This window comes from Gilliamella sp. B2969, assembly GCF_026536195.1.
Lineage (GTDB): Bacteria > Pseudomonadota > Gammaproteobacteria > Enterobacterales > Orbaceae > Gilliamella.
Genome location: NZ_JAFNOP010000009.1, coordinates 115,344 through 173,014 on the forward strand (window position 1 = coordinate 115,344; position 57,671 = coordinate 173,014).

A 57,671-nucleotide genomic window follows, 5' to 3' on the forward strand; every position below is an offset into this window, starting at 1 on the left:
TCTAAATCAGGTAAAACCTCGGATTGTCCACTACGAACTGTTGCGACGAGTGAATTTGTTGTACCAAGATCAATGCCTACCGCCACACGACGTTGATGGGGTTCTGGTGTTTGTCCTGGTTCACTGATCTGTAATAATACCATTTAATCTATCTCTGTTGACGTGCGACTAATCTTAAAATTATAAAGCAAATTGCTTTTCTTGTAACTTCTCGATTTGTTCAATCAATCTAGTGAGATAACGGATTTTATAGAGTTGATTAAGTGCAGTTTGCCAATCTTGTTTAGCAATGAGCGCTAGTAATTGATTATAAACTGTTTTTTCACGTTCAATAATTTCTGCATGAAAATCATCTAACAAGGTAAAATTAGTTTGATTTTCAATGTCATCAAGCCTTTCACGCAAAGAAAATTGCTCCATTAAAAAATCGGCATCATGAATAATGCTCTGTTCTGCTGCAATATCAAAACCTTGTAACGATAAAAAATATTCAGCCGCTTTGATCGGATTTTTTAATGTTTGATAACCATCATTAATTTTAGCCGATTTTTGTACAACAGCGGATTTTTCGCTGTCATTTGCAGTCGCAAAATTATCTGGGTGATATTGTCTTTGTAGCTGTTGATAATGAAGCGCTAACTGTTTTGAATCAACCGGCAACTGTACAGGTAGCTGAAATAACTCAAAGTAATTATCCATAATGATAGCTCCAACTAAACATTAAAGCTTTCGCCACAACCGCATTCATTCTTAGAATTAGGATTATTGAATTTAAAGCCTTCGTTTAAACCCTCTTTGACAAAATCAAGTTCTGTTCCATCAATATAAACTAAACTTTTTTTATCTACGATCACTTTGACATTTTTATCTTCAAAAACGCTATCATCGTCATTAATCACATCAGCAAATTCCAAGACATAAGCCATACCTGAACAACCGGATGTTTTTACACCTAACCTAAGCCCAACACCTTTTCCGCGATTAGCCAAAAAGGATTGAACTCGATTTGCTGCACTTGTTGTTAATGTGATTGCCATTAACCTTGCCCTTTCTTAGTTTTATAATCATCAATTGCGGCTTTAATTGCATCTTCGGCTAAAATTGAACAGTGAATTTTAACAGGTGGCAATGCAAGTTCTTTTGCGATATCAGTATTTTTAATCGCTTGCGCTTCATCTAACGATTTACCTTTAATCCATTCGGTGACTAAAGAGCTGGATGCTATTGCACTACCACAACCATAAGTTTTGAATTTAGCATCTTCAATAATACCCGCATCATTCACTTTGATTTGTAATCGCATTACATCGCCACACGCTGGCGCACCAACCATACCACTACCAACATTAGGATCATTTTGATCGAAAGAGCCAACATTGCGTGGGTTTTCATAATGATCAACGACTTTTTCACTATATGCCATAATTTGCTCCTAATTTTAATGGGCTGACCACTTAATTTTTGTTAGATCAACGCCATCTTTAAACATTTCCCAAAGTGGCGATAAATCTCTCAATTTGCCAATAGAATTTTTGATTAGTTTAATTACATAATCCACTTCTTCTTCAGTGCTAAAACGGCCTAATGAAAAACGGATTGAACTGTGAGCCAGTTCATCATTTAATCCTAATGCACGCAAAACATATGAAGGTTCTAAACTAGCTGAAGTACAAGCAGAGCCAGATGAAACAGCTAAATCTTTTAAAGCCATCATCAATGATTCGCCTTCAATATAAGCAAAGCTAACATTTAAGATATTGGGTGCACTGTGCTCTAACGAACCATTTAAGTAAACCTCTTCAATATCTTTTAAACCATTCCATAGGCGATTTTTAAGTGCTAATAGTCGCGGCATTTCAGTAGCCATTTCTTCTTTAGCTATGTGATAGGCTTCGCCCATCCCAACAATTTGATGTACAGGTAACGTGCCTGAGCGCATACCACGTTCATGACCACCACCATGCATTTGTGCTTCGATACGAACACGAGGTTTACGTCTTACATAAAGCCCACCAATGCCTTTAGGACCGTAAATTTTATGTCCAGAAAACGACATAAGATCGACTTTTAACTTTGTTAAATCAATCGGTAATTTACCAACACTTTGCGTTGCATCAACATGAAAAACAATACCTCGTTCTCGGCACATCTCACCGATTTTTTCAATATCTTGAACCACGCCTGTTTCATTATTAACGTGCATAATAGATACAACAGTTGTATCACTACGCATTGCAGCTGCAAGCTTATCTAAATCCAATATTCCATTAGATTCAGGGGCCAAATAAGTCACTTCATAGCCTTCTCGTTCTAATTGACGACAAGTATCAAGTACCGCTTTATGTTCCGTTTTACAGGTAATAATGTGTTTACCTTTTGCTTGATTAAAATGGGCAGCCCCTTTAATGGCTAAATTATCGGCTTCTGTAGCGCCAGAGGTAAACACAATTTCTCGTGAATCTGCACCAATTAGATCAGCAATTTGGTTTCTTGCTATATCTACCGCTTCTTCGGCCTGCCATCCAAATTTATGAGATCGAGATGCCGGATTACCAAATATACCGTCGAGTGTTAAATATTGCATCATTTTTTCAGCTACTCTAGGATCAACCGGCGTTGTCGCTGCATAATCCATATAAATAGGTAGTTTCATTTATTACTCCCAATTACAAATTCTGTATTATATATTTATTAGTTAATCCTAACTTGCTGTATGTGACTTTGACGGTCTGCTACCGCTTTAACTTCCTTATTATTCACTAATTCACTTAGTGTAATGCTTGTTAAAAAGTCATCAATGCGTTCACTTAAATCATTCCATAAACTATGTGTTAAACATCTAACACCACCTTGACAGCCATTTTGACCATGGCATTTTGTGGCGTGAACTGTTTCATCTACAGCTTTAACAATCGAACTAATTGCAATTTGATCCATACTTCGACTTAGCACGTAACCACCACCTGGCCCTCTAACACTTAGTACTAAGCCATTTTTACGTAAACGCGCAAACAATTGTTCAAGATAAGATAATGAGATTTCCTGACGTTCTGAAATATCGGCAAGTGAAACCGGACCAGAGCTTGAATGTAGTGCTACATCCAACATTGCTGTTACCGCATATCGCCCCTTTGAAGTCAATTTCATTGATCATCTCCTCTTTATATTTTGGATGTATTGTATATATCCTTTTAGTTTAGTCAAGTATTTAGTTGACTATTTTACTAGGAATTAAATATACGTTGCTTATCGACGAATAACGCTAAAATATGCTAATCTAATAAGCTAATATGCTACCGGAGTTAAAGGATGAGTTTAGTATTGCGTTCTTTTTTATTGATAACTTTACTAATAGCCAATAGTAGTTTTGCAAGCAATGCTCAGACTAACTTGCGAGCTAGCTATCAAAAATGGACCAATTCTTATCAATCATTAAGTTTTGAAGAACAACAAGCTTTGCTAAACGAGTTAACAACTTATCCTCTTTATCCTTATGCTGCTGTACAATTTTTGCAAAGTAATATTAAAGTTGTTTCACCCGAATTAGTCAGAAATTTCATCACGCAATATAATGACTTTCCGTTAACTTCATCATTGATACAAGCTTACCTGGCAGAATTGACTAATCGTCAAGATTGGAACACGATTGTCAATTTTCCACAAGATGGGTCACCTGCAGCAAATTGCCGAAATCTCTATGCCCAATTACAACAAAATAGTAATAATGAGTCGATTTACAATGAAGTTGAATCATTATGGATGACAGGCAAAGAACTGCCTTCAGCCTGTGACTCGCTAATTAATGCATGGTCACAAACCGGTAAACAGACCGGAAATATGATATTATTACGCATTGAACTCGCCCTTGAGTCCAACAACATAAAACTGGCACGATATTTAGCGAACACACTGGATAATAGTTATCAAACCACAAAAAGTCATTTACTTGCTCTATTTGATAATCCACAAAAATTAAGTGAATTTTCAAAAAATATCACAGCGAGTAAATTTACTAAAAAAATTGTTCTTGCTTCCTTTGCACGTTTAGCGAAAGCTGATATGAATTTGGCCGAAGCAATTTTACCAAAACTTATTGAGCAACAAGCATTAACTGAAGAAGAGCAAATTGTTCTACAAAAAAGCTTGGCTGATCGTTTCTTTAATGATTCAGCAACGCAGCAACAAATTGAGTGGCGTGATAATTTTATTGCCAAAACACATGACACGCCATTAGTTGAAAAACGTATCCGTGTCGCGATTGATAACAACGATTTTAAAGATATTGCTTATTGGTTAACACAGCTTGATCCAAAAGATCAATTGAAAGACGATTGGCAATATTGGCAAGCACGCGTGCTACTTAACAATAATCAACGTGAACAAGCCCATACCATTTTACAAACATTAAGCAATAATCGAGGCTTTTACGGTATGATTAGTGCACAAACACTTAATCAACCTTATATACTTGTCAATTTATCACAAGACCTTTCAGCTGCAGAACGTAGCAAATTAAATACTCAATATGACACTCAAGCATTTATCAAAAGAATTAATGAATTACGTTTTTTAGGCATGATATCAGAGTCAAACCGTGAATGGCGATATGCATTAAGGAATCTACCCAATAATGATTATTTACAGTTAGCTAGATACGCTTACCAAAAAGGATGGGGCGATCTCAGTATCCAAGCAACAATCTCGGGAAAATTATGGGATAATTGGACAGAAAGGCTCCCAATTATGTATCAAAACTTATATAACAATGCATTAAAAGACAAAGTTATACCGCTTTCTTACGCATTAGCTATCTCGCGCCAAGAAAGCGCACTTGATACCACAATACAATCTCCCGTCGGTGCAAGTGGTTTAATGCAACTTATGCCGGCAACAGCTAAAGATACAGCTAAAAAAATGGGTTATGTAACCTATAACTCTCCTGCTCAATTATTTGATCCTGAAATCAATATACAACTTGGAACTTACTATCTAAATAGTGTCTATTTACAAAATAATAATAATCGTATTTTATCCTCTAGTGCTTATAATGCCGGCCCTAATCGTGTAAAAAAATGGCTTAATAAAAGTGGCGGCAAACTTGATGCTGTCTCATTTATTGATAGTATCCCTTTTACCGAAACCCGTAATTACGTGAAAAATGTATTAACTTATGATTACATTTACAAAACCATTTTAAAGCAAGAAAACGTAGGGATTTTAACCACAATTGAATTTAACCAACAATATTAATGACGAACAAGATGAAAAATAAAGAATGGCAACAAACCGTTGAAATATTACATCAAGCATTTAATGATGGCTATTCGCTTGATATATTAAAACTCCTATTAACTGCCGATGAACGAGATGCATTAATTACCCGAGTAAAAATTGTCCATGCTTTGTTAGATGGTTCAATTAATCAGCGTCAATTAAAAGAACAGCTTGGCATTGGTATTGCCACTGTCACTCGTGGTTCAAATAGTCTAAAAGAAGCATCGCCTGAATTTAAATATTGGTTAGAACAAAACTTATTAAATGACTAGTAAAAAAGGGAATGAAACAATTTTATCCACCATTTTTTTGGCGAATTTCATTTTCAGTAATGACGGGCACACAATAATCACACTCAATGCGTTGAAGATTTTTGACTGATTTAACCGAATCATCATGCAAATTATGATGAATTTCAATTAAACACCCTGAACGTAAACGAACTTTTAATGCAGGCATAGCAGCCAAGTGGACTTGCGAAATAAAATCTTTGAAATTTTCTGGTGGTCCGAAATATTTAAAACAAAGATACAATCCACCTTCACTTACAAATTGTTCAATATGTTCAAGGTTATTATTGTGTTCTAATGCAATAGTATAAAAAAGTTCTTGCTCATTGGCATTATCTTTACTTTTTAGTATTCGATTAAATGCATAAATTCTTTCTGGCAACGCTTCATTTTTATTAGCATAACGCGTTAAATAATTATGAAAAAATTGCACTCTTAATTTAATCTCTTCATCTAATAATTTACTTAGATTACAGTTATTTTTATAAGTAATTCCCCAAAAAGTCTGTTTAGGCATAGTGACAAATGTGGGTTCAGGCAGCGACAATCGCGTCTTATTGAGTTCAATGGCTGGCGTTAATCCTGTTGGATCCCAATATTCACTACGCCTATAACTTGCCGGTGTTTCATTAAATTGTTTTTTAAATGAACGGGTAAAAGTTTGTTGGGAATCAAAACGATATTGCATTGCAATATCTAATATAGGTTTACTGGTCATTCGTAAAGAAAGTGCAGCGTAAGTTAACCTTCGATGACGAATATAAGTACCAAGCACTTGACCGGTTACTTCTTTAAACATTCGTTGTAAATGCCATTTAGAATAACCTGATTTTTGCGAAACATTATCTATAGATAATGGCTGCTCCAGATTTTTCTCAATCCAAACGATAAGATCTGAAATAATACTAACTTGATTCATAAAACCCCATCATAAAGTGAATTGGCAAACAGCATTTGATTATGACTTAATCTTAGCAATAAGCAAGATTAAATTAGAAATTATTTTAACAATAAGAGTGGCTTCCGGCTTGATGTTCAGTAATATCTTTCACCCCTGCTAATTCTGGAAATTCGGCCAGTAACTGCTTCTCGATTCCTTCTTTTAAGGTATAATCCACCATCGAACAACCATTACAACCTCCACCAAATTGTAATATGGCATAATTATCTTCTGTCAACTCAACCAAGCTCACATGACCACCATGGCTAGCAAGTTGCGGATTAACTTGAGCTTGAATCAGATAATTAACGCGCTCGATTAACGGTGCATCATCTGCAACTTTCTTCATTTTTGAGTTTGGTGCTTTTAATGTTAATTGTGAGCCAAGTTCGTCGGTTACATAATCAATCACTGTCTCTTCCAAAAATGGAGCACTGATCTCATCAATATAAACAGAAAAACCATCTTGCTTTTCTTCAATATCACTCTCTTCAACAGTATCAGCGGGACAATATGACACGCCACATTCCGCTGTTGCGGTACCAGGATTGATAACAAACACCCGAATTTGTGTTCCATCCGCTTGATTAGCAAGCAATTTTTTAAAATGCTGTTGAGCTGCTTGAGAAATGGTAATAATAGACATAAACCCCTCACTTTGATGCCGGTTATTCAATGAATAATTATGAGCATCACTGATTATAATAGTTGACTAACTCTGTTGGTTATTATAGGGATTGTTTATGATTTTACAATACTGTGCGACATAAACAAATGACTTGAACACTTATTGCACCGCAGTTTTTCAATTGTTGACTAATAACATTTATAGTATTGGCGGTAGTGACTATATCATCTATCAGCATAACAGATTGATTAGTGAGATCTTCCCGACAAAAATAGAGGGTATCAACATTATCAATTCGTTGTTGCAATGAAAGTGTTTTTTGATCTAAAGCTCGCTGTTTACGATATAATAAATGCGGATAAAAATCACGACCTAACCACTTAGCAATGGGGTTAGCCAATAATTCGGCTTGATTATAACCACGAGACCAATATCGTAAATGATGTAACGGGACACATGTCACTAAATCGGGTTTCATTAACCCGTCTGCTTCTCGTTGTTGATACCACGCTAAAAACATCAATCTAGCTAATGCTAAAGCAAATTCAGTTTTATGATAAAACTTTAACTGGTGAATAAGTTTTTTCAATGGATTAATATAATCACTCACTGCTATAAGCTTGTCATACTTTGGTTTATTGTCTCGACAACGGTAACAGATCTCAGTAAATAAAGAGTGTGGTAAGCAACATTGCTGACACACTTTATTTAACTTAGGTAAATTGTTCACACATTGACAACAAATGCCATGATGGCTTAAAGCTAATGGCATATTACATAAAATACAACGCATGAGTTCTCATTCTATTTCAAAATACAATTCAGCAAAATAAATGTGGCATTTAAATGTTTCTATTTAATTAAAGCTATGTGAGGAATGCTAATAGTTAATTAAAGATAACAACTTTAAATAAGTCATACGATATAGAACAGTATTATTGTGAACTAAAACTCAAATTTTTATCTTATTTTACATATTTGTCATTTAAAATAGTTTAATATTCGGTATAATCTGCCAACTAAATTGGATAAGGAATTTAATATATGAATAAAATCAAAATGTTATTTGCTTCATTGTTGTTAACAATGGCTACTACTTTTGCTTATGCTGATACAAAAGTACTATTACAAACCAGTATGGGTGATATCGAAATTGAATTAGACAGCGAACATGCGCCTATTTCTAGCAAAAATTTTATTGATTATGTCAAAAGCGGATTTTATGAAAATTTAACTTTCCACCGTGTTATCCCTGGTTTTATGATCCAAGGTGGTGGCGCAGATGATCAATTAAAATTCAAAGATAATACTACTCCAATTAAAAATGAAGCAAATAACGGTCTAAAAAATGATCGCGGCACTATTGCCATGGCAAGAACCAGTGAAATCAACAGTGCAACTAGCCAATTTTTTATTAACCTAGTAAATAATGATTTTCTTAATTATCAATCACCAGAAAAATATGGTTATGCAGTATTTGGTAAAGTAATTAAAGGAATGGATGTGGTTGATAAAATTGCCGCGGTACCAACTAAACGTATGGGACCTCACCAAAATGTTCCTGTTGAACCCATTTATATTAAAAAAGCAATAGTGGTTGAAGACAAATAATTTATCCCACTTTAAATATCTAAAATATAAAAAAACCACTCTTACAGTGGTTTTTTTCAATCCTAGTTAAGTTCACTTAATAAATGTGCTATGGCGCGAACACCTACTCCGGTTGCCCCTGTTGCCCATAAGGAAGTAGCACTTTTACGAAATGTGGCTGAGCAGTCAATATGTAACCAGTTTTGTTTATAATTTTTTATAAAATGCGATAAAAATGCCGCTGCGGTGCTAGCACCTGCGGTATTAGGTAAGCCAGAGTTAGCCATATCGGCAAAAGATGAAGGAAATTGCGAACGATGAAACTCAGCTAACGGTAATCGCCAAAATGCTTCGTGTTCGGTAGTCGCACTTTCAATTAGCCGATTAGCAAATGAATCATCGAATGATAACAAGGATTGATAATCGTTACCTACAGCAATTTTTGCAGCGCCGGTTAGCGTGGCACAATCAATAATATAGTGTGGTTTATCATTATCTGCGCAAATTAATCCATCAGCTAACACTAAGCGTCCTTCCGCATCTGTGTTATCAACCTCAACAGTTTTGCCATTACGATAATGAATAATATCGCCTAATTTAAACGCATTACCACTGACTAAATTATCCGCACAACATAAATAAAGCTTAATACGGTGTTGTACACCACGAGCTATCGCTAATGCTAACGCGCCACTCACCAATGCAGCTCCGCCCATATCAGCACGCATTGATTCCATAAAACTGCTTGGTTTTAAGCTATAGCCACCAGAATCAAAGGTAATACCTTTACCCACTAAACAAGCAATAATCGGTGCTTTAGGATCTTTGCTCGGATTATAATCAAGTTCAAGCAATGCAGCTGGTCTATCCGAGCCTTTGCCAACAGTATAAATTCCCATATAACCTTGTTCTTTTAAGGCTTCGCCTGAAATAATTTTATAAGTTACATCAGATGAATACGCACTAATTAATTTTGCACTTTGTGTTGCTAATTCAAGAGGACTTAAGGTTTCGGCTTGCTGATTAACAATATCGCGACACCAATCAATAATATCCAAACGATATTTAAGTTCTGTTTTTTCTTTGCTATTGAGTTTTGCCCACGTCACTTTATTGTTTTTTTTGGCATTACGGTAACCTAACCAAAAATGCCAAGACGCTTCTAAATCCCAACCCTCTCCTGTCAGTTTCACCGCTTTAATGCCTTGATTATCCAATTTACGCCCTGCTCGCTGAATTGCACCTAAGCGATGTTCCGACTTATAGTGTATTGTTATAGCATCATCAGAAAAGCTGAGTAAGGCATCTTTGCCCCACTGCGCTTGAGCCGGTTCATTTGAAAGAAAAATAGATAACATCGACATATTAAAAACCTCATTGATTATCAAACAACAAAACATTGACTTAATTCTAATCAGAAACATGTTAATATAGCAAGCGAAGTTAAGAATAAATAAGGAGCGGTAATGACATCAGTTATCCCTATCAAAAACAGTATCAATTTTCGTGATTTAGGTGGAATCAAGACAACTGACGGCCGTCAAATTCGATCGGGGTTGTTATACCGTGCTGGTGACTTTTCTCGCTTAACTGAAGATGAAAAAAACATTTTATCTAACCAATTAAAGCTTCATCATATTTTAGATTATCGTGATCAGCATGAAATCGATCGCTGTCCCGATAATTTATGGGCTAATACTCAATATATTAATGTCCCGGCTAATCCATTAAGTAACGAAATTACTGCAAGTTTAACTAGTGATTATGATGATATCTTTATTTTAAAAAAATATTCACCATTTGATTTTATGGTAAAACTTTATCAGTTACTTCCATTTAATAATCAGGCTTATCAACAATTAATCTCACTTTTACTTAACGCTAATGGTAAACCATTAGTTCAGCACTGTGCAGTTGGTAAAGATAGGACCGGCATTGGTGTCGCGCTAACACTTTTTGCATTAGGCGTGAGTGAAGAAGATGTCATGCAAGACTATCTATTTACTGAACAATGCTTACAAACTTTTCGTGAAGAAACACTTAATCAATATAAAAATAAATTTACGCAGGAAGAATTAGACAAGTATAAAATCATATTTTCTGCCAAAAAAGAGTTCTTAACTGCTGCTATAAATGAAATTAAACAGCGTTATCAAACCATCGACAATTGGTTAGCCAAAGAGTACCAATTAGATGAAAAGCACAAAAAAAACCTACAACAAATTTATTTAGTTTAATCAATTTAAACCAATTAGCTAAATCGCTAAGGTTTATATAATAACCACGTTTAAAAAGTGGAATAATAAAATAGCAATGAGAGGAAAGTCAGATGTTAACAACACAAATGGTCAAAAAACTTAATGACCAACTGAATCTAGAATTTTATTCTTCAAATCTTTATTTACAAATGAGTGCATGGTGTGATGACCAAAATTTTCCCTCTTTTGGAAAATTTTTACGAGATCATGCCGGTGAAGAGCGCAAACATATGGAACGTTTGTTTGATTATGTTCTAGATTGTGGTTCACTTGCATTAATTGGAAAAATTGATGCACCAGAAGCAAAATATAAATCGTTACTCGATGTATTTAAAGCAGCCTATCAACATGAATTGACCATTACCAAAGCAATTAACTCACTGGTCGATTATGCCCTTACTCAAAAAGATTTTTCAACTTTCAATTTTTTACAATGGTATGTATCAGAACAGCATGAAGAAGAAAAGCTATTTAAAACCATTGTTGATAAACTAGAATTAGTAGGCGAAAATAAACGTGATTTATTCTTTATGGACAAAGACTTTAATAAAACCTTAAGTGAGTCAGGATTACTCACCACAAACGAATAATAAAATATTTGTAATAACTGTTACCCTAAAAGGGTAACAGATTATAATAATTAGGATTTTACAACAATATTGGTAATAGGATTATCACAATTAACCGCAAGATGAACGCCTGACAGCTGTTGATAATGAAAATAGAAATGCTGTCCAAAAGGGGCACAAATAGAGTGACGTTCTAAATTAACATTGACTGATTTTATTTGCCAAACGCCTTTAGCATAAAGTTTTAATGCCGATTCTTTCAATGTCCAAAGCTGCCAAAAAGCTAATAATGTATCTTCTTGGTTAATCATCCATTGGTACTCTTCATCAGCAAAACAATGTTTAGCGACATTTAGGTAATTTTTTCGCGGCCTGTCTACCTCAATATCGACGCCCACCTTTCCTGACAATGCAACCGCTACAGCAACCCAATCCCCACTATGACTAATATTAAAATCAGGAAACGAGCAATCTAAAAAACGAGGTCGACTATTATCGCCAATGACCATTTCGGGTAAAATATCGACACTATAATGTTGTTTGAGTAACTGCGCTAAGATTGAACGACAAACTAAAAATTGCCTTTTACGTTGGCCATGCAATTTATTTGCATAATCAACAATTTGCTTAGGTAATAACGAAAAATCGATGATTGCATGATTTAGGTTAGCCAGTTGAGTTATTAGCATTATCAGAAAACAACTATTCATAAAAATTATTTTTTACTATTTTAACAGCATGCTATGCTAACTGTTATTAAAATTTATCCCTAACCTAGGATTGATCATGTCATTACCAACAAAATTAGTTCATGCAGGACGAAAACAACGCTATACCCAAGGTGCAGTAAATACCGTTATTCAACGAGCCTCTTCATTGGTGTTTGATACTCTTGCAGCCAAAAAAGAAGCGGCAGAAAATCGTACAAATGGTGCACTATTTTATGGACGACGTGGCACATTAACCCACTTTGCTCTGCAAGATGCCATGATTGAAATTGAAGGTGGAGCTGGTTGCTATCTTTACCCTTGCGGTGCTGCTGCCATTGCTAATACGATTCTAGCTTTTGTCAAAACTGGGGATCATATCTTAGTATCCGAGGCAAGTTATGAGCCAACCCAAGAATTTTGTGAACATATTTTAAAAGATATGGGGGTTGAAACTGATTACTTTTCCCCTTTAATTGGCCGTTATATTACCAACCATATCAAACCTAATACCAAAGTGGTATTTTTAGAGTCACCAAGTTCAATCACTATGGAAGTTCAAGACATACCGGCAATTGTTAAGGCCATTCGAAGTGTTAATCCTGAAATCACCATTATGATCGATAATACATGGGGGGCTGGGATATTATTCAAAGCATTAGAACATGGTATTGATATCTCAATTCAATCAGGCACTAAATATCTTATTGGGCACTCAGATGGCATGTTAGGGACTGCTGTTGCCAATGAGAGATGTTGGGATAGATTACGAGAACGTTCTTATTTAATGGGACAAATGTGCGATGCCGATACGGCCTATATGGCGGCGCGTGGATTACGTACCTTAGCGGTGAGACTTAAACAACATCATGAAAATGGCTTAAAAGTTGCTAAATGGCTTGCTGGTCACCCGAAAGTGGCAACCGTTAATCACCCTGCACTTGAAAGTTGCAAAGGACATGAATTTTTCAAACGTGATTTTAGTGGTGCAAGTGGTTTATTTTCGTTTGTTCTCAAAGACCGCTTAACCGACATACAATTAGCTGATTTTTTAGATCATTTAAACCATTTTACCATGGCGTATTCATGGGGAGGATTTGAATCATTAATTTTAGCAAACCAACCTGAAGAATTAGCAAAAATTAGACCGGTATCAGGTGTCGACTTTACTGGCACATTAATTCGTCTGCATATTGGTCTTGAAGATCCTAACGATTTAATTGCCGATTTAGCTGCTGGTTTAGATAGAATAACACTTGATAAAATCAAAACTACTGCGCTAACAAGCTTAATATAATTCACTGTAATATGAACAATACACACAACCCAATGCTTGATGACGTAATAAAACAAACCGTTTTACATCATTTAAAAGGCAGTAATGCACTACTGGTAGCTTTCAGTGGTGGCGTCGATTCGACGGTATTACTGCATGTATTGGTAATGTTGAAAAAACAGCTTTTACCCAATTTACAAATTAGGGCTATTTATATTCATCATGGTTTAAGTCAAAATGCCGATAACTGGGCAAACCATTGTGTACAACAATGCCAAACATGGCAAGTACCTATAATTATTGAAAAAGTGAAGCTTGATGATATGAACAAGAATATCGAAGAACAAGCTAGAGAAGCCCGCTATCAAGCAATTCATCATCACTTAAAAAGTGATGAAATGCTCTGCACAGCCCAACATCTTGATGATCAGTGCGAAACCTTTTTATTAGCCTTAAAGCGAGGTAGTGGTCCTGCTGGACTTTCTGCTATGCCCATCGAAAATGGACAACATCTTCGCCCATTATTATCGATATCACGCAAACAGATAGAAACTTATGCGAATCAAAATCAACTAACTTGGATAGAAGATGAAAGTAATCAAGATGACCATTACGATCGCAATTTTTTACGTTTAAATGTTTTACCAATTATCAATCAACGTTGGCCACATTTTCCGCAAATGGTCGCTCGAAGTGCCGAGTTATGCCAACAACAAGAAGCCTTAATTAACGAGCTATTACTGTCCGAGTATCAACAAGTGATCACCGTTCAAGGTCAGCTACGCTTAAAACCCTTGTTTGATTATAGCGAATATAAACGCAATGCTATTTTACGAATGTGGATTCGGCAACAACAAGTTATCATGCCAAGCCAAAAACAGCTCACGCTAATTTGGCAAACTGTTGCGCAAGCGAAAGACGATGCCAATCCACAATTTATTTTGCATAATAAACAAATCCGCCGTTACCAAAACCAACTCTACCTGTTGCCACTATATCAAAATATTGAACAACACGTGCTTAAATGGGATTTATCATCATCGTTAGTCTTACCTGATCATATTGGTGAATTACACGCCAATAATAAGCACAACTTAAATTGCCGCTTACCTCGTGCCGACGAAGATGTAACTGTACGCTTTCATGCACAAGGACAGCTAAAAATTGTCAATCGTCAGGGTTCAAGAGCAATCAAAAAATTATGGCAAGAGCACCATATTCCACCTTGGATGCGAACCCGCATTCCTTTAGTTTATTATAATGAACAGATAATTTGTGCCGTCGGCGTATTTATTACTGAACAAGGAAAAGGATCGCAAATCCATTTTAGTTTGACGTAAATGGTCAATATGCAGACAAACAAACCTATTGCCAGAAAATGACCCGATTAGGCGGCATAAACGACCGCCTTAATTCAACGACCGTTATTGGTTATCGGCTCTCGCTTTCCAACGTTTAAGCAGTAATGCATTTGTTACCACACTAACGCTACTTAAAGCCATGGCAGCACCTGCAATCATTGGATTTAAAAATCCTAAAGCAGCTAATGGAATGCCAATTAAATTATAGAAAAACGCCCAAAACAGGTTTTGTTTTATCTTATTATATGTTCGACGCGAAATATCAATGGCATCAGCAATAAGGTACAAATTACCACGCATTAATGTAATACTCGCCGTATGCATAGCAACATCGGTGCCCGTTCCCATAGCAATGCCAATATCTGCGGCTGCCAATGCAGGGGCATCATTAATACCATCGCCGACCATGGCAACTAAATTATTATGCTCACTATGGCTCTCTTTTTGTAATTGATAAATATAGTTTGCTTTATCTTGCGGTAAAACTTCAGCAATCACTTTATCTAAACGCAACTGCTGCCCGACATAATTAGCCGCTTGCTGATTATCGCCAGTTAACATAACACTGGTAACATGCAATTGATGTAATGCTTCAATTGCATTTTTGGCTTCAGGTTTAATGACATCAGAAAAACCAAATAAAGCCAAAATTACGACCTGATTTTCTGATTGTTGTTTAGCCAAAAATGAAATAGTGTAACCTTTACCGGTAAGCTCATTGATTTTATCATCCATATTCACAAAATAGGCATTTAACGATTTCATCCAGCGTAAACTACCTAAATAGTATTCGGTATTATCAATCATTGCCATAATCCCTGAACCAGCTACTGAGGTAATATTCTGTGCATAATTATAGTGCTTAGCTTTAGATAACATCGCTTTAGCTAAAGGATGTTCACTCCCCGCTTGCATTGATGCCGCAATTGATAAAATCTGCTCGGGTGTTTCAGTACCGACGACGTCAATTTCCACTAATTCAGGTTTACCTACTGTTAACGTACCGGTTTTATCAAATGCGATCGTATTAATATTGTGCAGCGTTTCTAACGCTTCGGCATCTTTAATTAAAATCCCCTGACGAGCCGCTGCTCCCGTTCCCACCATAATCGCAGTAGGTGTTGCCAATCCTAAAGCACATGGACACGCAATAACCAATACGGCAACGGCATGAAGCAAGGCTTGTTGCCAATCATGATAAATTACTCCCCAAAACAGCAAGGTTACCAACGCAATAACCAAAATCACCGGTACAAAAATCGCACTGATACGATCTACAATTCGCTGGATTGGTGCTTTCTTAGCTTGGGCTGATTCAACCATATTTATAATTTTTGAAAGCATTGAGTCAGCTTGAATTGCGGTAGTTTTCACTATCAGCAACCCTTCACCATTAATTGTCCCCCCAGTAACAATATCATTAATGGATTTAGTTACAGGAAAGCTTTCCCCTGTTAACATCGACTCATCACTACTGGATGAACCTTCAATAACAATACCATCAACAGCAATACGTTCACCGGGTTTAATCACCACAATATCATTTACTTTTACCTGGTCGATAGGTACATTCACTTCTTGGTTACCTTGCCTGACTAATGCCATCTCTGGTCGTAACGCTGAAAGAGCTTCAATTGCTTGGGTTGTTTGATGCTTCGCTCTTAACTCTAACCACTTACCAATCAAAATTAAGGTAATAATCACCACTGATGATTCAAAGTAGAGGTGATCATAATGACCACTAATAAGCTGATATAACGACAAGCCATAAGCGGCACTGGTACCAATTGCGACTAATAAATCCATATTACCGGTTAATGCTTTTAACGCATTAAACCCACTACGATAAAACTTACCACCTAGTCCAAATTGCACAATCGAAGCAAGAATAAATTGCAACCAAGCAGGTAGCATCAAATTAATGTCAAACGGTTCAAGTAACATAGGGATGACAAAAGGTACAGACAAGATAATAGACAAAACAATAGGCCAAAGTGAAGCTTGCTTATCAACATCTTTATGGTGCATTTGTTGATCAGTAATTTTTACCGCATGATATCCGGCATTGTCCACAGCTGACATGAGTGTGTCTAACTTAACATTCGAATTTGCATTAACGGTTGCTTTTTCAGTCGCAAGATTCACACTAACATCAATGACACCATCAATCTTTCTCAGCGCCTTTTCAACTCGACTAACACATGATGCACAGCTCATATCCTCAACAAAAAAATGGTATTCGACAGTTTTCATTTAACACATCCCTTAATTTTTGGTGTGGTACATATTGTAGTATTAATTATCCTTTTAACAAGAATGCACTTTTTTGATATATACTACCCAAAAAGATACTATCAAGATAATTAAGTGAAAAATAAATCAATCAATAAAAGCTGCTGTGAAAACAAACATCAAACAATAACCTATTGCCCTGTTGATGCCACCATCAATATGATTGGTGGTAAATATAAATCGCTCATATTATGGAAACTTATGGCTAAAACTACCTTAAGATTTTCTCAGTTACGTAAGGAAATCCCTACGGCTACAGCTAAAATGCTAACCCAACAACTACGCGAACTTGAATCTAATGGCTTAATTCATCGACAAGTTTTTCCAGTGGTACCGCCTAAAGTTGAATATTCTTTAACAAACTTTGGCAAAAGCATTAAACCAGTACTTGAATCAATGTATATATGGGGCAGTGACTATTTAAACAATCAAGGTTTACACGTTAATTGTTCAATGACGTCATTAGATGACGCAAAATAACGAAAATGACTTTTTGTAGTTGATGGCTAGTATAAAGCAAAATGCAAGGCTACAACCCTGCATTTCGAATAAAGAAAGTACAATTAATTACGCAAATTTTCTGGCCAATCGTTTTGGGTCGAAACTAACAAATCTTTGACCACACGAGGATTACCCGCCACAATATTGCCCGAAACCATATAATTATTGCCGCCAGCAAAATCGGTGATAACGCCACCTGCTTCACGTAAAATTAACTCGCCTGCGGCAATATCCCAAGGTTTTAAGCCAATTTCAAAAAAGCCATCTAAACGGCCTGCTGCTACATAAGCTAAATCTAACGCGGCAGACCCACTACGGCGAAAATCACCACATCTTACAAATAATTTTTGCAATACCGCAAAATAACTATCGCTATATTGTTTAACTTTAAATGGGAAGGCCGTTGCGAGCACACTACCCTCAAGGTCTTTAGCATTGCTAACACGAATACGATACCCATTAAGCTGTGCACCTTTACCTCGCGCCGCGGTAAACAGCTCATTACTCATAGGATTGTATACAACGGCAATTTCTGTTTTACCTTTAACTCGAGCCGCAATAGAAACTGCAAAATGTGGGATATTTTTAATAAAATTGGTCGTACCATCAATTGGGTCAATTATCCACTGCGTATCGGCATCACTACCTTTAGCTAAACCACTTTCTTCAGCAATAATCGTATGATCAGGATACGCTTTTTTGATTGTTTCAATAATAAGTGATTCAGCAGCACGATCTGCATTAGTGGCAAAATCGTTAGCACCTTTAGTATCAATTTCGATTGAACTTGGGTTTTCATAAGCCTTAATGGCAACATTACCTGCTTTACGAGCAGCACGAATAGCAATATTAAGCATCGGATGCATAAATTTTTTTCCAATTGATGATGTTAAAGAACGGAGTGTTTTAGTAAAACTCTATAGAGTGATACCAATAATGACGGCATAGTATAAAGGTTTTGCCGCTTTATTGCCAGAATATGTTCAAATTGATTAATTGTAATATATAGTCCGCCTCCAACAAAAAGCACTACTTAAGACTACATCAACGTTTTTTTATGTATATTTTATCGCATGTTAATTATTAAATCAGGTAAGAATTAACACTGATCGAATGTAAACATACAAAACAAAAATACAAATAAAAATTTTTTAATCGAAAATATACATGCATCAATTAAGCTCAAATGTGGCAAACAAATCTCGACATTCGATACTTTTACAACCATAATGAAAACGCATCAAAAAAACTTTATAGATATATTTTAACATAACTTAATGAAAAATAATAAAAAATCAATAATACATAATAGGAATAATGATGAAACTTTTTAAATTGTTTATAGTAACCTGTAGTATGTTAGGCTTAATTTCTTGTGCTAATAGAGAGTCACTACCTAGAACAACAATTGTAAATACCGATACAATAACGTTAAATAATGGCACAACAGTTGATATTTTAACTGAAAACGCGATTAATGGTCACGTTGTAAACGATACAAATAATTATTTAAATATTGTCTCTCGTGGAGATACAGCCAAAGTTGTTGGTTTAAAAGTGGTACAATTTGCCACCGCATTTTTTGGTGCCAATAGTGGTAACATTAATACTTTTTCAAAAGAAGACTTAGTCGGTAATTATATTAAGTCAGTTCCAAATAAAACTATGGATTATTTAACCCCACAGTTATATACAATAATTAAAAAATTCGATGCTAATAACCAAAAAGACAATGTTATAACCATACAACCTTATAAATTTAAATTAATTTATGATGGATTAACCGATAATAAATATAATTTTATTTATAACACCACTATACGTACTAACGGATTTCGTTTTGATTGTTCTGAGCAAAACGATCTGACACCAGAAGAGAGAACTAAGCCCTTTAATGAATGGGAGATCAATAATTATCAATTAGTACAAGATACTGCCAGTAAAGCAATTAATGCCTGTATAAACCGATTAAAATCAGAGCAAAATATGACTAATTTTGAAAATGCGCTAAAATAGAGAATTAATTAAGTTAATTTTTTATAACATCCTGACCAGGTAAAAAATAGTTAATATCTGGTCATTAATTTATTAAATCAGCTTAGTTAGTTGCTACTATTTTATAGTGTCACCGTGACTGACTAGTTTAATTCCTTATTATCTTCAATATTAATTAGTCACTGTTAACTTTATAATACCCAAAACTAAACCTGTGCTGTTCTTTTAGCTAAAATTAGCTTTCTATTCGCATTAGATGATAATTTATTGCATAATACACCACGTATTGAATACATAACATAAGTTAGGAATTATTATGGAACTTCTGTGCCCTGCTGGATCTTTACCTTCACTAAAAGTGGCAATTGATAATGGCGCTGATGCTGTTTATATCGGTTTGAAAGATGACACTAATGCTCGTCATTTTGCCGGTTTAAACTTTAATGAGAAACGATTATTAGAAGCTTCAGACTATGTGCATAAGCGTGGTAAAAAATTGCATATTGCGATTAATACTTTCGCTCACCCTGAAAACTTTGAGCGCTGGCAACATGCGGTAGATACCGCAGCTAATATCGGCGCTGACGCATTAATTATTGCAGATCTGGCCATGCTTGATTACGCAGCAGAGAAGTATCCAAATCTTGAACGTCATGTGTCGGTGCAAGCGTCGTCAACCAATGAAGAATCAATTAAGTTTTATTATAATAATTTTCACGTACATCGTATTGTTTTACCCCGCGTTTTATCTATGCATCAAGTAAAACAACTTTCACAAGTTTCACCGGTTCCTTTAGAGGTGTTTGCTTTTGGTAGTTTATGTATTATGGCTGAAGGTCGCTGTTATTTATCGTCTTATTTAACTGGCGAATCACCTAATACCGTTGGCGCCTGTTCACCCGCAAAATTTGTACGTTGGGAGGAGACCGAAAAAGGTCTTGAGTCCCGTTTAAATAATGTGTTAATTGACTGCCATAAAAAAGGTGAAAACGCCGGCTATCCAACCCTTTGCAAAGGGCGTTATTTTGTTGGTAATGAACTTTATCACCCGATTGAAGAACCGACGAGCTTAAACACTATCGAATTATTACCCGAACTCTTTGCAGCCAATATTGCATCAGTTAAAATTGAAGGGCGACAGCGTAGTCCGGCTTATGTTGAACAAGTAACAAAAGTCTGGCGCCAAGCGATAGATCGCTATAAAGCAAATCCTCAAACATTTCAGGCAGAAAAAAGTTGGATGGATACACTTGGTTCGGTTTCTGAGGGAACGCAGACAACATTAGGTGCATACCATCGCAAATGGCAATAATGTGATATTGGTCGACTTAAAACACCACAATAAAACATTTAAAAAAGATTTAATCTTTTTTAAATCGCTTCTTTTTTAAAGAAATGATGTCGATTAACAATTATTATTAATCATTTTTAACAATAAAATATCAATATAGTGAGCAAAACTATGAAATACGCATTAGGTCCAGTGCTTTATTATTGGCCTAAAATCGAAACTGAAGCTTTTTATCACGCAGCTAAAGATAGTGAGGCTGATATTATTTATATGGGTGAGACCGTATGCACTAAGCGTCGTGAAATGAAAGTGGCTAATTGGTTAGAATTAGCAAAGCAGATCGCAAAATCAAGTAAGCAAGTTGTCTTGTCAACACTTGCACTACTCGAAGCCCCTTCAGAACTTAATGATTTACGACAATTAGTTAATAATGGCGACTTTTTAGTTGAGGCGAATGACTTAGCTGCAATTAATATAGCGCAAGAACATAAATTACCCTTTGTAGCAGGCCCTGCGATTAATTGCTATAACGCTTTAACCTTAAAATTATTACAAAAACAAGGTATGATACGTTGGTGTATGCCGGTTGAACTGTCACGTGATTGGTTAACTAATGTGCTTAATCAATTTGATGGTTTACATATTGAACGAAAGTTTGAAGTTGAAGTGTTTAGTTACGGCTATCTACCTTTAGCGTATTCAGCGCGTTGTTTTACTGCAAGATCAGAAGATAAGCCTAAAGATAAATGTGAAACTTGTTGTATCAAATATCCGGTTGGTCGAGAAGTATTTTCTCAAGAACAACAAAAGGTCTTTGTACTAAATGGCATTCAAACACAAAGTGGTTATTGTTACAATTTAGGAAATAATCTTAAAGACATGAAAGGACTTGTCGATATCGTTAGAATTTCGCCACTTGGGCTAGCAACACTCGATATTGTTAAGCAATTTAAAGCAAATGAAGATGGATCACATCCATTAAACATTGAACATAAACGAGATTGTAATGGTTACTGGAATGGTATCGCCGGACTTGAACTCAGCCAATAAACATTTTTCGCCTAAACAATTTAGAGCGGATTTTCCAGCATTAACTAGCGAAAGTGTTTACCTAGACTCAGCAGCAACCGCACTCAAGCCTAAAGCGATGATTGATGCAACGGTGCAATATTATACCCATAATACGGCAACTGCTGAGCGTAGTTTACATCACGATGCGGTAAAAGTGACAGAAGCAATCAAGCAGGCCAGACAAAATGTTGCTGATTTAATTGCAATCAAAAACAGTAGTGAAATTATTTGGACCAAAGGGGCGACTGAATCAATTAACTTAATTGCACAAAGCTATGCTCGCCCTTTATTGAAGCCGGATGACGAAATTATTGTCAGTGAATTAGAGCATCATAGCAATTTATTACCTTGGCTAATTGTTGCGCAGCAAACCGGGGCCAAAATTATAAAATGGTCGTCCAATGTTGATGAACTGACATCACTACTTTCATCACGAACTAAAATTGTAGCTATCACGCAAATGTCAAATGTCACTGGATTTTGCCCTGATTTAGTCGCTATAAGTCAGTTAGTACATCAATATAACGCTATTTTAGTGGTTGATGGTGCCCAAGGTATTGTTCACCAACCGATCAATGTAGAAGCACTTAACATTGATTTTTATGCTTTTTCTGCTCATAAATTATATGGTCCAACAGGTCTAGGTATTTTATATGGTAAAAAAGCATTACTTGAACAAATGGCGGTTTGGCAAGGTGGGGGCAAAATGTTAAAAAAGGCATCATTAACAGAATTTGTTGTGGCAGATCTACCTTATAAGTTCGAAGCAGGTACCCCTAATATTGCTGGAATTATAGGATTTGATGCCACACTGCAATGGCTTAAAAATTGGTCATTGGCTCAACTTGAGCAATATACAGATCAATTATCTCAGTATGCTAAAACACAGTTAACACAATTAGCTAATATCAAGTTTTACAGCGTTGATAATAGCCCCATTATTAGTTTTAATATTAATCAAATTCACCACAATGATATCGCGATTTTATTAAGTGAGCAGCAAATTGCTATTCGAACTGGCGAGATTTGTGCCCAGCCTTTGATGAGCAAATTAGGTTGCCAAGGCGTGATCCGTATATCGCTCATGCCATATAATAACCAGGAAGATATTGATAAATTCATTACAGCATTAAAAAATGCGATGGAGGTATTGAGTTAACTATAGCCTAAAACATAGGCATTAGCTTAATCTATTTGGTAATTAATCAGCGATAAAAGGGTTTAATTATGCTATCACCGCAAACGTTAACTGAATTATTTTTAGCACAACAAAACTGGCAAGATCGTTATCGTCAGTTAATTATACTGTCCAAACAGTTACCTGATTTTCCAGACGAATTCAAAACAGAGCAAAACCTAGTACAAGGTTGTGAAAATCGAGTATGGTTAACTTGGCAAAAACAACCAGATGGTACATTTATTTTTCAAGGCGAAAGTGAAGGTAGGATTGTAAAAGGGTTATTGGCTATATTGATTATATTGGCAAACAATAAAACAGCCCAGCAAATTTGTAATATTGATTTTCTAGCTGTTTTAAATAAGCTCAAAATTACTGATGAATTAAGCCCTTCACGTTTACACGGATTAAGCCAATTAATTACTCGGATTCAATCTATAGGTTAATTGCAATTAAAATGGGGAGTGAGTTCCCCATTTAATCATCAGATAAATTAATTTTCTGGAGAGGTAAAGAGCGTAATCACCTTTTTAACGCCATCAACTTTACTCGCGACATCAGCAACAGATTTGCCTTCTTGCTCAGTAACAATACCGATTAAAAAAACTTCTCCGTTTTCGGTCACAACTTTTATTTTACGTGCTTTTGTTTCAGCGTTAAAAACTAATTGAGATTTTACTTTGGTAGTGATCCACGCATCATTCGTCATGGTACCTGCATCAACAGGCTCACCAACACGAATTTGATTATAAACTTTTTTTATCCCTTCAACTTCATGGGCTAAGCTATCCGCTTTTTCTATTTGTTCATTTGTTGCCTGACCAGTTAAAAGAATATTGCCATCATAAGCAGTTGTTGCAATATGGGATCCAATAAATGTGGATGCGTTATCTTTTAACTTCATGCCCATACGTGAATTAAGTGTAGTGTCATCAACTTGTGTTCCTGCTGTTCGTGGATCTGAAGCCACTTTAGCAGTAGCGCCCGCCCCTGCGCCAATTACGGCAGCAACACAACCTTGCAACATAAACACACCAAATATGAATATTGCAAATAAAGCAATTTTTTTCATGGTGACTCCTTTTTATTTATTGCTTCTTAGTAATCAAATAGTGATTACTTTGCTTTTATTATGCCTTGTTGACATTGATTTGCAAAATATAATTACCGTAACTGCAACAAGTCTAAGATTCATTTCACTCAATCAAAGGGATTTTTAAAATGTATCTAATCCCATTAATTTAAATAACAATTTCGTTTTTAAGCTTAAATCTGCTATCTTTTTATATTAAATAATATAAGTAATGATATAAATAAAAAATATGAATCAAGATATTATCGATTGGTTATATGGATTGTCAGCACCGATGGTTGTATTACATAAAGATAAGGGTGCCAGTTATACTTCACCATTTTTTTATCCTCAACAAGATTTTGTTGATATGAGCGAAAGTTGGGGGATTGATTCTCGAGAAACTTTACTAAATTGCGTGTTTGATATGGTCGATGATGGGCATGCTTCAACACTGTCTCACTATTATTTTATCTATTCACGATATGCAGAATTTGACTGGTGTAAGTATTATAACGAGCAAACTGACTACCAAAAAGTGTTGCTTGATTTTGTTAAACAAACCTTTCCTATATGTGGTGTAGCTAGCATCCGAAGTTGGGATTATGCACGGATGGCCTATATTTTACGTAATGGTATCACAAACAAATATATCACCGAACAAGAAGCATTATGGATTTTATTCAGAATTGGTATTCGTGCCCAATATTATTATAGCTCTTGGCAACATTATTTCACCAGTTGGTTTATTGGTTATCAGTATTGGATATCACTAAATAATAAAGAAAACTTAGAATTACTACGTTGCGAATTATCCAGAGCTTCAAACGCGCATACCATGACCAATTTATATTCAGACTTACAAGCACCATTTAACTGCTTACCTTGGTTTATTGATTTGGATGATCAACAAAAACCTGAATCATTAATGGAGTATCAATGGTCATGAATGAAGATATTTGGCATTTATTAGGAATTGTTCCAACAAAAGATATCGCAGTTATTCGTCAAGCATATCGAACTAAGTTACCTGATTATCATCCTGAAAGGGATCCTGAGGGGTTTAAAGCGTTACGCCAAGCCTATGACAATGCAATACTGTATGCACAATCCACCGAAACAGTAATTGATCAACCACAAGCAGAATCTGAAGTAAAACCAAACGATCCTTTAAGTGACGAACAAATTCAAGCAAATGAAATTTGTGCTGCTTATCAAGCGCTATTAAACGATCCTAACCGTTGTTACAAAATTGATGAGTGGCAAAAATTTATTGGTTCGTTTTATGATTATCCAATGGCGGTAATAGATATCGTCAAATGGCAATTGCTAGAAATAAGTTATGAAACTACCAATATATCACAATCATGTGTTAACTTATTAGCCGAAAATTTGCGTTGGCGACAACAACTCATCACTCAATATCCCGATCAATATGAACACTACAACAATTTTTTAAAATATCTTGAGGGTGGGGATTTTTTTGATTACACCGCCTTACCCACAACGAATAAGTCAATACAAAATGTCACAATTGAGTATGTGTATAATGCCAAATGGATATATTGGGAGCAACGTTCAGCGGACCTTTACGCCTATTTACAACAAGATACTGTTATTTATTTGCCTGATGATAAAACATTGATGCTTGCTTTAAGCTACTGGCATTGTGTGGCTGAATTAGAAAATCAAGCAATTTTAGACTATGCGCTATCAGCAATAACACAACCAGATCAAGCCGAACATTTGATTATTGAATGGAAATATATCGCGGCAAATCAATATACTTTACTCAATAATAAACAGCAGGCTTTACAAGCTTGGATTGATCTTTACCATTCAGGGCATTATGTAGAAAAAGCAGAAAGTTGGATTGCGGGTTGGTGTGCATATTATGCTAGTAATTACCTACCTTTATTATTTGTTGCGCTTAATGACTCTTACTGCCTTGAAGTAGATAAAACTGACAATTATCTATTTACCATTCCGCAATTTACACCAACTACCATCGCTCGATTAGCCAAAATTGATCCGAGCGAATATAACACGGAGATTGCAGATTTTATTAATTGGGCTTTAAGTACAAACTGGAATTACCGACAAATCTTATCAATGTTATTACTTGATGATGGTAGCAATCGCTTACTGCGTTTATATCGTCATGCCATCATGTTACGGCACGGTAACGAAACAATGTTACAACAAATTTTAGATGAACAGAGTGATGATCCATTTGAACAATTTATTCTGACTAATTTAAAGCGACAAGCTAAACAACATTTAGCATGGCTATCAAGACTTACGCCAGTGAAAGAGTTCAAAGCTTGGCTCTATGATAATAATGAAAACTTACCTATTCCCGCTAGATTTGATCCAGATGAAAATGGCGATCAGTTTTTATATAGCCGGTTGTTCCTTGATAGGTTTGATCATTTACCTGACATCGCAATATTACATCTTTATAAAAATCTAAACTACACCCATATGGAGATGTATGACTGGGTTGTATATTTTAAATTTCAAAATGTTTATCAATTACCCTCACCACCCAATGACAACACAATATTTTACAACAAAAATAACTATTGGCAGTGGTATCGTGAATGTATCTTGGCGCTAGCCATTGTTAACTCGCCTTTTAAAACCGCTCAATACCTGCAACAACACAGTAATACCTTTAATTTATCGAATAATAATGCACTTAAACCCATTATAGATATTTTCAAAAATCCAAAATGGCAAACTAGCGATGAATTATACAGTTTGATTAATAATGATAATAAATTGATTAATAGTATGTTAATCAGTTATCCCGATTCGATAGAGTCTTTTATTGATGAGTCAAACAACGTTGATTTTAATGATATTGAGCAAAAATTAGCACACTCATGGCATGCAAAATTAAAAAATGGCAATCGAATTTATTTAATGTTTTTATATAAGATTGTCTTAAATAAACCTTCGCAAGCTAAACAGCTAGATCAAATACTAAAAAACTTTGCTGGTGATGATAAAGCATTAATCAAAGTAGCAACTAATTTGCAGAAAAGCGGGGATTTACCTTATTTGAATAACTTCAAACAAAACGCCAGCCATCACCAACCAGCACAATTGATACAGTCAATGATTGCACTTTTATCTCAAAAATATGGTATATGCTCAGAAACTGAACTTGAAAAATTAGAAGAGTTAAAAGATAACACGGATAATGATTTGATACTGCGACTTTGTGCCACACTGCTTTTAGCCCAAAATAACCAAAAACAAGCGTATTTAAACTCGTTATCGCTGCCTAAAAATGAATGGACGCAATTTTGGCGTTGGAATGGCCGTACTGACCTATCTGGATTTGCGAAACAGTTATTTGTTAGTTTGATTATCATTGCTTACGGTAAGACATTTATGGATATATATAATCAGACGCCAAATATATTTTCTGTACTCTTGACGATATCTTATATTTTTGCCGGAATAAATATCGTGTTTGCCATAAAACGACGTCTGAATGATAGCTATCAAGGACAAAAATACTTTTTTAGTATAAACACATTTTTGTTAATCTTTTTACTGTATCCTTGTTATCAGCCTAGTTTTACACAGCTCAATCGTTTTGGTCCGCCTTTAGAATAAAGCAAAAGTCGTTAGCCAAACTTCCCCCTTTTTTAAATCAACTAAATAAAAAGGGGGGAATTAAACGTTTATCAAATCATGCAGCTAAGCAATTACCGACCTAAATCGTTTAATTGTGACTCAATTTCACTGCGCATCTGATTTATTTCATCTAAATTTTGTTGATTTAATACCGTTAAAAAATCTTCAATATAAGATCCAATCAACAGTCGTTCATCGCCTAGTGATTGCGCCCATGCACGCTCTAATCTTGCCAATAAAGTACGATTTGGCATTTCATCACGTGGGTGTATTTTTAACGCTTTTAACCGCTCATGGCTTTCCTGTTTTTGCTTATCGGTTAATCCAATTGGGCTTTGATCGATCACTTTACCATATTGCTCACCGGTCTCAAGTAGAACAACGTCAACTTCTAATAATCCATTTAAATCATAGCTAAAACGAACATCAACACCCTGTGTTTTTTCCATCGGTGTAAGTGGTATTTCAAACTCATCAATTAACACATTATTTTCTACTCGAGGATTTTCGCCTTGATAAACCGAAATGCAGATCGCTTTTTGTTGTGGTTGCGTTGAATAAAACGTTTTTACCTTAGACGTTGGCACAATAGTGTTACGTTCAATGATAGGTGAAAACAAGCCACTTACCTTACCTGAACAACTTTCAATACCAAGTGTATAAGGACAGACATCAGTTAATATTACCTCTTCAACATCTTGATTGCGCAAACGGCAAGCCGCTTGTACCGCCGCACCTTGTGCCACAATTGTAGTCGGATTGATGTGACGATAAGGTAATTTACCAAAAAGTTTAGTCACCAATTCACGCACCACACCTAGCTGTGATGATCCCCCTACTAATACGATATGTTCAAGTTGAGCAGGCTTTAAACGCGCATCACTTAAGGCTTGTTCAACAGGCGCTCGCAAACGATTAAGCAGTGGTAGCCAAATCACTTTAGCTCGACTTTCATTAAGTTCAAATTGCCACTCTTTATCTTGCCAAAACCAAGTTAAATATTGCATTTGTTCGCCATTTAACTTGCATTTGACTTGTTCAGCTAAATCTAATAATCGAGCATAATCATCAACAGCAATATCTTGTTGTTTAAGCTTCCATTCACTTAAACAAGCTTGAACAATTTCATGGGTAAAATCTTCACCACCTAGATAGTTATCACCCGCTGAAGCGTGAACCTCAATAATCGGTAGAGCATATTCAAGTACGGTTACATCAAAGGTCCCGCCACCTAAATCAAATACTAACGTATTACCTGATTGTTCTTCATGTAGTCCATAGGCCATGGCAGCAGCGGTTGGTTCATTAATCAAACGAACTGCGTTTAAACCAGCTAACTCGGCAGCAAAACGAGTCTGCTTTCGCTGTTCATCATTAAAATAAGCCGGAACAGAAATAACAACATCACGAATTTCTTGTTGCAAAAATGCTTCGGCATCGGCTTTTAACGATTTTAAAACTAATGCTGAAAGTTCTGTTGGGGTGAATTTTTTACCGGCTAGCTCATAAATTTTATTTGAACCTAAAAATCGTTTAAATGCGGCAGCACTTTTATCAGGATGAGTCGTTAAGCGAGACAGCGCTGCACGGCCAACTAAAATAGAATCATCTTCATCAATACTTACCACAGAAGGTGTTACAACTTCACCGATAGCATTGGGAATCAACGTTGGCTTACCTTCTTGCCAGACACAAATTAAACTGTTGGTCGTACCTAAATCAATACCAATTGGAGGATTCATACACTTTTTAAATAAAATAATAATTTGTTATGCTCGAATTATATACTAGTGCCAGCCTAAATTGCAAAGCAAATAACACCTTGAAATATCGATAAAAAATATAATTTTCAGCAAGTTTTGACAATTCAATTAATAAATATAGTGAACAACCAATTTAAATATCAACCTTGTGATAAAGCTTATTCAATTTAGATCGAATACTCTTAATTTTTATATTCACTGAGATCACTTTGAGGTGATATCTTTATCATCAATTGTAGTAATTTGACTAACAAGTTTACCTTGTTTTAACCTGGTAATGATGAAATCACCAACGGTCACTTGTGCCGCACAACCGACCACCGCATTATCAACCGTTGTGGTCACTGAATAACCTCGTTCTAATGTGGCAAGTGGACTGACACTATTAAGCTGTGAGGTTTGTAAGGCGAATTGATGTTGTGATTGAGTAAATTTTTGCTCAATCAGATGGATTATTTGTTGCTGACGTTGATTAATTGTCTGCTGTAAAGCGCTTATCGTATTTTGCGGAGAGAGACGTAACAATCTTTTATCTAAGTAATTATATCGATTTGTTTGTCGAAGCAAATATTGCTGAATATTGTCATATAAGGCATGACGATAAGTTAATAGTACATTTAACTGTTTGGCTAACTTTGCTTGCGGATGTTGAGTTTGTAATCGATGATACCCTTTATTTAACATTTCACGGCATCTTGTTAAATAGTAATCAATAGCCATAGATAAATACTGTTCTTGAATTTGTAACCGCTTTATTTGATCTAAGCTATCTTGGCTAACTAATTCAGCAGCAGCCGAAGGCGTAGCAGCTCGAACATCAGCGACAAAATCGGCAATGGTAAAATCAATTTCATGCCCAACTGCGCTGACAATCGGTAAACGGCTAGCAAAAATCGCTCTTGCTACGACCTCTTCATTAAAAGACCAAAGATCCTCTAATGATCCCCCTCCTCGGCCAACAATTAATACATCACATTCTTGACGAATATTGGCAATTTCAATCATTCGAGCAATTTGCGCGGCAGCTTCAGTACCTTGTACTTGTGTTGGATAAATAATTAAATGCAAACTTGGATCTCGGCGCTTTAATATCTGACAAATATCATGTAGTGCTGCGCCGGTTGATGAAGTAATAATACCTACTGTTCGAATATTATCCGGTAAGGGTTTTTTATAAATAGCATCAAATAGCCCCTCGTCGGATAGTTTTTGCTTTAACTGTTCAAATTTTTGTTGTAATAAACCTGCACCTGCTGGTTGTAGCTGATCAATCACCAGTTGATATTCACCGCGTGCTTCATAAAGTGTGACAGTTGCTCGAACTAAAACTTGCTGGCCATTTTGGGGAGTAAAGCCCGTTCGAAAATTACTATTACGAAACATTGCACATCGCACTTGAGCTGCATCATCTTTTAGCGTGAAGTACCAATGACCTGATGATGGGCGAGAAAAATTAGAAATCTCACCCACTAACCAAATCTGGCCAATAGCATCTGAAAGTACATCTTTTACCATTTGATTAAGATCTTTAACTGATAAAATTGAACGACTTTGCATGCTATTATCCTTACTAAATAGGTGTATAAACTTAAACTAAATCAAACTCTGCCCAAATTGGCGCATGATCAGACGGCTTTTCCATTGCCCGAATTTCATAATCAATACCTGTTTGCTGACAATAAGATAACAGTTTTGGGCTGGCTAAAATTAAATCAATTCGAAGCCCAGTACCCGTATCAAAGCCTTTGGAACGATAATCAAACCAAGAATATTCCTGTTTTGTTCGATGTTCATTACGATAAGTATCTGTAAAGCCAAGCGACAGTAAATTGTTCATCCAATCTCGCTCTTCAGGTAAAAACGAACATTTACCAGTACGTAGCCAGCGTTTACGGCTATCTTCCGATATTCCAATATCAATATCAGTTGGACAAATATTCATATCGCCCATAATTAAACAGAGCTGTTCACTTAATTGTTGCTGTTTTAGGTAATCAATCAGATCCTGATAAAACTTACGTTTTGCTGGATACTTGATTTCATGATGTAAACTTTCGCCTTGAGGAAAATAACCATTAATCACCGTTAAATTACCTTCATTGGTGGGTAATTGTGCCATGATTAAACGGCATTGGGCATCTTGTTCATCGGTGGGAAAGCCACATTGTACTGATATGGGCTGTTGCTTGGTTAAAAGTGCAACACCATAGTGCCCTTTCTGCCCATGATAATGTAAGTGATAACCAAATTGGGCTAACTCTTCAACCGGAAACTGATCATTATGTACTTTCGTTTCTTGTAAACCGATTATATCAGGCTGATGGATATCAATAATCGCAGCGAGCTGATGAATTCTGGCGCGAAGACTATTAATATTAAATGAGATAACTTTCATAATAAATTTATTATACTGGAATTAACGTTGTCATTGACTCATGCTACCAAAAATACGTTATACTGTTAAGCTATTACAGTAAAAGCTTCAATTTGTGCTAAAGGAATCCCATCTATGTCAACGGAATTACTCACACTACGCGATAAAATTGATGAAGTCGACAAATCAATTTTAGCTTTAATTAGTCAACGACTAGCATTAGTTGCCAAAGTTGGTGAGGTAAAAAGCAAACATGGAATTCCGATTTATGATCCCAAACGTGAAGCCGATATGTTAGCTAAACGTAAACACGAAGCCGAAAATTTAGGCATATCACCCGTTTTAATTGAGGATATTTTACGCCGGTTAATGCGTGAGTCTTACATCAGTGAAAACGATAAAGGTTTCAAAAAAGTATATACAGGTAGCGGATCAATTGTCATCATCGGTGGTAATGGTCAAATGGGGCGCCTGTTTTCTCGTTTATTTACATTATCTGGCTATCAAGTTAAAACGCTGGGTTCTAAAACCATGCATCAAGCAGCCGAAGTTGTCGCTGATGCCGCTGCCGTTATTGTTACAGTACCTATCAACAAAACATGCGAAATCATTGAACAATTACCGCCATTACCCAAAGATTGTATCTTAACTGATTTTACGTCTATAAAAGTCAAACCATTACAAGCCATGCTTGATAAACATTCAGGGCCAGTAGTTGGATTACACCCAATGTTTGGTCCAGACGTGCCAAATTTAGCCAAACAAATTATTGTTTATTGCCAAGGTCGTTATCCAGAACAATACCAATGGCTTATCGAGCAAATGCGAATTTGGGGTGCTAACTTATGCGCAATTGACGCTAAAGAACATGATAAATGTATGTCGTTTATTCAAGCTTTACGCCATTTCACCTCTTTTTCATATGGCGTTAATCTACAACGTGAACAAGCCGATTTGGAGCAGCTCATCGCCTTATCATCACCGATTTATCGATTAGAACTCATGATGGTGGGGCGTTTATTTGCTCAAGATCCCGAGCTCTATGCCGATATCATCATGGCATCCGATGATAATATTGAACTAATTAAACGCTATTATGAATGTTTTGGCCAAATGGTGAAATTAATTGAACAACGAGATAAGACTAAATTTGTTGAAAATTTCAATGAAGTCACCAAATGGTTTGGTCCTTATGCCAAGCGATTTATAAAAGAGAGCCAAGTTTTATTAAAATTTGCCAATGATAATCGTGATTAAAATTACAGTTAACATTCAGTAAAATTTAAATATTTTACGATAATTTAGTCATTAATTACACCTTATTGGCGTGTAATTATTAATGTTTAATAATAAAAATTACTCATTATAAATGAGTTAATCAAAATTACTTTTGTGTGAGGGAATAAACATGTCGAATCGAAAATACTTTGGAACCGATGGAATTCGAGGAAAAGTGGGGCAATATCCTATCACACCAGATTTTGCACTTAAATTAGGTTGGGCTGCCGGTCGCGTATTAGCGAAAGATGGAGTAAAAAAAGTTATTATCGGTAAAGATACCCGTATTTCAGGTTATATGCTTGAATCAGCTTTAGAAGCAGGATTTGCTTCAGCGGGCGTTGCTGCTGCTTTTACCGGACCAATGCCGACGCCTGCTATTGCTTATTTAACCCGAACATTTCGTGCAGATGCTGGGGTTGTCATTTCAGCTTCACATAACCCTTTTTATGATAACGGTATCAAATTTTTTTCGACAGAGGGTAAAAAGCTTGATGACGAAATTGAATTAGAGATCGAAGCTCAGCTTGAAAAACCAATAGACTGCGTTGAATCAAAACAACTGGGCCGAGCTAGTCGTATCACTGATGCTGCTGGCCGCTATATTGAATTTTGTAAAAGTACTTTTAACCATGATCTTAGCTTATCTGGTTTAAAAATTGTTGTCGATTGTGCTAATGGGGCAACCTACCATATCGCCCCTAAAGTATTACGTGAACTTGGTGCCAATGTGATAAAAATCGGTTGTGAACCAGATGGCGTCAACATCAATGATAATTGCGGTGCTACAGACATTAGAGCATTATCCAAACGTGTCATTGATGAAAAAGCGGATTTAGGTTTTGCTTTAGATGGTGATGGTGATCGCGTTATTATGGTCGATCATAAAGGCTGTAAAGTTGATGGAGATCAGATCATCTATATCGTCGCCCGAGAGGCTTTAAGACAGGGGCAACTAAAAGGCGGCGTTGTCGGCACATTAATGAGTAACATGGGGCTTGAGCTCGCGCTAAAAAATCTGGGTATCCCATTTGAAAGAGCGAAAGTTGGCGATCGTTATGTACTAGAAAAACTCATTGAAAAAAACTGGCGACTCGGTGCTGAAAATTCAGGGCATGTTTTATTATTAGATAAAACAACCACAGGGGATGGCATTGTCGCTGGTTTACAAGTATTGGTTGCAATGGTACACAATAATATGTCTTTAGCCGATCTTTGTAGTGGTATGACTATGTTGCCGCAGGTATTAATCAATGTTCGATTCACAAGCCAACATGATCCTCTACAGAGTCATGCAGTAAAAACCGCCATTAAACAAGCCGAACAACAACTCGGTAACCATGGTAGAGTTTTGATTCGTAAATCAGGCACAGAACCGCTTATTCGAGTTATGGTAGAAGGAACCGATCAATCCGAAGTTCAAAACTTAGCTGAACAAATTGCCCAAGCAGTCAAAGCGCAAAATTAGCGCCATTTATCCCCATTAATTTAGCTATTGATGGGGTAATATTTCTAATAAAGTTATTCTTACAGCTTCTATTCTTTACACAAAATTAGTAAAAAGTGTCTAAATTCTTAATTTTGTTAATCAGTTGTTGACTTAATATAGGCAATTGGGTTTAAAATAGTAGCTTCGGTTATTACAGCGATTGCTTATACCTTTTAAGGTTAAAAATAAGCAGTGTTTTTTTTATTATTAGAAATAGGTAAGAGGGTTATATGTCAGTTTCCTCTCCAGCTTCACCACAAGCTTATATTAAGCATCACCTTGAGAACTTGCAGGTGGGTTCGGGTTTTTGGACCTTTAATCTTGATTCATTATTTTTCTCAATTTTACTTGGTGTGCTTTTCTTATGGATTTTCCATCGTGTAGCAAGGAAAGCAACCAGTGGTGTACCAAGTAAACTACAATGTGCAGTCGAGATGATCTTCGAATTTGTTAATAATACTGTCAAAGACATGTTTACAGGTCAAAATAAACTCATAGCGCCACTTGCTTTAACAGTGTTTATCTGGGTTTTCTTAATGAATTTAATGGACCTTATCCCTGTTGATTTTCTACCTTATGCAGCGCAATGGTTAGGTCTTTCTCATTTAAGAGTGGTACCAACAGCTGATGTTAGCATTACAATGTCAATGTCACTCGGCGTGTTTGCACTTATCATTATTTATTCAATCAAATATAAAGGGATTTCAGGGTTTATTAAAGAATATACCTTACATCCATTTAATCATTGGGCATTTGCGCCAATCAACTTAATCCTTGAACTTGTTAGCTTATTAGCTAAACCTGTTTCTTTAGGATTACGACTATTCGGTAACATGTATGCAGGTGAACTAATCTTCATTTTAATTGCTGCACTATTACCATGGTGGTCACAATGGGCTCTATCTTTACCATGGGCCATTTTTCATATTTTAATTATTACATTACAAGCATTTATTTTTATGGTGTTGACGATCGTCTATTTAGCTATGGCATCGGCAACAGAAGATCATTAATTTTAATTTAAATTTTTTTATCAATAAACTGGAGTATATAATGGATATAAGTATGTTATATGTAGCCGCAGGCATAATGATGGGATTAGCTGCAATCGGTGGTGCGGTTGGTATTGGTCTATTAGGTGGTAAATTCTTAGAAGGTGCTGCACGTCAACCTGAATTAATGCCTATGTTACGTACACAATTCTTTATCGTTATGGGCTTAGTTGATGCGATTCCTATGATTTGTGTAGGTATTGCACTATTTATCATTTTTGCTGTTGCAGGTTAATAAAATTTTAAGAGGAATCGTCTCATGAATATGAACGCAACTCTCCTCGGCCAAGCAATTACATTTGTATTGTTTGTTTGGTTCTGTATGAAGTTTGTTTGGCCTCCGGTTATCCGTGCGATTGAAAAACGCCAAAAAGAGATAGCGGAAGGATTAGCTTCAGCAGAAACAGCAAAAAAAGATTTGGAATTAGCCAAAGCAAATACATCTGACATAATGCAACAGGCTAAGGTTGAGGCTAATGCAATTATTGAGCAGGCGAATAAACGCAAAGCAGCCATTCTTGAAGAAGCTAAACAAGAAGCTTCTCGTGAAAAAGAAAGGATTGTTGCTCAAGGACTTGCTGAAGTTGAAGCTGAGCGTAAACGCGCTCGTGAAGAGCTTAAACAACAAGTCGCTACACTCGCTATTGCCGGTGCAGAAAAAATTATTGAACGTTCTGTTAATGAAGCCGCTAACAGCGACATCATTGATAAACTCGTAGCTGAACTATAAGGAGAATAGAGCAATGGCTGACTTAATTACGATTGCTCGCCCTTATGCTAAAGCCGCTTTCGACTTTGCTGTTGAAAAAAACAACATCGAATCATGGCACAAAATGTTAGTGTTAACAGCTGAAGTGAGCAAAGATGCTCAAATAAAAAGTATTTTAACATCTGACATGAAAACCGATTCAGTGGCTAACTTACTCATCAATATCTGCAAAGATGTCCTTGATGAGTTTAGCACTAATTTTATTAAAGTTATGGCTGAAAATAAACGCTTATCCCTTCTTCCTGAAGTATTAACATTGTTTGAGCAATACTGTTTAGAAAGAGAAGCACAGGCAGACGTTGATGTAATTTCTGCCAATGAGCTGACCAGTGAACAACTTGATAAAATTTCTGTCGCTGTCGAAAAACGTTTATCACGAAAAGTAAAACTAAAATGTCATATTGATAAATCGCTCATTTCTGGTTTTATTATTCGTACGGGCGATATGGTTATTGATAGTAGTATCAGAGGACGTCTAAATCGACTAAATGACGTTCTACAGTCTTAAGGGGACTGATAATGCAGCTAAATTCAACTGAAATAAGTGAACTAATTAAAGAGCGAATCGCTCAGTTCAATATTGTGAGTGATGCTCACAATGAAGGAACAATCATCTCAGTAAGTGATGGTATCCTTCGAATCCACGGATTAACTGATGTCATGCAAGGCGAAATGATTGCATTACCCGGCAACCGTTATGCAATGGCATTAAACCTTGAAAGAGATTCTGTTGGTGCGGTGGTCATGGGACCATACGAAGACTTATCTGAAGGGATGAAAGTACAATGTACTGGTCGTATTTTACAAGTACCAGTAGGTGATGGCTTATTAGGTCGTGTTATTAATACACTTGGCGAACCAATTGATGGTAAAGGTTCGATTCAACATGACGGCTTCTCACCTGTAGAAGTCGTTGCGCCAGGCGTTATCGACCGTCAATCAGTTGACCAAGCGTTACAAACTGGTTATAAAGCGGTTGACTCAATGATTCCAATTGGTCGTGGTCAACGTGAACTTATCATCGGTGACCGTCAAACGGGTAAAACCGCATTAGCAATCGACGCCATTATCAATCAACGTGATTCTGGTGTTAAATGTATCTACGTCGCAATCGGTCAAAAACAATCAACTATTGCTAACGTAGTACGTAAACTCGAAGAGCATGGTGCACTTAAAAATACGATTGTGGTTGTTGCATCAGCATCTGAATCAGCAGCATTACAATACTTAGCACCTTATGCAGGTTGTGCGATGGGTGAATACTTCCGCGATCGCGGTCAAGATGCACTAATTGTTTATGATGATTTATCTAAACAAGCAGTTGCTTATCGTCAAATTTCATTACTACTTCGTCGCCCACCTGGACGTGAAGCTTATCCTGGTGACGTGTTCTATCTTCACTCACGTTTACTTGAACGTGCTGCTCGTGTTAACGAAGCTTATGTTGAAGAATTCACTAAAGGCGAAGTAAAAGGTAAAACCGGTTCATTAACTGCGTTACCAATTATCGAAACTCAAGCGGGTGACGTTTCAGCATTCGTACCAACTAACGTAATTTCGATTACAGATGGTCAGATCTTCCTTGAAACCAGCTTATTTAACTCAGGTATCCGTCCTGCGGTAAACCCGGGTATTTCGGTTTCTCGTGTGGGTGGTGCGGCTCAAACTAAGATAATGAAAAAATTATCAGGCGGTATTCGTACAGCACTTGCACAATATCGTGAACTGGCTGCGTTCTCACAGTTTGCATCTGACTTAGACGAAGCAACAAGAAACCAATTAAGCCATGGTGAAAAGGTAACTGAATTACTCAAACAAAAGCAATATTCACCAATGACAGTTGCTGAGCAATCAATTGTGCTTTACGCTGCTGAACGTGGTTATCTTGAAGATGTTGAACTGACTAAAGTGTTACCATTTGAAGCAGCACTTCTTGCTTATGCCCATAGCCAATATGCCGATTTTGTTAAGGAAATCGATACAACTGGTAACTACAATGATGAGATTGAAAACAAGCTAAAAGCAATGCTTGAAAGCTTTAAATCAACTCAAACTTGGTAAGGATGGGATAACAAATGGCTAATGCAAAAGAGATTAGAACCAAAATTGCCAGTATCCAAAGTACACAAAAGATCACTAAAGCGATGGAGATGGTTGCCAACTCTAAAATGCGTAAAACGCAAGATAGAATGGCAGCTAGCCGACCATATGCCGAAATGATTCGTGAAGTAATTGGACATTTAGCGTTAGCTCAAATAGGTGCCAAACATCCCTATTTAGAAGAAAGAGATGTTAAGCGAGTTGGCTATCTTATCATTTCGACCGATCGTGGTTTATGCGGTGGTTTAAATATTAATCTTTTCAAAACTGTCATTGCTGATATGTCAGCATGGCAGGAAAAAGGTGTTGAGTCTGATGTCGCTTTAATTGGATCACGAGGGGTATCGTTTTTCTCATCGGTTAAAGCGAACATATTAACCCAAGTAACCAACTTGGGGGATGAACCAACATTATCTGATTTGATTGGACCGGTAAAAACAATGCTTGAGGCATATGACAATGGCAAGGTTGATAGATTATATATTGTCACCAATAAATTTATTAATACCATGTCGCAAAAGCCAACTATACAGCAGTTATTACCATTACCACATTCAGATGATGAAAAGCTTAAAGCTTCATCAGGGGATTATATTTATGAGCCAGATGCGAAATCATTATTAGATGTGATTTTACGTCGTTATATTGAATCACAAGTCTATCAAGCTGTGGTTGAAAATCTAGCGAGTGAACAAGCAGCAAGAATGGTAGCCATGAAAGCAGCAACCGATAACGGTGCAAACTTAATCAATGAATTACAAATTGCGTATAACAAAGCACGTCAAGGTGCAATTACCAATGAATTAATTGATATTGTATCGGGTGCCGCTGCTGTTTCAGGTTAAGGCTAAATATTGGCTAATAGTTAAGAAAAAGACGTAGAGGATTAAAAATGGCTACTGGAAAGATTGTCCAGATCATCGGTGCGGTGGTTGATGTCGAATTCCCTGAAGATGCTGTACCAAAGGTATATGATGCATTAGAAGTGGAAACCGGCACTGAAAAATTAGTTCTGGAAGTTCAGCAACAATTAGGTGGTGGCGTTGTATGTTGTATTGCAATGGGATCATCTGATGGTTTAAGACGTGGACTTAAAGTAGTAAACACAGGTCACGGCATAGAAGTTCCTGTGGGAACAAAAACACTTGGTCGAATTATGAACGTACTTGGTGATCCTGTTGATAAAGCAGGTCCTATTGGTGAAGAAGAGCGTTGGGCAATTCACCGTGCAGCACCAACATACGAAGAGTTGGCTAACTCAACAGAATTACTTGAAACCGGCATCAAAGTTATCGACTTAATTTGTCCTTTTGCTAAAGGGGGTAAAGTTGGTCTATTTGGTGGTGCGGGTGTTGGTAAAACCGTTAATATGATGGAGTTAATTCGTAACATCGCGATCGAACACTCAGGTTACTCAGTATTTACTGGTGTGGGTGAACGTACACGTGAAGGTAACGACTTCTATCACGAAATGAAAGAATCAAACGTACTTGATAAAGTATCACTGGTTTATGGTCAGATGAATGAGCCACCAGGAAACCGTTTACGTGTTGCGTTAACTGGTTTAACCATGGCTGAAAAATTCCGTGACGAAGGTAAAGACGTACTCTTATTTATCGATAATATTTACCGTTATACCCTAGCCGGTACTGAAGTATCAGCTTTATTAGGACGAATGCCATCTGCAGTAGGTTACCAACCAACACTAGCAGAAGAAATGGGTATTCTTCAAGAACGTATTACCTCAACCAAAACGGGGTCAATCACCTCAATCCAAGCGGTATATGTACCAGCGGATGACTTAACTGACCCATCACCAGCAACAACCTTTGCTCACTTAGATGCAACAATCGTATTAAGTCGTCAAATCGCATCATTAGGTATTTACCCAGCGGTTGATCCACTTGACTCAACAAGTCGTCAATTAGATCCACTTGTTGTTGGTCAAGAACATTACGATTGTGCTCGTGGCGTACAGTCAATTTTGCAACGTTATCAAGAATTAAAAGATATCATTGCAATCCTTGGTATGGATGAATTATCAGAAGATGATAAATTAACTGTTGCTCGTGCACGTAAGATTCAACGTTTCTTATCTCAACCATTCTTCGTTGCGGAAGTATTCACTGGTTCGCCAGGTAAATACGTACCATTAAAAGACACCATCAGTGCATTTAAAGGTATTATGAACGGTGATTATGACCATATTCCTGAACAGGCATTTTATATGGTTGGTTCAATCGACGAAGCGATTGAAAAAGCAAAATCTCTCTAAGAGATTTATAGAACGGAGAGAGCATTATGGCACTAACTTCCTATCAATTAGAAGTTGTTAGTGCTGAATCTCACCTTTTTTCAGGTGATGTTCAGCGAATCAGAGTCACAGGACAAGAAGGTGAACTTGGGATCTATCCCGGTCATACCCCGCTACTTACCATGATTAAACCGGGTATGGTAGGCATTGTGAAAGCGGATGGTGAAGAAGAGTTTATCTATCTATCAGGTGGCATCTTAGAAGTGCAACCAACCCTTGTAACGATTTTAGCCGATACCGCTATTCGTGGAGAAGACTTAGACGAAGCCAGAGCGCAAGAAGCAGTAAGACAAGCGCAAGAGCATATTAATCATCCGAGTGATGATATGTCATTTGCGCAAGCTTCTGCCGAACTATCAAAAGCGTTGGCAAAAATCCGAGTCATCGAATTAACTCGCCGTATTGGACAATAACTGAGTTACCTTATCCAAACTTAAAAAAGGTTACAAAAATTAGATTTGTAACCTTTTTTATTATTCAAACGCCAATCTTTAAATATCTTTATTTTATTGAAGAATTATTCTTATTTTTATTACGTTAATAAACATTTCATTGTTTCGAAGTTGTAAAATTTAAGCAAAACGAGTATTTTATAAACAACTGTAAAAATTAACATATATAAAAATTTATATACAAAGTGATGTAAAAAAATATAGTGCATTTATATACTATCAATATGGAAGAAGCATTAGCATTAATTGAACAAGATATGGATAACCAAGGATTTTTAAATGACTAAAGGCTACAACTTATTGAAAGGTACAGTCAGCCAATTACGAGTACTGGATGACCCTAAAGAGTTACGCTCTGATGATATTGGTCTGCTCGCTATAATTGGATTAATGATTGTCGGAGCTTTTGAACTTATCGGTGCTTTAATTGGAGCGATAACTGCTGGCAGTATTACCCTAGACGGGAAAAGTTTTCGATGCTATGTCGGCAGAAAGGAGGTAGTAGGCAAATTAGCCCACGTTAATTTTAAAGATGGTGATTATGTTGAAATGTTAGTTAAACCAATCGAAGTTAACGAATATCAATCTGATTCTGTCAAGATGGCAGACTATTTTGCTTATGCTGTCCGCATGCCCCAATATCATGCTTTATATTTTCCTCGTTCTGTTGGAATGACTACATTACTACTACTAAAATATCTATCAATAGGTTTTGGTACAATTCTTTTATTCTTATATCTGATTATATCAACTATTTTATACATTCCTGACAGGGATATATCTACTATATTTATTTTCGCTGTATCAACCATCATTATGTTCTTTTTTCTATTAATTTCATTCTTTTTGATGATTGGTGGACTCTATACTTTTATAAGTAACCGAATTTTTGCAACCTTAGGCTATCCTAAACCATGGCTACATAATTATTTTAAGGAACATGAACGATTTAAAAAACTTAATCGTTCTAATGACCCTGAACTATTTGATGATCCACAAACTCCCGAATTTGAACGTATTAAAATACGTGATCCCAATGCTAATTACTACTGCCGAACCCCTATTTTACCCGATTGGGTTGAAGTCATTGATGAGCGCAAATTTACGCCAAATTTGACCACTCCAAATCAAGAGCAGTCCAATGATTAAAGGCTACAACTTATTGAAAGGTAAAGTCAGCCAATTACAAGTACTGGATGATCCCAAAGAGTTACGCTCGGATAATATTGGTCTGCTCGCTATAATTGGATTAATGATTGTCGGAGCTTTTGAACTTATCGGTACTTTAATTGGAACAATAACTGCCAGCAGTATTACTCTGGACGGGAAAAGTTTTCGATGCTATATCGGTAGAAAAGAGATAGTAGGTAAATTAGCTCATGTTAGTTTTAAAGATGGCGATTATGTTGAAATGTTAGTTAAACCAATCGAAGTTAACGAATATCAATCTGATTCTCCCGAGATGGCTGACTATCTTGCTTATGCTGTCCGCATGCCTCAATATCATGCTCTGTATTTCCCTCGTTCTGTCGGAACATCGTTCTTATTATTATTAAAATATCTTTCAATAGGTGTTGGTATACTTTGCTTATGTACCTTTATGATTGTAATGATTTATACGTTTATATCAACAGATGTTGATTTTTCTTTTTTCATTTCAACATTTTTGACATTTATTTTGTCATATATTATAGTTTTATGCTTTTTCTTTTTTATATTTGGAGGTATAAATTCCTTTGTTACTAGTCGAATTTTTGCAGCTTTAGGCTATCCTAAACCCTGGTCGCACAATTGCTATGAAGAAAGTAAACGATTTCTGAAACTCAATCGATCGGGTGCGCCTGAACTTTTTGACGATCCTCAAACTCCCGAATTTCGAAAAATTAGAAAATTCGATCGTAGTGCAAGCTATTACTGCCGAACCCCTATTTTACCCAATTGGATTAAAGTCATTGATGAACGCAAATTTACGCCAAATTCGACCACTCCAAATCAAGAGCAATCCAATGATTAAAGGCTACAACTTATTGAAAGGTACAGTCAGTCAGTTACAAGTACTGGATGACCCTAAAGAGTTACGCTCTGATGATATTGGTCTGCTCGCTATAATTGGATTAATGATTGTCGGAGCTTTTGAACTTATCGGTACTTTAATTGGAACAATAACTGCTGGCAGTATTACCCTAGAAGGGAAAAGTTTTCGATGCTATGTCGGCAGAAAGGAGGTAGTAGGCAAATTAGCCCACGTTAATTTTAAAGATGGCGATTATGTTGAAATGTTAGTTAAACCAATCGAAGTTAACGAATATCAATCTGATTCTGTCAAGATGGCAGACTATTTTGCTTATGCTGTCCGCATGCCTCAATATCATGCTCTATATTTTCCTCGTTCTGTCGGAACATCGACCTTATTATTATTAAAATATATTTCAATAATTATTGGTATATGTTGCCTATTTATATCTGTAGTTCTTATAATTGTTACATATATATCGGCAAAATTAGATTTATCAGAATTTAGTATAATTTGTCTACAGAGCATTGGGGCATTTATTGTATTTGTATGTTTTTTCTTTTTTATATTTGGAGGTATCAATTCTTTTGTTACTAGTCGAATTTTTACAGCTTTAGGCTATCCTAAACCCTGGTCGCACAATTGCTATGAAGAAAGTAAACGATTTCTGAAACTCAATCGCTCGGGTGCGCCTGAACTTTTTGACGATCCTCAAACTCCTGAATTTCGAAAAATTAGAAAATTCGATCGTAGTGCAAGCTATTACTGCCGAACCCCTATTTTACCCAATTGGGTTAAAGTCATTGATGAACGCAAATTTACGCCAAATTTGACCACTTCAAATCAAGAGCAATCCAATGACTAAAGGCTACAGTTTATTGAAAGGTACAGTCAGTCAGTTACAAGTACTGGATGATCCCAAAGAGTTACGCTCGGATAATATTGGTCTGCTCGCTATAATTGGATTAATGATTGTCGGAGCTTTTGAACTTATCGGTACTTTAATTGGAACAATAACTGCTGGCAGTATTACCCTAGACGGGAAAAGTTTTCGATGCTATGTCGGCAGAAAGGAGGTAGTAGGCAAATTAGCTCATGTTAGTTTTAAAGATGGCGATTATGTTGAAATGTTAGTTAAACCAATCGAAGTTAACGAATATCAATCTGATTCTGTCAAGATGGCAGACTATTTTGCTTATGCTGTCCGCATGCCTCAATATCATGCTCTATATTTTCCTCGTTCTGTCGGAACATCGACCTTACTATTACTAAAATATCTTTCAATAGGTAGTGGGATATTTTGCTTAATTTTCTTCATTTTTATTATGATTATAATGTTTATAAGCATGGAAATAGACTCCTCTCTATTTATGATGACTTGTATAGGCGTTTTATTATTATTTGTTTTCACTGTATGTTTATTTTTCTATACTGTCGGTGGTCTAAATTCTTTTGTCAGCAATCGAATTTTTGCAGCTTTAGGCTATCCTAAACCCTGGTCGCACAATTGCTATGAAGAAAGTAAACGATTTCTGAAACTCAATCGATCGGGTGCGCCTGAACTTTTTGACGATCCTCAAACTCCTGAATTTCGAAAAATTAGAAAATTCGATCGTAGTGCAAGCTATTACTGCCGAACCCCTATTTTACCCAATTGGGTTAAAGTCATTGATGAACGCAAATTTACGCCAAATTTGACCACTCCAAATCAAGAGCAGTCCAATGATTAAAGGCTACAACTTATTGAAAGGTAAAGTCAGCCAATTACAAGTACTGGATGATCCCAAAGAGTTACGCTCGGATAATATTGGTCTGCTCGCTATAATTGGATTAATGATTGTCGGAGCTTTTGAACTTATCGGTACTTTAATTGGAACAATAACTGCTGGCAGTATTACCCTAGACGGGAAAAGTTTTCGATGCTATGTCGGTAGAAAAGAGGTAGTAGGCAAATTAGCTCATGTTAGTTTTAAAGATGGCGATTATGTTGAAATGTTAGTTAAACCAATCGAATTTAACGAATATCAATCTGATTCTGCCGAGATGGCTGACTATCTTGCTTATGCTGTCCGCATGCCTCAATATCATGCTCTATATTTTCCTCGTTCTGTCGGAACATCGACCTTATTATTATTAAAATATCTTTCAATAGGTGTTGGTGTATTTTGCTTAATTTTCTTCATTTTTATTATGATTATAATGTTTATAAGCATGGAAATAGACTCCTCTCTATTTATGATGACTTGTATAGGCGTTTTATTATTATTTGTTTTCACTGTATGTTTATTTTTCTATACTGTCGGTGGTCTAAATTCTTTTGTCAGCAATCGAATTTTTACAGCGTTAGGCTATCCTAAACCCTGGTCGCACAATTGCTTTGATATTTTTTCAGTCGTTGCCGTTTGTAATTTTAAAGCGTAACCAAATAACTGTGTTAAAACATAAGCACCTTGATTATAACTACGTAAAAACACACCTTCTTTAAAAAGTAAAATATCCTTGAATTGGTGTTGTAAATTGAGTTTTTCAGAGATATTCATACAAAATATTATAATTCATCAGCCTCGACAAGCAGTCATAATTACCCAACCTAAATTAGAACCAGGCACGTTCCCAATTAGAAAATGACTCGCGAAATATTAAACAACAATAAAGCGCTTTTTGTCATTTAACGAGGCTTAATTTATGAATTTCTACAAGTAATAATTTTGACTCACTTTTGCTTATTTTTTAAGCTAGTTCGGCGCCGGCGGCTCCGACGCCAGCATATGCATTTACATCGCATATGCTGGCTATTGCCATTATAGGCGCATAGCGCCAACAATGGCATCGTCGCTCATATCATCACTTATTTTTTATAACGCTGCTTTAATTTAACGTTTACATGCCACTCGCCCACCTGAACTGTTAGGGGCCTCCATATGTGAAACATAACCAGAAAAATTCACAGTAAAATAAATATTATAAGCGGACCAATCTAATTCACGCGTCCAATAGTAAGAAAAAAAGGTATTTTCCGCTTCCCAATTCGAATTAGGATAGTTTGTGCCTGCTACCCATCCCCATTCTCCCATAATAGAACTACCAATTGCGCGGATAAAACTGTTCGTATAAACAGTCCAATTACCGCCAACTGAATTTGCTGGAGAGCTGGTATAATCGCGCCTGAATGGCACATTAGCAAGTCCACCACATAAATTTTGCGCGGTAGCCTGATTTATATCACCACTCTTTATAGGAACTAACCATACCGATGTTGGATTAAAGGTATAATCATGCGATATCGATTTATCATACCCTAAAGTTGCGCGCACTGTCACATTACCTGTTGGCTTATCATTTAATGTAATAAACCCTAATGAATCTACAGCAACCTTACCACCAGGATTACTGATCAAAGTGTAAGTATAGTCCGTTTGTGCACCAGTCATCACTAACTGAAATTTAGCACCAGGAAAGCCAGTTGTCGGAAACGTTTTTGCAGATACCGTTGGTTGGACTTTAAATCCATAATTAGGCACATAATCAGCTGTGTAACCACCACCATGAACAGCATCCGGCGAGCCTTTAGAACCATTCCATTCCCAAGGTCCCGAAACCGGTGAAGTTATTGTTGCATCATAAGTTCGCCACTGCATCTTAGGTGAAAGAACGATGTCATTAGGTTTAGCATAACAAATCATAGAGTCAGGAGCGATCTTATATTTTTTGGTTAACGTCACGCTATCGCTTTCATTGGGTATGCCATATTGAGAATAGGTTTTGAGCACTGCAGATATCTCTAACGTTAACGGCATGACATAACCACTGCCACAACCGATAATATTATTCAAATCACTATTTGGTATTTTATTTCCTTTTCCATCATACCATTGTGAAGTTGTCACTGTGAGTAAAAAAGGCTTAATCGGATCTGCTTTATCTCCATCAATATCTGAAAAATTAGTTATACTACTTAAATTATTGTAATAATACGTTTTCACAACAAAATCGCTGAACCGAAGATTTCCATCAAATCTTTTTACTACATCACTAATAATATTGCCACTTGCTTCACTATAAAATACATTTTTTACCGTAAAACCATGTTTATCGGATGCTTCTTTTACATTTGCCACTTTCGGCGCATTACCTATAATATTTTGCACGGTAGCAGCTGTTAAGCCATACGCATTTGGTTGCAAAAATAAACTCATAAATAATATAACGATTATTAACTTTATCTTCGCTATCGAAAAATATAAATTGAAAAATTTTGAGCTAAAAATAGCGAAAAACTGAATAGATGATTTTACTAATGTAAATGGAAGAATATTTTGTAATAATGCCAATACAGAAAGTCGGTGTTTACTCTCTAATTGACTTAAACCCGATGCCCGATGCCCGATGCCCGATGCCCGATGCCCGATGCCCGATGCCCGATGCCCGATGCCCGATGCCCGATGCCCGATTAAGACCACATTTTAACATATTTTTACTAATCCTTGTAGTGATTTACTTAATTTTTTCATAAAATTCAATTAGATAAACATTAAAACCATTACAACAAACCTGTATAGGAGCTTGTAAAAGTTTTCGTCATAGTAAATAAGTTCGAAAATTTTGTAATGCTCATTTTGGTAAAGATATGTAAAAATTAATTTATTCAATAAGATAGATAAATAATAATGTGATCATAAATAACGTTTTTAAGTTCATTTAGTTTGCATAGATTAAAAAAGCGTATAGTCAATTATTCAGCTGTTAACAGAGTTATACGACTTTTTAAGTACAAAATACTTAGTAACAATAATCATTGTAATCAAGTAAATAACGTTGTATTTAACAATGAAAAATCAACAAGTTAAACAAGGCAATAGCTCAACTTTAAAAGTTTTGGTAAAAAAAAAGACGATTTTGTTGTCAATAAGTCAGATTAATTATTCGTTTATAATCATAAAGCCAACCACTGAGCTAATTAAGATAGGTCATCACCTCAAAGTGTAATTAAGCGAGCAATATAGTTTAATTCTTCCACAGCAAGATAGGTTTTGATCCTATATATATTTAGTAAATTAAATGCCGATCAATAGCAAGTTAGATAAGAGAGAATATAAAATATTTTGTTCCTCAAAAAATGGATTACCCGTGTTTTTTTAGCAAAAATAGTTCATAGATGATTAATTTAATATAAAAATATAGAGTTATCATTCAAAGACCTTGCCAACATTTATCATAATTAAGCTAAATGATAAAACGTTAAACGTTTGCCTTTTCAAAAGGAAAACCCTATCGAAAATATTCATGCATAAAAGATCAAGTGTGAATAATTATCGATGCTGGATTTATTAATCACTATCAGCGATAATTTCAGGCAACTATACTAATTTTAATGTGATTATGTTTACCATTTACCATTCAAATCAAGTCGATTTACTCAAGTCTTTGGTAAGTCAATTAATGCAGCAACAACCATTAAATGATCTATTTATGCCAGACATGGTTATTGTGCAGAGTCAAGGAATGGCACAGTGGTTACAAATTGAGCTTGCTGATGAATTGGGAATTATAGCCAATGTTGAATTTCCTTTCCCTACTCAATTTATTTGGCAACTTTATCAAACGCTATTACCTAATGCTCCCATTGAAAATACGTTTAATCCTGAATCTATGGCTTGGCGCTTATATTATTTATTACCTAAAATTATTGATGAGCCTGAGTTTATTACCCTTAAACATTATTTAAATATTGATAAGCAAGATAGAAAGTTATATCAACTTGCAACTCGTATTGCTCGTTTGTTCGACCAATATTTAGTTTATCGTCCTGATTGGCTGGCACAATGGGAAGCCAATAACACAGTTCAAGAATTAAACTTACATGCCGATGAAGTTTGGCAAGCAAAGCTCTGGCGTAAATTAATATCAATTAGTCAACCTTACCATCGCGCTAATATCTATCAACAAATGTTGGAGATTCTAGCAGATCCTCATTTCGATCCAGCACGGCTGACGCCATTACCAAAACGAATTTTTATTTTTGGTATAACTTCACTTCCACCAATTTATTTATCACTACTTTCAGCATTAGGACAACATATTGATGTCCATTTAATGTTTAATAACCCGTGTAAATGGTATTGGGGAGATATCGTTGAGAAACAATTATCACAATCACATAATGACCCAACCCAAATACCCAATGCTTTATTAACCTCGTGGGGAAAATTAGGTCGAGACAACCTATTTTTATTGCAAGAATGTATGAATAAGCAAGATATTGATGTGTTTGTCGATCAACCACGTGATTGTTTATTACACTCTATTCAACAAGATATTTTGGATCTTTATCCCCAAGTGGCAACCCAACACCCCATTCAAACTCAAGACCGCTCTATCTCTATCCATGCTTGTCATAGTGAACAACGCGAAGTTGAAGTGTTATATGACTATCTTTTGTCAATTTTTGATGCCGATCCATCACTTGAGTTACGAGATTGTATTGTAATGGTATCGGATATTGACAAATACGTTCCTTATATTCGTTCAGTTTTTGGTAATGCTTATGGGCAACGCTATTTACCTTTTACAATTTCAGATCAAAAAGCTCGCAATATTGATCCAATAGTACAGGGCTTCTTTGCGATATTGAATTTTCCACAAAGCCGATTTACTGCTGAAGATTTGTTTAATTTACTTGAAATACCAGCCATTTCTAAACAATTTTCAATCGATGAATCACAATTATCACTATTACGAATTTGGATTGTTGAATCTGGCATTCGTTTTGGGCTTGAACATAACCACAGTTGGCTATTTGGGCTTGAACGATTGCTACTGGGTTATACCATGACAAGCGATCAAGGTGGTTGGCAACAAATTTTACCTTATGATGGTGCAACGGGTTTAGATGCTGAATTAATAGGTCAATTAGCTGAATTTATTGGTGTAGTCAGTAAATGGTTAGTGTTATTAGATGAAGATAAACCTTTGGCAGAATGGCAAAGCTGCTGCCTTGAAATTATCAATGACTTTTTTTTCAAAGATGCCCAAAACGAATCAATATTATTGATGATTGAACAAGAGTGGCAAAAGCTGATAAATAGTGGGTTAACAGCTAATTTTTCTGACAAAATTTCAATTACAATTTTACATGATGCAATGCAGGCACGTTTGGAACAAAATCATTTAGCCCATCGCTTTTTAATTGGTAAAATTAACTTTTGTACTATGATGCCGATGCGTTCAATTCCCTTTAAAGTGGTGTGTCTACTGGGTATGAATGATGGTGATTATCCTAGGACTTCATTACCACTAGATTTTGATTTAATTGCAGAACATCCAAGACGAGGGGATCGAAGTCGTCGTAATGATGATCGCTATCTTTTTTTAGAAGCGATATTATCGGCTGAAAATCAATTATATATCAGCTATATTGGTCGTGATATGAAAGATGATAGTGAGCGCTATCCATCTGTTTTAGTTGATGAACTTTGTGATTATATTGCGCAATACTATTGTGAAGAAGGTGCTGAAAAAACAGAAAATACAAAACATTTTCCTGATTTTTTATGTATCCATCATACTCGAACCCCTTTTAATCCACAAAACTTTTTACAAGATCCAAGAAGTTATGCCGATGAATGGTTACCTGCCGCATTACAGCAAGGTAAAACTGTACCTTTTATCAGCCAAATTACCACTATCACAGTAGATAGTATTAATCTTGATGAACTAAAAAGGTTTTATCAGCATTCAATAAGGTTTTTTTTACAAAAACGCTTCCATTTTTATATCCATTATTTAGATGATAACTTACCCGATGCAGAAAATTTTAATTTAGATAACTTAAAGCGTTATCAATTAAATATAGCAATACTTGAACAACTAATTACAAAAGATGGCAATAATTCACAAGACGATCTTTATCAACGTTTAGCATTAAGTGGGGATTTGCCCGATGGCGCTTTTGGACAGATCATCTATGATGAGCAAAATCAAGCTATGCACACTTTAGCTGATAAAATTAATCAAGAACGCCTAAACTTTACTACTCAAGAAGTTAATTTAACTATTTCTACAAGTCAATACGATTGTCAATTGCAAGGATGGTTAACCCATATTCAACAAGATGGTATTTTAACTTGGCGCCCATCTAAATTATCAATTCGTAATGGGATTTCGTTATGGATTGATCACTTACTCTATTGTATTTTAAATCCCGATACACTCGACACTCAAAGCCGTATGTATGGTCGAGAAGAGACTCAATGGCGTTTTTCATATTTAAACGCTAATCAAGCCTTAGGTTTTCTGACTGATTTAGTCGAAGGGTATTTACAGGGGATAAATGAACCATTATTTATGCCAATCGAAAGTGCGTGGAGTTGGTTAATAACAGCCTACAACCCGAAAACCGGTGAAATTGTGCCGAGTGAAAAAGCCAATAATAAATTGTTAAGTACTTGGCAAGGTGGTTTGTATTATCCAGCTGAATGTGATAGTTACTATCAAAGGCTTTATCCTGAACTAACTCAAAATTTGATAGAACAAATTATTGTTTTAGCTAAGCGGTTTTTATTGCCGATCTTATTGCATCAAACAACAGTTGAATAGGAGGCATTATGTTTATTGATACACATTGTCATTTTGATTTTCCACTGTTTACCAATCATTTAGACGAATCAATAAATTATATCCGACAAGCAAATATTACCGGATTGATTATCCCGGCGGTTGCCGCTCATCATTTTGATACGGTGCTACAATTAGCCAATCATTATAACGAAATTTATGCTGCATTAGGATTACACCCAATATATAGCCATACTGAAGCTGATTTAGAACAATTACGTAATCGACTCAGCCATCTACCCCAAAAAGTGGTTGCAATTGGTGAAATAGGTTTAGATAAATATAATCTGACGATCGATTGGCAACAACAGTTATTCTTTTTTAGATCACAATTAATGTTGGCTAAACAATTCGATTTACCGGTACTTATCCATTCACGTAAAACTCATGATATTATGTATCACGAGTTACGCCAAGCCGATCTGCCTTGTCGTGGCGTGATACATGGTTTTTCAGGTAGCTATCAACAAGCGATGCAATTTATTAAGCTTGGTTATTCTATTGGTGTTGGAGGAGTCATTAGTTATGATCGCGCAAACAAAACACGCAACACAATTGCTAACTTGCCGCTTGCAAGCCTTGTACTCGAAACTGATGCGCCCGATATGCCATTAAGTGGCAAGCAAGGTCAAGCAAATCGACCTGAAAATATCGTCGAGATATTTAAAATTTTAACTGAATTACGCAGTGAATCACCCGAGCAAATACTTAACACTATCTTAACAAATACCTTGACGCTATTTAGTAGAATTAATAGAATGACCACACTGTGCAAAAAATAAATAACTAATTAATTATTATAAAGATATTTTATTTAACTAACCAGATGGTGTTTTTTTATGGCGAAACGTTATAACCAATTTTTTATTCAATCACTCATATCCCTTACACGCTTATTCCCGCTGTGGGCAATACTTTGTGCCGTAGCAGCCTATTTTTTTCCAAGTACATTTTTACCTGTGCGCCCTCATACATCACAGTTATTAATGTTTGTAATGTTTACTATGGGCGTAACGTTAAGTATTGATGATTTTAAACGCGTCGTTACCAAACCTAAAGCGGTAATAATTTGTACCCTACTGCATTATATCGTTATGCCACTGACCGCTTTAATCTTATCTAAATTGTTTACCATGCGACCTGAGTTATTAGTTGGCATGGTTTTAGTCGGTAGTGTTGCGAGTGGTACCGCATCAAATGTTATGATCTATTTAGCAAAAGGCGATGTCGCGTTATCTGTCACAATTTCGTCAGTATCTACCTTAGTTGGCGTAGTTGTTACCCCGCTACTCACGTTATTATTAGTTGGTACCACTGTTGAAGTTCCGGTTCTGGATATGCTTGTTCATATTGTGCAAATTGTGTTAATTCCAATTATATTAGGTTTATTGGTGCACCATTTACTCAACCCATTAGTAAAAAAATGTGAACGTTTTTTACCACTTTTATCGATGATCTGTATTTTATTAATACTTTGTGTTGTAGTTGCAGGTAGCCATGCACAAATAGGACAAGTTGGTTTTACAGTTATTTTTGCAGTTATTATTCATAATGGCTTAGGAATACTGGGTGGTTATTGGGGTGGACGTCTATTTGGATTTGACGAATCAACCTGTCGAACTATGTCACTGGAAGTAGGTATGCAAAACTCAGCATTAGCAGCAACCCTTGGTACAACTTATTTTTCAGCATTATCCGCTTTACCAGCAGCAGTATTCTCAGTTTGGCATAATATTTCAGGTTCATTACTTGCAGGATATTGGCAAGGCAAACCCGTTAAAAATAAGAAAAAAGCCAACAATTAACAAATATTATTGTAGAATAACCTTCAGTACTTTGTCTGGCTTAATAATCGATTAAGCTAGGCAAAACAATATACATTCAGGGCTGATATTTTTCCCCTGTTAAGCCCAGTATTCCGATGAATTTTAGGTTAATTAAAATGAATAGCGAATTACAATTATCCCCTTTTGTGTATCGCATATTACCGTGGATCGCGGCATTTGCTTTTTTTATGCAATCGCTTGATACCTCGATATTAAACACTGCACTGCCAACCATGGCTAAAGACCTTAATCAATCACCGTTAAATATGCAATCAGCTGTCATTAGTTATGCTTTAACACTTGCATTGTTTATTCCGGTTAGTGGTTTTTTATCTGACAAATTTGGTACCAGAAATATTTTTGTTATGGCGGTGGGGCTATTTACTTTAGGGTCATTACTTTGTGCTTCATCCAATTCATTAATTTTCTTAGATATCTCACGCGTTATTCAAGGTATTGGTGGTTCCATGATGGTTCCAGTATCACGTTTGGTGCTCATCAAGTCATTTAAACGGAGCGACTTTTTAGTCGCCTTAAACACTGCAACTATTCCCGGTTTAATTGGACCGGTATTAGGGCCGGTACTAGGCGGTTATTTAGTTGACATGGTCAGTTGGCATTGGGTATTTTTGATCAACCTACCTATTGGTTTATTAGGAATGATAATTAGTTTCCGATATATGCCCAACATAAAAGGCGTGCGAATGCCTTTTGATTTATTTGGTTTTATATTTATTGTCATTACTTTTATTAGTGCAACGTTAAGTGTTGAACTTTTAAACCAAAATCAACAATATCAGCTACCCTTGTTACTTGTAATAATTAGTATTGTGTTTTTGTTTATTTATCGAGGATATGCAAATAAAAAACCAGCGCCGTTATTCCCTTTATCACTATTTAAGATTCGTACATTCAAAATAGGAATTATTGGCAATCTAATTTGTCGTTTAGGCATATCGGGGGTGCCTTTTTTAATTCCTCTATTATTACAAGTAGGATTTGGTTATTCAGCCATTTTTGCAGGTATGATGTTGGTACCAATGGCGCTAGCTTCAATCTGTACCAGAATATTCATTCCTCGAATTTTAGGGCGTTTAGGTTACCGTTTTGTATTAGTTGCTAACACCATATTTGCAGGCATTATGATTGCTTTAATGTCACTTTTGAATTCATCATCACCGCTTATCTTTATGTGTTTATTGCTATTTTGTATTGGTGGCATTAACTCTATTCAGTATACAGCGATGAATAGCATCACATTAGCAAATTTAGAAGGCGAAAATACCAGCAGTGGTAATAGTTTAATGGCAGTAAACCAACAATTAGCGATCAGTTTTGGTACAGGATTTGGCGCAGTATTAGTACGATTGATTAGTCATTCAACCAGTACTATTCATGCATTTCAATATACCTTTATTATACTCGGCGTTGTTACCATATTATCAAGCATGATCTTTGCCCAGTTAAAAAAAGAGGATGGACAAAATCTAACCTCTCATCATCAAGAAACAAGGAGATAACAATATGTTCCAGTATCAAATCATTCCAGTTACAGCTTTCCAAGAAAATTGTAGCATCATTTGGTGTGATAAAACCATGGAAGGCGCAATTATCGATCCTGGTGGTGAGCCTGAATTATTAGAAAAAGCAGTAGAAAAGTTAGGCGTTAACATAAAACAAATTTTGCTAACACATGGGCATTTAGATCATGTAGGTGCAGCAGTTACATTAGCAACTAATTTTGGTGTGAAGGTTATCGGACCTAGTCATGAAGATGAGTTTTTATTTAATGCCTTACCACAACAATCAATGCAATTTGGTTTTCCCTATACCGAAAGTTTTTTACCCGATCGTTGGCTGAAAGAAGGCGATAAAATCCAAGTCGGCAACATTACACTTGATGTACTTTTTTGCCCCGGCCATACTCCAGGACATATCGTATTTATTAATGCAAAAGATAAAATTGCATTTGTTGGTGATGTACTATTTAAAAGTAGCATTGGACGAACCGATTTTCCTCGTGGAAATCATGCTGATTTAATCTCATCAATAACCCATAAACTTTTCCCACTGGGTGATGATTTTATCTTTGTTCCTGGCCATGGACCTATGTCGAGCTTTGGCAATGAACGAATGACTAACCCTTTTTTAGTCTAAGACAACTATTGGTTTAAATAAAAAGCAACATTAATAATGTAAACTTTTTAATGTTAAAATAGTTTACATTATAGTTTTTTGTATTATTATTGCACTACTGTTTATTTTTTAATGGTAGAAAATAATGAAACTCACAACATATTATCCAACTTATATCAATACACTATTTAACTTATCATCTTGGCAACGCAAACTGTGTGCAACTACAGGGGCGGCCCTACTGCTAGGGTTAGCAGCTAATATCAGTATTCCCACATACCCAGTACCATTCACACTTCAATCGTTAGCCGTATTGTTAATTGGCGCTTTTTTAGGTCGTAAACTAGGTGCATTAACCATACTTCAATATCTCTTTTTAGGTGCAATGGGATTACCACTATTCGCTAACGGTAGCGGTGGAATTATGGCATTAGCTTCACCGTCATCAGGTTATTTGTATGGTTATATATTTAGTGCTTATTTAGCCGGTTTTGCTGCCGAAAAAGGGTACGATCGTCACTTTATTTTAGGATTAATTGCCTTCGCTTGTGCACATCAACTCTTATTTGTATTTGGTGTCGTTTATCTAATGGGATATATGCATATTTCACTTATCGAAGCACTAAAAGTCGGCTACTTACCTTTTGTTGGTGTTGATGCAGCTAAATTTATTATTGCAACTTGCGTAATGTTCTCATTATGGCGCCACCACGCACGCAAATAACCATGCAAATTGGCGATATTATTTTCCAAGCCCAGAATGAAGAAAGCGAATTCAATACAGCGATCACTCATTCTGGTGCCCAAATCAGCGCTGATGACATAATCAATCAAATAAGCCATGTTGGGTTATATATTGGCGATAATATCGTTATTGAAGCCACCCAAAAACATGGGGTAATCTATACCCCCCTTAATGACTTTTTAGCCGTTGCAAAATATAATCTTGTCGCAACCATTTATGATGAGTCAGTCATCAAAAATGCATTAACACGAGTTCAAACCTGCCTTGGGTTGCCCTATAACCATAGTTTTCGAGCAGATGATAAGGGCTTTTACTGTAGTGAACTGATTACTTTTGCCTTTAAATACCCGTCAGGTAAAGATTATTTTCAATTATATCCAATGAATTTTAAAGATTCTGTTACTAACCAAATTATCCCCTATTGGATCGATTATTATCGAGCACTTAACCAAACTATTCCACAAGGTGCATTAGGTTCACATCCACAACAGTTAATGCGGCAAACACATTTATTTAAAACTATCCGAACATATTAAGCTTAGCAAATAAAGTCAATAAAATAGGTCAATTGAACATAAAAAAGCGATTTGAAATAATTTAATTGTTGACATAGCGACATTAAATCTATAATATGCGCGCTACATTTCGGTTCCTCCATAGTTCAGTCGGTAGAACGGCGGACTGTTAATCCGTATGTCACAGGTTCAAGTCCTGTTGGAGGAGCCAACTTCATTCACCTTATGTTTTTCCAACCTTAGCAAATCATTAAAATTATCAATTTTCAAAGTTACTCATCAATACTT

General features: G+C 36.0%; 55 protein-coding genes and 1 tRNA gene (1 of these 56 only partly in view). 38 read left to right on the forward strand and 18 right to left on the reverse strand.

Annotated elements, in window-relative coordinates:
* The 6 genes in view from hscA to iscR are tightly spaced (at most 38 nt apart) and all read right to left on the reverse strand, a layout consistent with a single transcriptional unit that may run on beyond the window.
* Positions 1-143 carry the 5' portion of a Fe-S protein assembly chaperone HscA gene (gene hscA / locus J3U66_RS09625; protein ID WP_267348813.1) on the reverse strand. 1,717 nt of this gene lie to the left of the window's left edge, so only the first 143 of its 1,860 coding nucleotides appear in the window; its start codon is at positions 141-143; the stop codon falls past the left edge of the window.
* Between the two features lie 37 nt (positions 144-180).
* The gene (gene hscB / locus J3U66_RS09630) at positions 181-699 is read right to left on the reverse strand and encodes a Fe-S protein assembly co-chaperone HscB (RefSeq protein ID WP_267333936.1); all 519 of its coding nucleotides are present in this window, start codon (positions 697-699) and stop codon (positions 181-183) included.
* A 14-nt stretch (positions 700-713) separates the two neighbouring features.
* On the reverse strand, positions 714-1,037 hold the full coding sequence (gene iscA / locus J3U66_RS09635; protein WP_065634448.1) for an iron-sulfur cluster assembly protein IscA: 324 nt from the start codon (positions 1,035-1,037) through the stop codon (positions 714-716).
* Positions 1,037-1,423 carry a Fe-S cluster assembly scaffold IscU gene (iscU, locus tag J3U66_RS09640; protein WP_065634447.1) on the reverse strand — a complete coding sequence of 129 codons (387 nt, stop codon included), beginning with the start codon at positions 1,421-1,423 and terminating at the stop codon, positions 1,037-1,039. Before iscU ends, iscA begins: the two co-directional genes overlap by 1 nt.
* 15 nt (positions 1,424-1,438) lie before the next feature.
* Positions 1,439-2,653: an IscS subfamily cysteine desulfurase gene (locus J3U66_RS09645; RefSeq protein WP_267333937.1), complete on the reverse strand. Its 1,215-nt coding sequence runs from the start codon at positions 2,651-2,653 to the stop codon at positions 1,439-1,441.
* A 38-nt stretch (positions 2,654-2,691) separates the two neighbouring features.
* Positions 2,692-3,147 (reverse strand): Fe-S cluster assembly transcriptional regulator IscR, encoded by a 456-nt coding sequence (gene iscR / locus J3U66_RS09650; RefSeq protein ID WP_065634445.1) that lies wholly within the window; start codon positions 3,145-3,147, stop codon positions 2,692-2,694.
* A 162-nt stretch (positions 3,148-3,309) separates the two neighbouring features.
* Between iscR and sltY the strand changes: the two genes are divergently transcribed.
* Both sltY and trpR read left to right on the forward strand, forming a co-directional pair.
* Positions 3,310-5,250, forward strand: a complete 1,941-nt coding sequence (sltY, locus tag J3U66_RS09655) for a murein transglycosylase (RefSeq protein ID WP_267348814.1) — start codon at positions 3,310-3,312, stop codon at positions 5,248-5,250.
* A gap of 11 nt (positions 5,251-5,261) precedes the next feature.
* Positions 5,262-5,546 carry a trp operon repressor gene (gene trpR, locus J3U66_RS09660; RefSeq protein ID WP_218056877.1) on the forward strand — a complete coding sequence of 95 codons (285 nt, stop codon included), beginning with the start codon at positions 5,262-5,264 and terminating at the stop codon, positions 5,544-5,546.
* Positions 5,547-5,568: 22 nt separating this feature from the next.
* Here trpR and robA read toward each other — a convergent pair whose 3' ends face one another.
* The 3 genes from robA to J3U66_RS09675 form a co-directional block, all read right to left on the reverse strand.
* Entirely contained in the window at positions 5,569-6,483 is a 915-nt protein-coding gene (gene robA, locus J3U66_RS09665) for an MDR efflux pump AcrAB transcriptional activator RobA (protein ID WP_065634442.1), read from the reverse strand.
* 85 nt (positions 6,484-6,568) lie between these two features.
* A complete protein-coding gene (gene nfuA, locus J3U66_RS09670) occupies positions 6,569-7,144 on the reverse strand; it encodes a Fe-S biogenesis protein NfuA (protein ID WP_267333970.1) in 576 nt (191 codons plus the stop codon).
* A gap of 109 nt (positions 7,145-7,253) precedes the next feature.
* Positions 7,254-7,925 carry a phosphoribosyltransferase family protein gene (locus J3U66_RS09675; RefSeq protein ID WP_267348816.1) on the reverse strand — a complete coding sequence of 224 codons (672 nt, stop codon included), beginning with the start codon at positions 7,923-7,925 and terminating at the stop codon, positions 7,254-7,256.
* 251 nt (positions 7,926-8,176) lie between these two features.
* Between J3U66_RS09675 and J3U66_RS09680 the strand changes: the two genes are divergently transcribed.
* Positions 8,177-8,743, forward strand: a complete 567-nt coding sequence (locus J3U66_RS09680) for a peptidylprolyl isomerase (protein ID WP_416379736.1) — start codon at positions 8,177-8,179, stop codon at positions 8,741-8,743.
* Between the two features lie 62 nt (positions 8,744-8,805).
* Here J3U66_RS09680 and pepB read toward each other — a convergent pair whose 3' ends face one another.
* Entirely contained in the window at positions 8,806-10,086 is a 1,281-nt protein-coding gene (pepB, locus tag J3U66_RS09685) for an aminopeptidase PepB (protein WP_267348818.1), read from the reverse strand.
* Between the two features lie 102 nt (positions 10,087-10,188).
* Between pepB and J3U66_RS09690 the strand changes: the two genes are divergently transcribed.
* On the forward strand, positions 10,189-10,959 hold the full coding sequence (locus tag J3U66_RS09690) for a tyrosine-protein phosphatase (protein ID WP_267333941.1): 771 nt from the start codon (positions 10,189-10,191) through the stop codon (positions 10,957-10,959).
* A 92-nt stretch (positions 10,960-11,051) separates the two neighbouring features.
* Positions 11,052-11,570 carry a non-heme ferritin gene (gene ftnA / locus J3U66_RS09695; RefSeq protein ID WP_065634437.1) on the forward strand — a complete coding sequence of 173 codons (519 nt, stop codon included), beginning with the start codon at positions 11,052-11,054 and terminating at the stop codon, positions 11,568-11,570.
* A gap of 50 nt (positions 11,571-11,620) precedes the next feature.
* On the opposite strand, the gene J3U66_RS09700 is transcribed toward ftnA, so the two are convergent.
* The gene (locus tag J3U66_RS09700) at positions 11,621-12,259 is read right to left on the reverse strand and encodes a 4'-phosphopantetheinyl transferase family protein (RefSeq protein ID WP_267333942.1); all 639 of its coding nucleotides are present in this window, start codon (positions 12,257-12,259) and stop codon (positions 11,621-11,623) included.
* Positions 12,260-12,335: 76 nt separating this feature from the next.
* Here J3U66_RS09700 and metC point away from each other — a divergent pair, with 76 nt between their 5' ends.
* Together metC and tilS are read left to right on the forward strand one after the other, a co-directional pair.
* On the forward strand, positions 12,336-13,553 hold the full coding sequence (gene metC, locus J3U66_RS09705) for a cystathionine beta-lyase (protein WP_267348820.1): 1,218 nt from the start codon (positions 12,336-12,338) through the stop codon (positions 13,551-13,553).
* Between the two features lie 32 nt (positions 13,554-13,585).
* Entirely contained in the window at positions 13,586-14,872 is a 1,287-nt protein-coding gene (tilS, locus tag J3U66_RS09710) for a tRNA lysidine(34) synthetase TilS (protein ID WP_416379739.1), read from the forward strand.
* Positions 14,873-14,956: 84 nt separating this feature from the next.
* Here the strand turns inward: tilS and J3U66_RS09715 are convergent, their stop codons facing one another.
* Positions 14,957-17,146, reverse strand: coding sequence for a heavy metal translocating P-type ATPase (locus J3U66_RS09715; RefSeq protein WP_267344387.1), 2,190 nt, complete (start codon positions 17,144-17,146; stop codon positions 14,957-14,959).
* Between the two features lie 198 nt (positions 17,147-17,344).
* Here J3U66_RS09715 and J3U66_RS09720 point away from each other — a divergent pair, with 198 nt between their 5' ends.
* The gene (locus J3U66_RS09720; RefSeq protein ID WP_267348853.1) at positions 17,345-17,665 is read left to right on the forward strand and encodes a winged helix-turn-helix transcriptional regulator; all 321 of its coding nucleotides are present in this window, start codon (positions 17,345-17,347) and stop codon (positions 17,663-17,665) included.
* Positions 17,666-17,748: 83 nt separating this feature from the next.
* On the opposite strand, the gene suhB is transcribed toward J3U66_RS09720, so the two are convergent.
* Positions 17,749-18,552: an inositol-1-monophosphatase gene (gene suhB, locus J3U66_RS09725; protein ID WP_267333946.1), complete on the reverse strand. Its 804-nt coding sequence runs from the start codon at positions 18,550-18,552 to the stop codon at positions 17,749-17,751.
* 454 nt (positions 18,553-19,006) lie between these two features.
* On the opposite strand from suhB, the gene J3U66_RS09730 reads away from it, so the two are divergent.
* From J3U66_RS09730 to csdE, 5 genes are all read left to right on the forward strand, one after another.
* A complete protein-coding gene (locus J3U66_RS09730) occupies positions 19,007-19,702 on the forward strand; it encodes a hypothetical protein (protein WP_267348823.1) in 696 nt (231 codons plus the stop codon).
* Positions 19,703-19,997: 295 nt separating this feature from the next.
* Entirely contained in the window at positions 19,998-20,993 is a 996-nt protein-coding gene (gene ubiU, locus J3U66_RS09735) for a ubiquinone anaerobic biosynthesis protein UbiU (protein WP_065633153.1), read from the forward strand.
* Between the two features lie 150 nt (positions 20,994-21,143).
* Complete coding sequence (locus J3U66_RS09740) at positions 21,144-22,022, forward strand: U32 family peptidase (RefSeq protein WP_267348825.1); 879 nt, start codon at positions 21,144-21,146, stop codon at positions 22,020-22,022.
* A complete protein-coding gene (csdA, locus tag J3U66_RS09745; protein ID WP_267333950.1) occupies positions 21,979-23,202 on the forward strand; it encodes a cysteine desulfurase CsdA in 1,224 nt (407 codons plus the stop codon). The genes J3U66_RS09740 and csdA overlap by 44 nt, the downstream gene beginning before the upstream one ends.
* A gap of 68 nt (positions 23,203-23,270) precedes the next feature.
* Positions 23,271-23,666 carry a cysteine desulfurase sulfur acceptor subunit CsdE gene (csdE, locus tag J3U66_RS09750; protein ID WP_267348828.1) on the forward strand — a complete coding sequence of 132 codons (396 nt, stop codon included), beginning with the start codon at positions 23,271-23,273 and terminating at the stop codon, positions 23,664-23,666.
* A gap of 47 nt (positions 23,667-23,713) precedes the next feature.
* Here the strand turns inward: csdE and dolP are convergent, their stop codons facing one another.
* Entirely contained in the window at positions 23,714-24,292 is a 579-nt protein-coding gene (dolP, locus tag J3U66_RS09755) for a division/outer membrane stress-associated lipid-binding lipoprotein (protein WP_267333952.1), read from the reverse strand.
* 250 nt (positions 24,293-24,542) lie between these two features.
* Here dolP and J3U66_RS09760 point away from each other — a divergent pair, with 250 nt between their 5' ends.
* A complete protein-coding gene (locus J3U66_RS09760; RefSeq protein WP_267333953.1) occupies positions 24,543-25,241 on the forward strand; it encodes a DUF1266 domain-containing protein in 699 nt (232 codons plus the stop codon).
* Entirely contained in the window at positions 25,232-27,922 is a 2,691-nt protein-coding gene (locus J3U66_RS09765) for a hypothetical protein (RefSeq protein WP_267348829.1), read from the forward strand. Before J3U66_RS09760 ends, J3U66_RS09765 begins: the two co-directional genes overlap by 10 nt.
* A 92-nt stretch (positions 27,923-28,014) precedes the next feature.
* On the opposite strand, the gene J3U66_RS09770 is transcribed toward J3U66_RS09765, so the two are convergent.
* From J3U66_RS09770 to xthA, 3 genes are all read right to left on the reverse strand, one after another.
* Positions 28,015-29,685 carry a molecular chaperone HscC gene (locus J3U66_RS09770; RefSeq protein WP_267348830.1) on the reverse strand — a complete coding sequence of 557 codons (1,671 nt, stop codon included), beginning with the start codon at positions 29,683-29,685 and terminating at the stop codon, positions 28,015-28,017.
* 225 nt (positions 29,686-29,910) lie between these two features.
* Positions 29,911-31,263: an exodeoxyribonuclease VII large subunit gene (gene xseA / locus J3U66_RS09775; protein ID WP_267333956.1), complete on the reverse strand. Its 1,353-nt coding sequence runs from the start codon at positions 31,261-31,263 to the stop codon at positions 29,911-29,913.
* A gap of 31 nt (positions 31,264-31,294) precedes the next feature.
* On the reverse strand, positions 31,295-32,101 hold the full coding sequence (gene xthA / locus J3U66_RS09780) for an exodeoxyribonuclease III (RefSeq protein ID WP_267333957.1): 807 nt from the start codon (positions 32,099-32,101) through the stop codon (positions 31,295-31,297).
* A gap of 114 nt (positions 32,102-32,215) precedes the next feature.
* Between xthA and tyrA the strand changes: the two genes are divergently transcribed.
* The 15 genes from tyrA (at position 32,216) to J3U66_RS09855 (ending at position 45,969) form a co-directional block, all read left to right on the forward strand.
* The gene (gene tyrA, locus J3U66_RS09785) at positions 32,216-33,337 is read left to right on the forward strand and encodes a bifunctional chorismate mutase/prephenate dehydrogenase (RefSeq protein WP_267333958.1); all 1,122 of its coding nucleotides are present in this window, start codon (positions 32,216-32,218) and stop codon (positions 33,335-33,337) included.
* A 151-nt stretch (positions 33,338-33,488) separates the two neighbouring features.
* The gene (gene glmM / locus J3U66_RS09790) at positions 33,489-34,826 is read left to right on the forward strand and encodes a phosphoglucosamine mutase (protein ID WP_267333959.1); all 1,338 of its coding nucleotides are present in this window, start codon (positions 33,489-33,491) and stop codon (positions 34,824-34,826) included.
* A gap of 251 nt (positions 34,827-35,077) precedes the next feature.
* The gene (gene atpB / locus J3U66_RS09795) at positions 35,078-35,860 is read left to right on the forward strand and encodes a F0F1 ATP synthase subunit A (RefSeq protein WP_267348831.1); all 783 of its coding nucleotides are present in this window, start codon (positions 35,078-35,080) and stop codon (positions 35,858-35,860) included.
* Positions 35,861-35,900: 40 nt separating this feature from the next.
* Positions 35,901-36,134: a F0F1 ATP synthase subunit C gene (gene atpE, locus J3U66_RS09800; RefSeq protein WP_416379737.1), complete on the forward strand. Its 234-nt coding sequence runs from the start codon at positions 35,901-35,903 to the stop codon at positions 36,132-36,134.
* A 24-nt stretch (positions 36,135-36,158) separates the two neighbouring features.
* Positions 36,159-36,629 carry a F0F1 ATP synthase subunit B gene (atpF, locus tag J3U66_RS09805; protein ID WP_267348833.1) on the forward strand — a complete coding sequence of 157 codons (471 nt, stop codon included), beginning with the start codon at positions 36,159-36,161 and terminating at the stop codon, positions 36,627-36,629.
* A gap of 13 nt (positions 36,630-36,642) precedes the next feature.
* Positions 36,643-37,176 (forward strand): F0F1 ATP synthase subunit delta, encoded by a 534-nt coding sequence (gene atpH, locus J3U66_RS09810; RefSeq protein ID WP_267348835.1) that lies wholly within the window; start codon positions 36,643-36,645, stop codon positions 37,174-37,176.
* Between the two features lie 11 nt (positions 37,177-37,187).
* Positions 37,188-38,729, forward strand: coding sequence for a F0F1 ATP synthase subunit alpha (gene atpA / locus J3U66_RS09815; protein WP_416379598.1), 1,542 nt, complete (start codon positions 37,188-37,190; stop codon positions 38,727-38,729).
* Positions 38,730-38,743: 14 nt separating this feature from the next.
* Entirely contained in the window at positions 38,744-39,613 is an 870-nt protein-coding gene (gene atpG / locus J3U66_RS09820; RefSeq protein WP_065633167.1) for a F0F1 ATP synthase subunit gamma, read from the forward strand.
* A 47-nt stretch (positions 39,614-39,660) separates the two neighbouring features.
* Positions 39,661-41,043 carry a F0F1 ATP synthase subunit beta gene (gene atpD, locus J3U66_RS09825; RefSeq protein WP_267333962.1) on the forward strand — a complete coding sequence of 461 codons (1,383 nt, stop codon included), beginning with the start codon at positions 39,661-39,663 and terminating at the stop codon, positions 41,041-41,043.
* Between the two features lie 26 nt (positions 41,044-41,069).
* A complete protein-coding gene (locus tag J3U66_RS09830) occupies positions 41,070-41,495 on the forward strand; it encodes a F0F1 ATP synthase subunit epsilon (protein ID WP_065633169.1) in 426 nt (141 codons plus the stop codon).
* A gap of 318 nt (positions 41,496-41,813) precedes the next feature.
* Positions 41,814-42,683: a hypothetical protein gene (locus J3U66_RS09835; protein ID WP_267348837.1), complete on the forward strand. Its 870-nt coding sequence runs from the start codon at positions 41,814-41,816 to the stop codon at positions 42,681-42,683.
* Positions 42,676-43,548, forward strand: coding sequence for a hypothetical protein (locus J3U66_RS09840; protein ID WP_267348839.1), 873 nt, complete (start codon positions 42,676-42,678; stop codon positions 43,546-43,548). Before J3U66_RS09835 ends, J3U66_RS09840 begins: the two co-directional genes overlap by 8 nt.
* On the forward strand, positions 43,541-44,413 hold the full coding sequence (locus J3U66_RS09845) for a hypothetical protein (RefSeq protein WP_267348841.1): 873 nt from the start codon (positions 43,541-43,543) through the stop codon (positions 44,411-44,413). Before J3U66_RS09840 ends, J3U66_RS09845 begins: the two co-directional genes overlap by 8 nt.
* Positions 44,406-45,278: a hypothetical protein gene (locus J3U66_RS09850; RefSeq protein WP_267348843.1), complete on the forward strand. Its 873-nt coding sequence runs from the start codon at positions 44,406-44,408 to the stop codon at positions 45,276-45,278. The genes J3U66_RS09845 and J3U66_RS09850 overlap by 8 nt, the downstream gene beginning before the upstream one ends.
* The gene (locus tag J3U66_RS09855) at positions 45,271-45,969 is read left to right on the forward strand and encodes a hypothetical protein (protein WP_267348844.1); all 699 of its coding nucleotides are present in this window, start codon (positions 45,271-45,273) and stop codon (positions 45,967-45,969) included. Before J3U66_RS09850 ends, J3U66_RS09855 begins: the two co-directional genes overlap by 8 nt.
* Positions 45,970-47,895: 1,926 nt before the next feature.
* On the opposite strand, the gene J3U66_RS12935 is transcribed toward J3U66_RS09855, so the two are convergent.
* Positions 47,896-48,018 carry a hypothetical protein gene (locus J3U66_RS12935; RefSeq protein WP_416379679.1) on the reverse strand — a complete coding sequence of 41 codons (123 nt, stop codon included), beginning with the start codon at positions 48,016-48,018 and terminating at the stop codon, positions 47,896-47,898.
* Between the two features lie 909 nt (positions 48,019-48,927).
* On the opposite strand from J3U66_RS12935, the gene recC reads away from it, so the two are divergent.
* The 8 genes from recC (at position 48,928) to J3U66_RS09900 (ending at position 57,594) form a co-directional block, all read left to right on the forward strand.
* Positions 48,928-52,143: an exodeoxyribonuclease V subunit gamma gene (gene recC / locus J3U66_RS09865; protein ID WP_267348846.1), complete on the forward strand. Its 3,216-nt coding sequence runs from the start codon at positions 48,928-48,930 to the stop codon at positions 52,141-52,143.
* Between the two features lie 8 nt (positions 52,144-52,151).
* The gene (locus J3U66_RS09870) at positions 52,152-52,943 is read left to right on the forward strand and encodes a TatD family hydrolase (RefSeq protein WP_267334329.1); all 792 of its coding nucleotides are present in this window, start codon (positions 52,152-52,154) and stop codon (positions 52,941-52,943) included.
* 57 nt (positions 52,944-53,000) lie between these two features.
* Positions 53,001-53,966: a ketopantoate/pantoate/pantothenate transporter PanS gene (panS, locus tag J3U66_RS09875; protein ID WP_065633175.1), complete on the forward strand. Its 966-nt coding sequence runs from the start codon at positions 53,001-53,003 to the stop codon at positions 53,964-53,966.
* Between the two features lie 137 nt (positions 53,967-54,103).
* Positions 54,104-55,507, forward strand: a complete 1,404-nt coding sequence (locus J3U66_RS09880; protein ID WP_065633176.1) for an MFS transporter — start codon at positions 54,104-54,106, stop codon at positions 55,505-55,507.
* Between the two features lie 4 nt (positions 55,508-55,511).
* The gene (locus J3U66_RS09885) at positions 55,512-56,144 is read left to right on the forward strand and encodes an MBL fold metallo-hydrolase (RefSeq protein WP_065633177.1); all 633 of its coding nucleotides are present in this window, start codon (positions 55,512-55,514) and stop codon (positions 56,142-56,144) included.
* Positions 56,145-56,268: 124 nt separating this feature from the next.
* A complete protein-coding gene (locus J3U66_RS09890; protein ID WP_065633178.1) occupies positions 56,269-56,847 on the forward strand; it encodes a biotin transporter BioY in 579 nt (192 codons plus the stop codon).
* Positions 56,823-57,404: a YiiX/YebB-like N1pC/P60 family cysteine hydrolase gene (locus J3U66_RS09895; RefSeq protein WP_267334332.1), complete on the forward strand. Its 582-nt coding sequence runs from the start codon at positions 56,823-56,825 to the stop codon at positions 57,402-57,404. Before J3U66_RS09890 ends, J3U66_RS09895 begins: the two co-directional genes overlap by 25 nt.
* A gap of 114 nt (positions 57,405-57,518) precedes the next feature.
* Positions 57,519-57,594, forward strand: a tRNA-Asn gene (locus tag J3U66_RS09900).
* Positions 57,595-57,671 lie beyond the last annotated feature (77 nt).

Coding starts and splice junctions, on each gene's coding strand:
- hscB (WP_267333936.1), bottom strand. CDS start 699: ATGGATAATTACTTTGAGTTATTTCAGCTACCTGTACAGTTGCCGGTT.
- J3U66_RS09830 (WP_065633169.1), top strand. CDS start 41,070: ATGGCACTAACTTCCTATCAATTAGAAGTTGTTAGTGCTGAATCTCAC.
- atpD (WP_267333962.1), top strand. CDS start 39,661: ATGGCTACTGGAAAGATTGTCCAGATCATCGGTGCGGTGGTTGATGTC.
- iscA (WP_065634448.1), bottom strand. CDS start 1,037: ATGGCAATCACATTAACAACAAGTGCAGCAAATCGAGTTCAATCCTTT.
- robA (WP_065634442.1), bottom strand. CDS start 6,483: ATGAATCAAGTTAGTATTATTTCAGATCTTATCGTTTGGATTGAGAAA.
- J3U66_RS09895 (WP_267334332.1), top strand. CDS start 56,823: ATGGCGCCACCACGCACGCAAATAACCATGCAAATTGGCGATATTATT.
- iscU (WP_065634447.1), bottom strand. CDS start 1,423: ATGGCATATAGTGAAAAAGTCGTTGATCATTATGAAAACCCACGCAAT.
- J3U66_RS09835 (WP_267348837.1), top strand. CDS start 41,814: ATGACTAAAGGCTACAACTTATTGAAAGGTACAGTCAGCCAATTACGA.
- J3U66_RS09720 (WP_267348853.1), top strand. CDS start 17,345: ATGATTGGTGGTAAATATAAATCGCTCATATTATGGAAACTTATGGCT.
- J3U66_RS09770 (WP_267348830.1), bottom strand. CDS start 29,685: ATGAATCCTCCAATTGGTATTGATTTAGGTACGACCAACAGTTTAATT.
- J3U66_RS09850 (WP_267348843.1), top strand. CDS start 44,406: ATGACTAAAGGCTACAGTTTATTGAAAGGTACAGTCAGTCAGTTACAA.
- dolP (WP_267333952.1), bottom strand. CDS start 24,292: ATGAAAAAAATTGCTTTATTTGCAATATTCATATTTGGTGTGTTTATG.
- sltY (WP_267348814.1), top strand. CDS start 3,310: ATGAGTTTAGTATTGCGTTCTTTTTTATTGATAACTTTACTAATAGCC.
- J3U66_RS09890 (WP_065633178.1), top strand. CDS start 56,269: ATGAAACTCACAACATATTATCCAACTTATATCAATACACTATTTAAC.
- J3U66_RS09730 (WP_267348823.1), top strand. CDS start 19,007: ATGAAACTTTTTAAATTGTTTATAGTAACCTGTAGTATGTTAGGCTTA.
- panS (WP_065633175.1), top strand. CDS start 53,001: ATGGCGAAACGTTATAACCAATTTTTTATTCAATCACTCATATCCCTT.
- xthA (WP_267333957.1), bottom strand. CDS start 32,101: ATGAAAGTTATCTCATTTAATATTAATAGTCTTCGCGCCAGAATTCAT.
- J3U66_RS12935 (WP_416379679.1), bottom strand. CDS start 48,018: ATGTTAAAATGTGGTCTTAATCGGGCATCGGGCATCGGGCATCGGGCA.
- J3U66_RS09845 (WP_267348841.1), top strand. CDS start 43,541: ATGATTAAAGGCTACAACTTATTGAAAGGTACAGTCAGTCAGTTACAA.
- atpA (WP_416379598.1), top strand. CDS start 37,188: ATGCAGCTAAATTCAACTGAAATAAGTGAACTAATTAAAGAGCGAATC.
- tilS (WP_416379739.1), top strand. CDS start 13,586: ATGCTTGATGACGTAATAAAACAAACCGTTTTACATCATTTAAAAGGC.
- atpH (WP_267348835.1), top strand. CDS start 36,643: ATGGCTGACTTAATTACGATTGCTCGCCCTTATGCTAAAGCCGCTTTC.
- xseA (WP_267333956.1), bottom strand. CDS start 31,263: ATGCAAAGTCGTTCAATTTTATCAGTTAAAGATCTTAATCAAATGGTA.
- atpE (WP_416379737.1), top strand. CDS start 35,901: ATGGATATAAGTATGTTATATGTAGCCGCAGGCATAATGATGGGATTA.
- trpR (WP_218056877.1), top strand. CDS start 5,262: ATGAAAAATAAAGAATGGCAACAAACCGTTGAAATATTACATCAAGCA.
- suhB (WP_267333946.1), bottom strand. CDS start 18,552: ATGCATCCGATGCTTAATATTGCTATTCGTGCTGCTCGTAAAGCAGGT.
- csdE (WP_267348828.1), top strand. CDS start 23,271: ATGCTATCACCGCAAACGTTAACTGAATTATTTTTAGCACAACAAAAC.
- metC (WP_267348820.1), top strand. CDS start 12,336: ATGTCATTACCAACAAAATTAGTTCATGCAGGACGAAAACAACGCTAT.
- J3U66_RS09690 (WP_267333941.1), top strand. CDS start 10,189: ATGACATCAGTTATCCCTATCAAAAACAGTATCAATTTTCGTGATTTA.
- atpB (WP_267348831.1), top strand. CDS start 35,078: ATGTCAGTTTCCTCTCCAGCTTCACCACAAGCTTATATTAAGCATCAC.
- J3U66_RS09675 (WP_267348816.1), bottom strand. CDS start 7,925: ATGCGTTGTATTTTATGTAATATGCCATTAGCTTTAAGCCATCATGGC.
- atpG (WP_065633167.1), top strand. CDS start 38,744: ATGGCTAATGCAAAAGAGATTAGAACCAAAATTGCCAGTATCCAAAGT.
- J3U66_RS09855 (WP_267348844.1), top strand. CDS start 45,271: ATGATTAAAGGCTACAACTTATTGAAAGGTAAAGTCAGCCAATTACAA.
- J3U66_RS09645 (WP_267333937.1), bottom strand. CDS start 2,653: ATGAAACTACCTATTTATATGGATTATGCAGCGACAACGCCGGTTGAT.
- J3U66_RS09840 (WP_267348839.1), top strand. CDS start 42,676: ATGATTAAAGGCTACAACTTATTGAAAGGTAAAGTCAGCCAATTACAA.
- csdA (WP_267333950.1), top strand. CDS start 21,979: ATGGTTACTGGAATGGTATCGCCGGACTTGAACTCAGCCAATAAACAT.
- ubiU (WP_065633153.1), top strand. CDS start 19,998: ATGGAACTTCTGTGCCCTGCTGGATCTTTACCTTCACTAAAAGTGGCA.
- atpF (WP_267348833.1), top strand. CDS start 36,159: ATGAATATGAACGCAACTCTCCTCGGCCAAGCAATTACATTTGTATTG.
- J3U66_RS09760 (WP_267333953.1), top strand. CDS start 24,543: ATGAATCAAGATATTATCGATTGGTTATATGGATTGTCAGCACCGATG.
- J3U66_RS09885 (WP_065633177.1), top strand. CDS start 55,512: ATGTTCCAGTATCAAATCATTCCAGTTACAGCTTTCCAAGAAAATTGT.
- recC (WP_267348846.1), top strand. CDS start 48,928: ATGTTTACCATTTACCATTCAAATCAAGTCGATTTACTCAAGTCTTTG.
- J3U66_RS09880 (WP_065633176.1), top strand. CDS start 54,104: ATGAATAGCGAATTACAATTATCCCCTTTTGTGTATCGCATATTACCG.
- tyrA (WP_267333958.1), top strand. CDS start 32,216: ATGTCAACGGAATTACTCACACTACGCGATAAAATTGATGAAGTCGAC.
- ftnA (WP_065634437.1), top strand. CDS start 11,052: ATGTTAACAACACAAATGGTCAAAAAACTTAATGACCAACTGAATCTA.
- pepB (WP_267348818.1), bottom strand. CDS start 10,086: ATGTCGATGTTATCTATTTTTCTTTCAAATGAACCGGCTCAAGCGCAG.
- glmM (WP_267333959.1), top strand. CDS start 33,489: ATGTCGAATCGAAAATACTTTGGAACCGATGGAATTCGAGGAAAAGTG.
- iscR (WP_065634445.1), bottom strand. CDS start 3,147: ATGAAATTGACTTCAAAGGGGCGATATGCGGTAACAGCAATGTTGGAT.
- J3U66_RS09765 (WP_267348829.1), top strand. CDS start 25,232: ATGGTCATGAATGAAGATATTTGGCATTTATTAGGAATTGTTCCAACA.
- J3U66_RS09715 (WP_267344387.1), bottom strand. CDS start 17,146: ATGAAAACTGTCGAATACCATTTTTTTGTTGAGGATATGAGCTGTGCA.
- J3U66_RS09740 (WP_267348825.1), top strand. CDS start 21,144: ATGAAATACGCATTAGGTCCAGTGCTTTATTATTGGCCTAAAATCGAA.
- J3U66_RS09680 (WP_416379736.1), top strand. CDS start 8,177: ATGAATAAAATCAAAATGTTATTTGCTTCATTGTTGTTAACAATGGCT.
- J3U66_RS09700 (WP_267333942.1), bottom strand. CDS start 12,259: ATGAATAGTTGTTTTCTGATAATGCTAATAACTCAACTGGCTAACCTA.
- J3U66_RS09870 (WP_267334329.1), top strand. CDS start 52,152: ATGTTTATTGATACACATTGTCATTTTGATTTTCCACTGTTTACCAAT.